Genomic DNA, 50,210 nt, shown 5'->3' on the forward strand with positions numbered 1-50,210 from the left:
ATAAGCCATAAGCCATAAGCCATAAGCCATAAGCCATAAGCCATAAGCCATAAGCCATAAGCCATAAGCCATAAGCCATAAGCCATAAGCCAGTTACAGATTCATAAACAGCTTCGGATTGACCGGCGTATTGTTTTTGTGCACTTCATAATGAAGATGAGGTCCGGTGGAACGTCCTGAATTTCCGGATTTGGCAATCACTTGTCCTACTTTTACCTTATCGTTTACCTTTGCCACCAATTGGGATAAATGTCCGTACAGCGTGGCCAGTCCGTTTCCGTGGGAAACAATCACACAGTTTCCATAACCGCCTTTCTGTCCGGAGAAAATTACGGTGCCCGCAGCAGTGGCAATTACATCGGAACCGAAGGCAACGGCAATGTCCAGCCCTTTGTGAAACTGCATCTGGTCGGCTTCGGCAGGCGGATTGTTTTTCTCAGCCGGCTTGTCAGTATTAGCAGCAACTGCTTTTGAGGAAGTATTGGCTGTCGCAGGAGCGGGGCCTGAAGAGGCCGCTTTCGGAGTCACCATCACTTTAACTTCCCTTTTATTTCCGTAGCTGTCTGTTACTTCAATGATCTTTTCCACAGGCTCAGCCTTTACTTCAGGAGCGGCAGCGGCTACAACAGCCGGCTTTGCAGTACTACCGGTTTTTACAGCAGCGAAAACGGTTTTAAAAGGAATCGGGTTTTTCCTGACCCCGAAGTTGGAGGAAATATACCCTTCGGTCGGCATTCCCAGCGGCACCTGCAACAGCTTATTCTGAAGGTTCATCAGGTACTGGCTGTACCGGTTGGCCTGCTTGGCAAGATAAACGGAATTCGAAATGCTGTCTTTGCTGAGAATCGTTACTTTTTCGCTCGGAACATCCTTGGATTTAAGGAAAGAATTCAGCTCGGCAACGGTCTGATCCATTAGTGTAAGATCGGTTTTCATCTTTAAATAATCCACACTGTCTTTTTCGGTGTTGATCTTCACAAGGTTTACTTCATAGTTTCTGTCATCTTTCTCGGAATACAGCTTGGCAATGAAAATCCCCTGGGCAAAAACTACTAGCAAAAGGCCTCCCAGAAGCACATTTACGTTCTTTTTACGGCTTAGAAATCTCTTCATTTTTCTTCTCTTAGTCAATTACAAAACGGTTTAAGCCCGCAAATTTAATTAAAAATAAACTTTAAGGCATATTTTTAACAGAACTTTAGGCATCCTGCTAATTAACGGCAGTTTAAATATTTAATTGTGCAGAAGTGTTAATTTAACATAAAATGGATTTTATCATGTCCCTAAACATTTTTCTTCCATCTTTGTTTTAATATATTTGCAGTTCACATTTCTATTATGGCTAAAAAGAAAACCAGTACAGAATCGAATCCGAAAAAAAATAAAAATGACCTTCCGGTAGGGGTGGTAGGAAGCGGAAGTTTCGCTACGGCTATTGTGAAAATGCTGGTGGAAAACTGTAAAGTGGTCCATTGGTGCGTAAGGAATGAGTATGTAAAGGGCGCTATCGAGCAGAGGGGCCATAATCCCACTTACCTTACGGCAGTAAATTTTAACCTTAAAAATTTAAAGCTGACAACAGATATCAATGAACTCGTTTCCGCCTGTGAGGTCGTTGTGCTTGCGACCCCTTCCATTTATCTTTCGGATACGATGGAAAAGATGACGTGTGGCTGTACCGATAAAATTTTCGTTTCCGCCATCAAAGGAATCATTCCTAAAGTGAATGACGTGGTGGCACATTACCTGAGGGATGAATTCAAAATTGGTTTCCGCAACCAGGCAGTGATCGCGGGCCCCTGCCATGCCGAAGAAGTGGCCATGGAAAGGCTTTCCTATCTTACGGTTGCTACGGTAGAAGAGGAGGTTTCCACGAAACTGGTGAATATTTTCAATTCGGATTTTATCAAGATGCATTCCAGCAAGGATCTGCTGGGAAATGAATACAGCGCCATCCTGAAAAATATTTTTGCTATCGGTGCCGGTATTGCCAGCGGCCTGGGCTACGGGGATAACTTTACGGCGGTTTTCGTCTCCAACGCCATCCGTGAAATGGAAACGTTCCTGGAAGCCATTTACGAAGCACCGCGGGATGTGAATGAAAGTGCCTATCTTGGGGACTTACTGGTAACGGCATATTCCCTGTTCTCAAGAAACAGGAATCTCGGAAACCTGATCGGTAAAGGGTATACCGTAAAATCTGCGATCCAGTCGATGAACATGGTCGCGGAGGGATATTACGCTGCCGATTCCATTTACAAAACCTCAAAGGAAAAAGGATTGAAACTTCCGATCGTGGATACCATCTACAGTATCCTCTATGAAGGCAAAAATGCAGAAAAACAATTCAAAAAACTGACGGCCAAGCTGGATTAATGATTTCATCCCATCTGATCTTAAAGAATTGATCGGTTAAAAAAATATTACTTAAAACCTAACAGCGGCTTACCTCAGAATCAGGTACAATCAAATTAACCTGCATGGAATGCCGTCCAATGAAATGCGTGCCATCCATATCAATGCGTCCTGCTTTTTTCATAATATTTAAGTCCTGCTTTAATTATTCCATAATGATTAATCGTTTCAATGGTTAGCTATTGATAATTTCCATTGGAATTGATGGCATAATAAAAACTTGTATTTTCAGGGAAAGTCAGGTGTTAAAATTTAACAAAGACCTGTTGTTTGTTAAAACTTTTCCCGAAATTTGATATAAAATATAGTTTATGTCACAGCTTATCAGCAGAACACCCAAACCCAAATACGATGTGGTTTTAATCGGGGGAGGCATCATGAGTGCCACCCTGGCCACTTTGCTTCATGAATTTGATCCGAATCTTGAAATTGCCATCTTCGAAAGATTAGGCCGGTTTGCCAAGGAGAGTACCTCCGCCTGGAACAATGCAGGAACCGGGCATTCTGCATTTTGTGAACTGAATTATACTCCTGAACAACCCGACGGCTCCATTGATATTTCCAAAGCGGAAAGCATTGCCGAGCAGTTTGAAATCTCCAAGCAGTTCTGGTCTTACCTTGTAACAAAGGGATACGTCAGAAGCCCTAAAGATTTCATCAATTCCTGTCCGCATATGAGCCTGGTCTTCGGGGAGAAGGATGCCGAATATCTGAAAAAGAGACACGATAAAATGTCAGCATCCGTTCTTTTCCAGGGAATGGAATTCACAACGGACCACGATAAACTGAGGGAATGGATTCCTTTAGTGATGCAGAAGAGAAATCAGTCGGAAGTATTGGCCGCAACCAAAATGGATCTGGGGACCGATGTGAACTTCGGAACCCTGACCCGGAAAATGGGACGGCACCTGGTGGAAGATTCCAATGTGGAAGTGTTTCTGTACCATGAAGTAAAAGACATCGATCCGAAAGAAGACGGCACCTGGGAGATGAAGGTGAAAGACCGGATCAATAATCATAAACAGGAGGTGGAAGCAGACTTTGTATTCATCGGAGCAGGAGGGTATGCCCTGCCGTTGCTGGACAGCTCGGATATTGAGGAAAGCGAAGGCTACGGCGGTTTTCCGGTTTCCGGACAATGGCTGGTGACCCACAACCAGGAGCTGGTCGCAAAACACCAGGCGAAGGTTTATACCCAGGCTACGGTGGGCGCTCCGCCCATGTCGGTTCCTCACCTTGACCTGAGAATTATCGATGGTGAAAAAGCGTTGCTGTTCGGGCCGTTTGCCGGATTCTCAACCAAATTTTTAAAAGAAGGAAGCTACCTGGATCTTCCGGAAAGCGTGAATACCAAAAATTTACGGTCCCTGTTCGGGGCGTGGTGGCACAATATTCCTTTGACGAAATACCTGATACAGCAGGTCGCCATGAATAAAGCCCAGCGCATACAGCATCTGAGGGAATTCGTCAAAGATGCCAAAGAAGAAGACTGGGAGCTGAAAGTGGCCGGACAAAGGGTTCAGGTTATCAAAAAAGATCAGAAAGACGGCGGGAAGCTGGAATTCGGAACCGAAGTCGTCGTGAACAGGAAAGGAACAATCGCTTCTTTATTGGGAGCTTCGCCGGGCGCCTCCACTGCCGTTTACGCCATGCTGAATGTCCTGGAAAAATGTTTTCCTGAAAAACTTCACGGCGAATGGAAGGAAAAACTGCTGGAAATGGTACCGTCATACGGCCAGAAATTAGCCGGCAACCCGGAGCTTACCCGGAAAGTAAGGGATTACTCCAAAGAAAAATTAGAACTGGAATATTAAAATGTGAATGGTGAATGGTCAATTGTGAATCAGAAAATTGATATTTGAAGAATAATTGACCGTTCATCATTACCTGTTACTCTTTTATCAATGTCCGAAACCATTGTAAAACCCATTATCGTTAAAGAATTACTGGAATCCCTTCAGGCAAAAGTAGAAGAGGAACAGCAGGTGATTGTGCATTGCTGTTTTCCCGCTGCCCCGTTTCTGGGAAATCTTATCCGGATCTGGCAGTCCACTTACCTTTTCGATAACCAGTCGGAACACCGGAGTAAGCTCATCCATGCAGAAAATATTACCATTTATCCCAACTGGACGCCGGTTCCTTTTATGCGGGATTTCTGGTTTACCCTCGTTTTTTCAGGTTTGCCGAAAGGCTGCAAAAGCTTTGATCTCAAAGAAATAATCCCTGAAGAAGGCGGTTTCTTTGTGGAATCCATCAAGAGGAATTCGTCTGATATCTACCGGGTAAAAATTTCAGAATCCTATATCTAAATTATCAATGATCATTAAACTGATTGACACCAATTCGTCTCTGTCATGAAAGAATACCTGTTTTTGTTCCTGTTCATCCCTTCGCTGTTTTTCTCACAGAAGGTATCTAAAGAAGAATCCGAAATTAAAAAATTTCAGCAGGAGCTGAATGCAGAATACCGTAATCCCAAAGAAACGCCTTTAAGAGGCGATAATTTTACCCATTTTAAAGAACATCCTTTCTTTCCGGTTGATATGAAATACAGGATCGCGGCAAAATTTACAAAAACGGAAAATGCAGAACCTTTTGACCTGCCGACCTCTTCCGGGAAAACAAAAGCGTATAAAGAATATGGAAAAGCCAATTTTATCCTGGATGGGAAATCCTATACACTGACTTTATATCAAAGCCAGGATCTGATCAAACAGAAAAAATACATGAATTATCTGTTCCTCCCGTTCCGTGACGCCACCAATGAAAAGGAAACCTATGGCGGCGGGAAATATATGGATTTAACCATTCCCAAAGGCAATACCGTCATTCTGGATTTTAATAAATCCTACCAGCCGTACTGCGCCTATAATGCGTATGACTATAATTGTCCGGTAGTCCCTGAAGAAAACAGGCTGCCAATTGAAATCCGGGCGGGAGTGATGTACGAAGATATTTATCACCATTAAAAGATGGTCAGACTGCAATTTTTTAAAGACGAAGATTTTTCCGGTGTCGATTATGCACTGGATGAAATCCAGCTGCAGTACACTTCCTCTGCAGCCGATGCGCTCAAAAGAATAGCCGACCGGAATACCGGGCTTGAATTTCCGGTCACGGTTTTCAACAGCGACGTGCCTGCCGGATTTTTCACGCTGGACTTTGGGGAAGATAAAACGGAACTTACCAGTCACCCGGATTCGGTTTTATTACGTTCTTTATCCATTCATCCTGAAATGCAGGGCAAAGGAATAGGAAAATCGGCCATGATCGAAGCAGATGGCTTTGTGCGTGAACATTTCAAAAACTGCCGTGAAATTGTTCTTGCCGTTAACCAAAATAATGTTTCCGCTTACAGGCTTTACGAAAAAGTAGGATACCGGTATACGGGCAAGACAAGAATGGGCAGAAGCGGGCCGCAGTATCTGATGTCTAAAAGTATTTAAACCGATCGGTGAATGGTGAATTTTGCTCCGCAAGTGAATGGTTAATCAAAAATCAGGATAAAATTGATAAGCGTAGCGGATTCACCCGCAGGAACTGACCATTGACCATTCGCCAGCGCAACAAATGTACCCGCAGGAATTCACCATTCACCTCAAAGGAATCGCCGTTTACAATTCTACCAACCATCAAAAGACTGGAACTGATGCCCTTCACCGCAATTCCCCTCCTCCGGAGGGGTGGCGAAAATTCAAAGAATTTTTAACGGGGTGGTTTTTAAATGTGAATCGTCAATGGTGAATTTCGCTCCGCAAGTGAATGGCAATCAAAAATCAGGATAAAATTGATAAGCGTAGCGGATTCACCCGCAGGAACTGACCATTGACCATTCGTCAGCGCAGCATATGTACCCGCAGGAATTCACCATTCACCTCAAAGGAATCGCCGTTTGTAAAAACTTTAATAAATTTTAATCCCTGTTTTTCGGGTTTGGCGTGAAACTTTCTGCTAAATTTGGGTAACATCAAAACATCAATATGGAAATCTCTCTTCACAATCAGGTGGCCATCATTACAGGCGCCTCCAGCGGAATCGGTTCAGGAATTGCAAAATCATTGGGTGCGGCCGGTGCCACAGTTATTGTCAACCATTCTTCGGAACATTCATCGGATGAAGCCAAAGCGGTCTTAAAGGAAATCACCGATGCCGGAGGAAGCGGAATTACCTGGCAGTGCGATGTTTCCAAAGAGGAAGAGGTTATCAGAATGTTCAGTGAAGTTGTTTCACAGTTCGGAACGGTGGATATTCTTGTCAATAACGCCGGGGTCCAGAAAGACGCCAGATTCACCGAAATGACCCTTGATCAGTGGAATACGGTCATCGGCATTAATCTTACGGGACAGTTTTTATGCGCACGGGAAGCAATCAAAGAATTCCTCCGCCGTGGAATCGATACCTCACGCTCGGTGGCCTGTGGTAAAATCATTCACATCAGTTCGGTTCACGAAGTCATTCCATGGGCAGGACACGCCAATTATGCCGCCAGCAAGGGGGCCATCCGCATGCTGATGCAGACTTTGGCCCAGGAATACGGCGCCGACCGGATCCGCGTGAACTCCATTTGCCCGGGCGCCATCCAGACGCCGATCAACAAAGGGGCATGGAGCACACCGGAAGCATTGAATTCGTTAATGACCCTCATTCCTTACAACCGGATCGGTCAGCCTCAGGATATCGGAAACCTGGCGGTATTCCTTGCCAGCGACCAGGCAGACTATATTACCGGGGCCAGCATTTTCATCGATGGCGGAATGACGACTTTCGAAAGCTTTTCTACCGGAGGATAACTTGGGCGCACATTTCCGGCTTTCACTACTCGCTTTTTTGTGCCGTGGCTTGTTCCGGGCTTACAAAAAGAGCTCAGACAGGCCGCTCAATCCGGGGCGCATCTCAGCCTTAAGACAAACACTTGTTTTGCCGTCAGATGAGATGAGAACCAGCGGTAAAACATTCACTTCACCGATGATTATTTATCAATCATCATTCATCACTTCTGACACATGAAAGAAAAACAAAGATTATCCGACGTTACCTGGAAGAAATGGGGGCCTTACGTCAGCAACCGCGAATGGGGTACGGTACGGGAAGACTACAGTCCGGACGGTACAGCCTGGACGTATACCAACCACGATATCGCGGAAGCCAAAACCTACCGTTGGGGCGAAGAAGGAATTTGCGGGATCTGCGACGACTTTCAGAAACTGGTGTTCTCCGTCGGATTCTGGAACAGAAAGGATAAAATCGTGAAGGAACGCTTTTTCGGGCTCGCTAACAAACAGGGCAACCATGGGGAAGATGTGAAGGAATATTTTTATTACCTGGATGGGACCCCCACGCACTCCTATATGAAGATGCTCTATAAATATCCTCAGAACGCTTTCCCGTATGACGATCTGATCCGCATCAATGGCGAACGTTCCCGGCAGGAACCCGAATACGAACTGATCGATACCGGAATCTTTGACCGGAATGAATACTTCGATATTTTTATAGAATATGCCAAGGAAAGTCAGGACGATATCCTGGTAAAACTGACGGTTATTAATAAATCCGGAAAGGAAGCACCGCTGGTGATACTGCCTACCCTGTGGTTTCGGAATACCTGGAGCTGGGGCTATAATGATTACCGGCCACAGATGAATTCCGAAGATGCACAAATTATAAAAATCAACCATAAAGACCTGGAAATTAAAAATTTCTATGCCAGGCAATCTGAAAAAGTACTGTTTTGCGACAATGAAACCAATAACGAAAGGCTTTACCAATCTTCCAACGCTTCGAAATATACCAAAGACGGCATCAACGATTTTGTAATCAACGGCAATTCACAGGCGGTTAATCCTAAAGATTCCGGGACAAAAGCATCGTTTTTTATTGATGAGACTTTTAAGGCCGGAGAAACAAAGGTTTTTGAATTCAGGCTGTCCGACAAAGACCTGAAAGATCCTTTTGCCGATTTTGAGGCTGCTTTCCATTTAAGGCAGCAGGAGGCAGATGAATTCTATGCCGATATCCAGTGCGGCATAAAAACCGATGATGAAAAGCTGGTCCAGCGCCAGGCCTTTGCCGGCATGCTGTGGAACAAAATGTTTTACCATTACAATGTTGAAAAATGGCTGAAAGGCGACCCCGGTGAAATTCCCCCTGCTAAATCCCGTGCAAAAATCCGGAATTCCGAATGGAAGCACCTTAATAATGATCATATCATCTCGATGCCCGATAAATGGGAATATCCCTGGTATGCGACCTGGGACCTGGCTTTCCATACCATCAGCTTTTCACTGATCGACCCTGGTTTTGCCAAGCAACAGCTCAAATTATTCCTTTTTGAATGGTATATGCATCCGAACGGTCAGCTTCCTGCCTACGAATGGGATTTCAGTGATGTGAATCCGCCGGTCCATGCCTGGGCGGTGTTCAGGGTTTTTAAAATCGATGAATACCTGAACCGGAAACCCGATCTTGAATTCCTGGAAAGTGCTTTCCAGAAACTGCTGATGAACTTTACCTGGTGGGTGAACAAAAAGGATCATAACGGGAACAATATCTTCGAAGGCGGATTTCTGGGGCTCGATAACATCGGGGTTTTTGACCGGAATGCACCGCTGCCGGACGGAGAACACCTGGAACAGTCGGACGGTACCAGCTGGATGGCCATGTTTGCCCTGAATATGATGCGGATCGCCCTTGAACTGGCTCTTTACAATACCATTTATGAAGAAATGGCCATGAAATTCTTTGAACATTTCCTGGCGATCGCGAATTCCCTTGACAATATGGGTGAAGAATGTTTCAGCCTCTGGGACGAGCAGGACGAATTCTTTTATGATGCCATTGCTTCAAACGACGGCAACCACATGTACCTGAAATTGCGGACCATCGTAGGGCTGATCCCAATGTTTGCCGTTGAGGTGATTGATGACGAAATGATCGAAAAGCTGCCTAATTTTAAAGCGAGGATGAATTGGGTGCTGGAAAACAAGCCGGAACTGGCAGCCCTGGTTTCCCATTGGGAAGTGAAAGGCGACGAGTCTAAACATTTATTGTCACTTTTGCGGGGCCACCGCCTGAAAAGACTGTTAAGCAGGATGCTGGATCCCAACCAATTCCTTAGCGACTATGGCGTCCGTGCTTTATCGAAGGAATATGAAGAAAATCCTTATACCATGACGGTGAACGGCACGGATTACACCGTAAAATACATGCCTGCGGAAAGCGACAGCGGAATGTTCGGCGGCAACAGCAACTGGCGCGGGCCGATCTGGTTCCCGATCAACTTCTTGATCATTGAAAGCCTGCAGCGGTTTTTCTTTTATTACAGCCCGGATTTCCTGGTGGAGTTTCCTACAGGAAGCGGAAAATATGCCAATCTGGATGAAATTGCAGATGCTTTAAGCCATAGGCTTTCGAAATTATTTTTAATGGATGAAAACGGGAAACGGCCTTTCAACGGGCAGTACCCGAGATTCCAGACCGATCCGGATTTCAAGGATTATATCCTGTTTTATGAATATTTCCATGGCGATAACGGCCGTGGGGCAGGGGCTTCCCACCAAACCGGCTGGACCGGCCTGATTGCCAAAATCCTGATGCCCCGTTTCTCCAAAAAACAGATTGCCGAATCCGAAACCGAAATGCCGGAGGATTCCGGTGCTGAAAAGAAATAACAGGCGTATCTTAATATAGACCTGAAGAGGAAATCAGATCAAACCGATGGAGGAATGAAGCCGGATGCTGGAGGTCGTTGTGTTGTTAGCAAATCGAAGGGATGGATCACCAGGTGAAAACATTTATTACTCTAACGTAAATTAGATTGTATTTGATTTATATTCAGTGATTTAATTAGTTGAAGCTAATTTCGTCTGGATTTTCAAATCGAATGACGCTTTGTAGGTTAATCAATGGTTCCCACTTTTGATAGGGTTTTATCCTATCCTGTAGAAAGCCGTTCCTGCGGGACTTTAAAACAGTACAAATTCTGCCTTTGTTGAAAATGAATCATGGAGGGTTATTAATTCAGAATTAAATAATAACGTCCTCTGTCAGAATGACTAAATATTCAGTTTGATCATCAAGACCTTTGATCCTGTTTTCCACAGGAGAAACTTCCGGTATCCGGCATCCCTCTTCCAGGCTGTTGATCCAATTTCTGCTTAAATAAATAGGGTTGAATTTGCGTTATATCATTCAAAGATCTGCTGGATCACTTCCAGGGAGGCCGGGATTTTAAATTCTGTAATATGATAGTGGTAATAGACCAGCACACTGTCTAAAAAATCTTTACGGAACCTTGCAGGAATTTTCATACGGTAAGGGTCTGCTGCTGTAAGAATGCTTTTCCAGACCGCGGAAATTTCTTCAGTAAACATCTGGTGCATGATTTCTGAAGTAAATGTTCCGGTTTCAGGATCAAGGTACCTGCTGTCATTAACCAGCGGAGCGACCCCCTGGATTTTCAGGATTTTCATGAGCAAGATAAGATGCGACTGGTAATTTCCGTCCTGCAGCTCATCGATAAATTCTTCAAGGCAAAAGAAAATCGTATGGTTCTTATTTTCATGCCGCAGGTTCTGGTTCAGGAAATCCGAAATAAAAAAGACAACGGTATTGCACCGGATGTCCGTATAGATATCATTGCTTTTTACCATTTCGAATTTTGAAATGGTCTGGATGCCGTTCCCTTTTAAAGGGTTCAGGGAAAAGTTGAGTTTGCTTAACGGCAGAAGAAGGGCTTTTTTCTTATTCTTTTTGGTGTATATTCCTTTTAAGAAATAAGACTGAAACCCTTCTTCTTCGGTGAAACAATGCAGTACCGCATCGTTTTCGCCATATTTTATGTAGGATAATAAAAATCCGTTCTGTGAATTCATTAATTTACCACAGCAATTTTTGCCGTTGCCTTATCGCTTCCGTCTTCATTGGTCATCAGCACAAAATAAACCCCGGATGCCACACGCTGCCCCCGCTGATTGTTGAGATCCCATTCGTAATATCCGCCTCTTGCCACCGCCGAATGCACGATATTTCCCGTAGCATCCACGATCCGGATGTTACTCACTTCAGCAAGGCCTTTAATGGTAACTTTTCCTTTAAAATTGGAATAAACCACAGGATTCGGGTAAACCATAACATTTCCGAAATCGGAGGTCACATCCGAAACATCCCCCTGATAGGTTATAATTCCGTCGTAGGAAGCAAAATAAACTTTCCCCGTTTTCTTATCGACTTTGATGTCGGTAATGGTATTGGTCGGGAGCGGGGAATTTTCTTTGGTAAAATGCTTGATGGTCTGCTGGCCGTCTGCCGATAAATAATAAACGCCTCCGCCATCTACAGAAACCCACTTATGGTCGCCGGCATCCACTTCAATCTGCAGGATCTGCCCGTCACGGAAAAGCTCTTCTCCCAACCCGTTCTGCTCAATGATAACCGGTTCTACTTTGGCAGTTGCCGGTGTCTTGATGGCAGTGGCCGCATCGGGAAGTACCCGCAGGCCTATATCGCCACCGATCCAGGCATCTCCGGATTTATCAATGGCTACGGAAAGCGTACCTCCGGAAGTCGCAGCAAAACCGTTAGCCTGGGTTAAAATATATTCCTTATCGTCAGAAGTATTGATGGTCTTTTTGGCATCATAGGCGATAAAATTATTGGTTCTCGGGTTGGGAAGCCAAAGCAGCCCGTCCTGATACAGCGGTTTTTGTGCTGCCCCGAAGTTCTGGGCTGCATTTCTGATCAGGAAATTGTCCGTTGCCCGGTCGTAACCGCCGATGGCCACATACGCCCCGGTAGGCGGTCCGTCATTGGCAAAACCAATGGATACGAATACGTTGTTTACCTCATCAGAAGCAAAGCCCACAGGCCTCATGGTATAAATATCTTCCGTGCCCAGATTGTACCTTTTAACTAAGGTAAAGTCTTTGCTGCCTGCGTCATATTTCATCTTGTAAACCCCGCGGTTGCTGTCAAATGTGTAGTTTGCGAGGAAAACCTCATTGGGGTTTACCGGGTCGGCCATTACATCCAGGACATTGAAGATGTTGGTGTCCGGCTTAAAATAAGAAGGGTGGATCCATTCGGCTCCGTTGAAATAATAAAATCCCGGATTTTTGGTATTGGCTACCGGGGTATTGAACCTGTTTTCCCTTGCTCCGGTAGAAACCAGAATCTGATTATCCCCGTAAACGTTCAGTTTATAGGCAAAATTTAAATACGGGCCGTCCGGCCTGAAGGAGTTTCCGGCTTCATTTTTAATTCCTGACATAATGGTTCCTCCGTATACACTGTTTCCAACTTTAGTAGCGGTGTTACATTCTTCCCCGAAAGTGACATTGTTGTTGAATGTTCCGTTGGTATTGAAAGTATAGATCCTGCTGAGATCGGTTACAATAATACTGCCTGAGGTAACTACCACATCATGCACATTGGTGAATGGCTGGGCAATCGGAACCGGTGTTCCGCCGTTGGACACATAAGCGGTAGTAGCGGACGAAAAACTTAAAACCCCTTCCGAATCGATATGTTTGAATGAACCCGGCATCTCCGTCGTCCATGTGGTATAAACGGGAAAATTGGTATTCATTTCATGGCTTTTTAAGCCGGTATTGGTCACAGCATAGACTTTATTACCGAAAATAGTGGCTTCATTACTAGCTTCGTATAAGCCGCCGGAAAGAAAGAATGCTGAATCTTTAAACTCCTTTTTCCTCAGGTCGAAAATAGAAACTCCGTAACCTACGGAAATCACGGCCAGATCTCCGGTAATGGAAATGTGGCTGATTTTTTTGCTTCCGTTGTAGCCGGTGGCAATAGGAATGTCCACGACATAGGTAATGCCATCCGGCGTAATGACGTCCATCGAGCCGTTTTGGTAGCCTACCAGCCCGGTTTTGGTTTGCGGGTTATAGTCAAAAGCTGAAATCTTCACTTCATGCAGTCCGTTTGCTTTGGACAGCTTGGTAATTTCGCCGGTGGAAATGGTATAATAAAATATTCCGCTTTCCGCCGCTGCAACTATTTTTCCATTATCTTCCTTCATGGCCAGGACGTTATTGTAGGAAAATAAGTCCGCCCATTTTTTTGAAGAAATAGTCTGTGCATTTGCAACGTGCAGGGATGCTAAAATACCAAGAGAAATTAAAGAGAGTTTTTTCATGCTTATGCGATTATGCTGCTGTCGATCACCTGGTTATTCCAGGAAATACGGTTTATGTTTTTATCTGAATCGAAAAAGAAATCGATCCTGCCCAGGAGAAGCCCTGCCCATCCTACCTGGTTGACCAGGACATTTTTACCTGCTCTGTTGGTAAAGGTCTGAGGTTCCGGTAAAAAGGTATGGGTATGTCCCCCGAGGATGAGATCTATATTTTCTGTTTTGGAGGCCAGAATTTTATCATTAAGTTTATCCGGCTCGTCTTCATATTCGTAGCCGATGTGCGAAAGGCAGATCACAAGATCACATTTCTGTTCGTTTTTAAGGAAATGGGAATAGTGCTGCGCGACCTCTACCGGATCCGAATAAACGGTTTCGCCGTATTGCTTTTTTCCTACCAGCCCGTCCAGCTTGATGCCTACGCCGAAAATCCCTACTTTGATCCCGTTTTTATTGAAGATCTTGTAAGGCGACGTTTTACCGTCCAGCACGGTATTTTTAAAATCATAGTTGGAGCAGATAAAAGGGAACTGGGCATTCGGAAGTACTTTCAGGAATCCGTTCAGCCCGTTGTCGAAATCATGGTTTCCCATGGTAGACGCATCGTACTTCATCATAGACATCAGCTTAAACTCCAGTTCTCCCCCGAAAAAATTGAAATAAGGAGTTCCCTGAAAAATATCTCCCGAGTCCAGAAGCAGAAGGTTAGGTTCCTGGCTTCTGATCTGCTGGATCAGGCTGGCCCTTCTGGCAAAACCTCCCTGATTGGGATTCCGGGTATAGCTGGCATCAAAGGGTTCGATCCTGCTGTGCTGGTCGTTGGTATGAAGGATGGTCAGTTTATTGGCGGATTTCAGATCCGCAACCTTCAGTTCTTCGGCCATCATCATATTGGGAGCCAAAGCCATTGCTAAGGTTCCGCCGCTTATTGCTTTTAAAAAACTTTTTCTGTCCATTATTTCTTACCGGTAAAATTTAAACGTACGTCTGCAGGAGCTGACACTTCAGGATTTTTTTTGAAGTAATCGATAAAAAGATCCCTTAGCTTAAGGCCTGTCGGGATCATTTCCCCTTTGGAGAAGAATTTCATATTGTCGCCGCCCAGGGCCAGATAATCGGAGGTGGCAATGTAGTAATCCTGGTTGGGATTTACGGCTTTTCCGTTGATCAGGGTTTTGGTGGGCTGTCCGTTATCGGTCTCAATGTACAAATGGGATACCGGATTGTTTACCTGCCGGTTGGCATAATAATCAAATAATCCCTGAAGGTCGGTCCCCTTCATTTTTACGATAATCACTTCATTTTCAAAAGGCATCACCTCAAATACGCTTTTCAGGAGGATATCGCCCTTGCCGATCGTCGTACGGATTCCGCCGATGTTAATCAGTGCGGCATCGATATTTTTCTGCAGGTTTTTTTTTGCCCATTCGTTGGCCCCGTCGAAGGTATAGTCAGCCAAAAGATTACCGAGATTGCTGTTGTCGCCCTGTTTGGTAAGATCCACACTGGTGTGCGAGATCTTCTGGCTCATCTCCTTATCCAGCTTCTGCTTGTAAGGTGCGATGGTTTTTACAAACGCCTCATCATTCTTCAGCTCATTATTAATAGAAATATTCTTCCGGATCTCCACTTTTCCGAGGTGCATGGAAGGGGCCGTTGAAGCCGTCTTACAGCCGGATAGGGCAGCCAGGGCAATTCCTAATAACAAGAATTTATTTTTCATATACAGCAAATTATCATTACAGGAGGAGCTGCCGGTTTTTTCCGGCGGCGGTTTTATCCTGTTCTTAGTCTATGCAAATATAATTATATGTATAATAAAACATTAGTAATTATTAGAAATTCTTATCGTAAATTATTAAATTTGACAAAAATAATTCTAACAGATGAGCATTTTAAAAGGAGTAGGTGTTGCATTGGTAACGCCCTTTAATGAAGATTTATCCGTGGATTTTGACAGTCTTACCAAACTGGTAGACTACAACATCGAAAACGGAACCAATTATTTAGTGGTGCTGGGGACTACAGCGGAGGCGGCAACGCTTTCTGGAGAGGAAAAGAAGCAGGTAATTGAGCACATCATTAAGGTTAACGGTAAACGTGTTCCCCTGGTTCTGGGAATCGGTGGGAATAATACTCTGGAAGTAAAGAAGCAGATTGAAGAAGCGGACTTATCTGCATTCGAAGCGGTGCTGTCGGTATCCCCTTATTACAATAAACCCAATCAGGAAGGGCTTTACCAGCATTATAAAGCATTGGCATCCACCGGTAAGAATATCATCATTTATAATGTTCCTTCCAGAACCGGACAGAATATTGAGGCAGAAACCACTTTGCGTCTGGCAAAAGAATTTCCGAACTTATTCCTGATCAAGGAAGCGGCTCCGAACATTCTGCAGTATTTCGATATTTTAAGAAAAAAACCGGAAGGCTTTAACCTGGTATCGGGCGATGATGAATATACGCTTCCTGTAACATTGGCCGGCGGAAATGGAGTGATTTCCGTAATTGCCCAGGGATATCCGAAGGAATTCTCGACGATGGTACAGCTGGCTTTTGACGGTAAAGTAAAGGAAGCATACGAAATCCATAATAAGCTGGTAGAAATCACAAGACTTATTTTTGCAGAAGGGAATCCATGCGGAATCAAAGCGGTTCTAACGGAAAAAGGCATTGTGAAAAATTACCTGCGGTTACCGTTGGTTCCTGCATCCGAAAACCTGTATGCCAGAATAAAAGCGGAAATGGCGAACATTTAAAAATCAGAATGTCGGTTTGCTTTGCAGAGCATGGCGAATTTTTCAGGTAATTTTTAAATTAAAAATAAACAGAAAAAGGTGAAAGGTTCAAAGCTTTTCACCTTTTTAATTGAATCTTGTTCTGACTGGAACGGGGGTGCGGAGCCTGTCCAAATACATCAGCAGCCTCGCGGGCAAAATATATTTAAAGAAAATCCCTTCATTAAAAATAAATAATAACATTCAATGAAATTAATAAAGGCTACGGAGAAAGACATTGCCGTAATCCGGGATCTGGCAAGAAAATCCTGGGAACATGCTTATAAAGACATCCTGTCCGGTGAACAGATGGAATATATGCTTTCCACCATGTATTCGGCGGAAGAAATTAAGGATCAGTTGCAGCAGCCACGTTATCATTATTATCTGATTAAAGATGAAAGCAGCGATTCCTACGACGGGTTTATCGGTTATGAGAACGGCTATGAAGAAAAAACAACCAAGCTTCACCGGATTTATCTGGTCCCTGAAAGCAAAGGGAAAGGAGCAGGGAAATACGCCTTGGAATTTTTAAAGGAAAAAACAGCGGACCATGGTGATTTGCGGATTATTCTGAATGTAAACAAATACAATCCGGCAAGGGCTTTTTACGAATCCCAGGGCTTCAGGATCTATGAAGAAGGCGTTTTTGACATCGGAAACGGTTTTGTCATGGATGATTATCTGATGGAATTTATCATAGGAAATCCCGAAGATTAAAATTTTATAAAAATAAATTATAATTCTATAAAAAGGGATATATAAATTTTGTATCTTTGCTGCAGAACCAAATCACGTATAACAATACATTCATATGCTTGGTGCTAAGCTGTTTTTAGCTTTTTATCAGTATATTTTTTTCATCCTTAGTGTTTAAATTCCTGTATTTATCAATAATGCAGGAATTTTTTTTTAACCTATTTCTATGATTTTTATTTCATTAAAACGTGAATACATATTATATTTACAGAAAATTTATTTTTTATACAATGATGAAAATGTATGTAAAATTTGATTTCAATATGCTCTGCAGGAAGGTATTGGAGGATAAGCTCCGGGAACACGGCCTGAAATACCTTATTCTGAATTTCGGAGAAGTGGAATTGTACGAATCCTTCCCAAATAGCCTACACAACAGTTTCAGGAAAAACCTGGAGAATTACGGCATCGAAATTATAGAAAACCAGAAAGCAGCCCTGGTTCAGAAAATAAAGGATGTTATTGCCGGAATGGTGTTCTCCGATGATCCTGTTTCCTTAAAGACATCCGTCTATATTGCTGAAAAGTTAAACCACAGCTATGGCTACCTTTCCAATCTCTTTTCAGAAAATGCCTATATTTCAATTGAAAATTTCATTATCATTCAGAAAGTTGAGTACGCAAAAGAGCTCATTATTGCCAGACAGCATACCCTTACAGAAATTGCCCACCGGCTGAACTATTCCAGTGTTGCTCATCTGAGCGCACAGTTTAAAAAGACCACAGGCATGACGCCATCCCGGTTTCAAAAGATTATACTCAGGAGAAAAGCTGCAGGAGATCCGGCCCGGCCATACGCAAAAGTATGATGAACAAGGAATATCTGAATGTTGCCGTTGCTGATCCCAGGGAAGAAGTGCACGTTCTGTTTAAAAATGCATTTCAGGAAATGAAAATGGAGATCCGGGTTCATTCATTTCATTCGGGGAACGATCTGTCAGACCATATGGAAAATAAGCTCGGAACCGTTCCTGATGTTCTGTTTTTGAGATATGATTTTCCTGATGATGATGCGATGGAATGCTTACAAAGAATGAAAGCAGATCCGGAATTCGATCCTGTAATAACGGTAATGTATGCTTCAGCAATACCGCCGGAAGAAGAAGAGTATATTTTTGTATGCGGTGCCCATGTAGTGATGCAGCAGCCTGATACCGGCACAGATCTTAAGAAAGTACTCACCGAATTCATGATCATCTGCTGGCAGTTTCACACCTCGGGATTGAGCAGGAATAATTTTATCATGAAAGTGTGAAAAAAAGAGGTTAATTATTTTGCGGTTAAGATTATTGTATTATCTTTGTGTCATAATATTCACAGAATAGTGATAATTTATACAAGAAGTTTCCGGAAATTTTTATAATTTTCAGGCTTTCAGATTGCAGGAAATTAGTTTCGCTAACGAAACTGCATATATTAATCACAATGTTAGTTTAAACAAAATGAATTATAACATTTCCAATTAAAAGCGCAGGAGATCTTTAAACAAAACGGTACAATCATGAAAACTTGAATATAGTCTGAAGGCCAGATATTTATTTATTAACCTTCGGCGAAATATCAGTTAGTTTTTATAATAACAAGTTGGAACGTAATTCATTTTGTTTTTATTTGATAAAGCTCAGACCAATCACATCAAAATAAATATTTTCTCATCAGATCACAAAATGTTAAAGTAATTATCATCGAAGTAAAGTAATTTCTTCAAATAACAGTTTTATAAGGGGGACCGCATAAAGACCAAGTCTTTGTGCGGTTTTTTTATGAGATTTTACTCCATTTGTTTTTACCTTTATAATTCCTCAGGTAATAATTTTTAATGATCTGATGTTCCGGCCTGGTGAGTAAAGGGTCGGCTTCCAGGATTTTTTCAACGGTATTCTTCGTCGTCCTGATGATTGCCGAATCATTCACCAGATCCAGTTTTTTAAAATCGACAACCCCGCTTTGCTGGGTTCCCAGGATGTCTCCGGGACCGCGGAGCTGCATATCAACTTCAGAAATCTTAAAGCCGTCGGTACTTTCCACCATCGTCCTGATGCGGGTCCTGCTGTCTTTTGATAATTTATCGGAAGTCATGAGAATGCAGTAGCTCTGTTCCGCACCGCGCCCTACGCGTCCGCGCAGCTGGTGAAGCTGTGAGAGACCGAACCTTTCCGAACTTTCGATCACCATCACCGAAGCATTCGGAACATTTACCCCGACCTCAATAACCGTAGTCGCCACCATAATCTGGGCATTGCCGGAAGCGAAGTATGTCATGGCAGCATCTTTTTCGTCCGGTTTCATTTTCCCGTGAAGCATTGTCGTATTGTATTTTGAAAAATTATCCATGATGTTTTCCATGCCTTCCATCAGGTTCCTGTAATCCAGGGTTTCGGATTCTTCAATCAACGGGTATACAAAATAGATCTGACGCCCTTTCCGGATTTCCTCACGGCAGAAATCGTAGACATAAGCCCGGTCTTTTTCCTTCCGGTGTGCCGTGATAATCGGTTTCCGTCCTACAGGCAGTTCATCGATTACCGAGACGTCAAGGTCTGAGTAAAAGCTCATGGCGAGAGTCCGCGGGATCGGAGTGGCCGTCATCACCAGGATATGCGGCGGGATTTTATTCTTTGCCCAGAGTTTTGCGCGCTGTGCCACACCAAAGCGGTGCTGCTCATCAATAATGGCGAGCCCCAGGTTTTTAAATTTAACCTTATCTTCCAGGATTGCATGCGTTCCGACCAGGATGGATAGTTCGCCGGATTCCAGTTCGGCGTGAATCACATTGCGCTCGGATTTTTTACTCGAACCCGTTAAAAGCCGGACCCTGACTTCCGTGTTTTCCAGAAGCTCCTTAATGCCGTTATAATGCTGCTGGGCCAGAATTTCCGTCGGGGCCATGATGCAGCTCTGGAAACCGTTGTCCCTGGCGATCAGCATGGTAAGGAGAGCGACCATGGTTTTACCTGAGCCCACATCTCCCTGCAGCAGCCTGTTCATCTGGATCGGACGTTTCATATCCATACGGATTTCCTTCAGTACCCGTTTCTGGGCCCCCGTAAGTTCAAACGGAAGGTGATTTTCATAAAAATCATTGAAATAATTTCCGATTACCGGAAAAGGATTCCCGGCGGTGTGGGTTTTATGGTGCAGTTTCTTCAGCGCGAATCCCAGCTGGAAAAAGAACGATTCTTCAAATTTCAAACGGTAATTGGCCATCTCAAAATGTTCCATATCCTTCGGGAAATGGATGTTGAGATAAGTATGCTGCCTCGATAAAAACTTAAATGCTTTCATCAGGTAGTCCGGAAAATTCTCATGGATCAGATTGGGGATTTCCCTGCAGATATTTTTGATCACCACCTGAAAGAATCTTTGGTTCAGTCCTCGTTTGGTTAATTTTTCCGAGCTTGGATAAATGGGCCTCAGCCGTTTTTCCGTATCCTTCTTTTCTTCCGCTTCAATCTCCGGATGCGGCATGGAAAACTGGTGGTTGAAAACATTGACCTTTCCGAAAATATACACCTCCTGGTTTACCGGAAGCTGTTCTTTCAGCCACTTTGAATACTGGAACCACACAAGATCCATCGATCCGGTATCGTCATTGAATCTGGCCGAAAGTCTTTTGATTTTTCCGGTCTGGATTTCCTGGATGTTCGTAATTCTTCCCTTCAGCTGCACATCGGTGCTTAGGTCGCTCAGTTCGCCGATCTTGTGCACCTTGCTTTTATCCAGGTAGCGGATGGGAAAAAAATTCAGAAGATCGTCCACCGTGGAAATCCCCAGCACACTTTTGATGAGCTTGGCTTTTTCGGGACCGATCCCTTTCACATATTCTATGGAAGTTTCTAACGTCATTTTAAGAAGCCACGAATTTCGGGAAAAATTGGAAATTAAAAAAGACTTTCGGGTCCGAAAGTCTCTGTATGCTTTAATCTTTTATTTTAGATTTAAACTTCTTCTGGTAATCTTCCCACTGTTCCCGGGAACGGATTTTTTTAAAAAGATCCTTTGAGATGAATTCCAGATAAGGTTCCAGCTCTTTGGCAGAAAGTTCGCCCTGGAGGATGGTAATCGGACTGCCTTTTTCATCAAGAAAGACCGTACTCGGGACTGCTGCCACATTCATAAATTGGGTAAATTCATGCAGCGAGTTCCGCCCTTTCCGATGTTCCGTGTTTTCATTGGAAAACTTCCTTCCGAAGATCTCAATGGTTTTCTTTTCTTCGGCATTAAACTTTACGGGATAATAATTTTCGTTTAAAATATCGGCAATCACCTGATGGCCGTAGGTCTTTTTATCCATGATTTTACACGGGCCGCACCAGTCCGCATAAAAGTCGATCAGTATTTTTTTAGGGTTTTCCTTCTGGGCTTTAAGCGCTTCTTCGATCGTCATCCATTTTACCTGTGCAAAAACGGAAGTCATCAGAAACAGGCAAAAGATGCCGATTATCTTCTTCATGATTTGGTATATTAAGTAAAAGTAAGCATTTACCGGATGCTATTTCACATCCTGCATCAATTTTTTTACAAGAGGTGAAATGATAATTAAGACCACTCCCGCAATTACCGCATATAATCCCAATTGTTTGTATCCGTCGGTATACGTAATCAGAGCATCATAATTGGTAGAACCCTCTTTCGCTGTAGCCAGACCTGCACCGATAATTCCTGCAACATACTGACCATAAGCGGAAGCCAGGAACCACATCCCCATCATCATTCCCTGAAGGTTTTTGGTGGAGAGTTTCGTCATGATCGACAGACCGATAGGCGACAGGCAGAGTTCCCCTAAAGTGATGACCAGCAATGCAATAGTGAAAAAGTTAAGTGAAGTAATTCCCTGCAGGTTGGCGAAAAATTTTGTCGCAAATAAAATATAGTAGCCCAGACCAAGGAATATGAACCCGAGCCCGAATTTGATGATCGTATTCGGCTCAATTTTTCTTTTATTCATCCAGATCCACAAAAGACCGATCAGCGGCGCGAGGAAAATGATAAAGAATGCCCCTCCGGAATTGTTGACGCCGTTCGGATCAAGACCTAATAAATCTTTATTTAAATTTTTAGCAGCGAAAATACTGAGAGAACCGCCGCTCTGCTCGTAAATTCCCCAGAATAAAATCGAGAACAGAATGAAAACCAGCGCTGCCCAGAGTTTTTTACGCTCCGAAGGGGTTACCTTGGACATTTCATAAAATAAATAGATCAGGGTTAAAGGTCCTACGGTCCACATGAAATAATCGGTATACTCTGTTTTGGCCACCATCACCATAATGACCGGGACAAAGATCAATGATAAAGCGTAAACGCCGTATTCTATCCATTTCGGGATAGGAGCCGATTTTATTTCATTTTCAGGATGTCCCGGCTGAAGCCCGATCGGTCCCAATTTTTTTTGAGTAAAGACGAAATTGATTAAGCTTATCACCATAACAACAGCCGCAAGTCCGAAAGCAACATTCCATTGTAAAGCCTCAGGAATGACTTTCGCTAAAATCTCACCTTTTCCGATGGCAATGCAAAGGTATCCTCCAAGAAGAGCTCCAAGGTTAATTCCTGCATAAAAAAGGGAAAACCCTGCGTCTGCTCTTGAATCGTTGGGTTTGTACAGCTGGCCGACCATGGATGAAATATTCGGTTTGAAAAAGCCGGTACCTACCACTGTGAAAGCAATGCCCAGAAAGAAGAATTTGTGAGGATCCGCCGCAAGAATCAGGCTTCCGATAATCATCAGGAGCCCGCCCCAGAACAGGGATTTCCTGAATCCTAAAATCTTATCGGCAAACAAGCCACCGATAAAAGTAAAGGCGTATACAAAGGCCTGGGTAGCCCCGTATTGGAGATTAGCTTCGCTTTCGTGGAAATTAAGCTGGGAGATCATAAAGAAAACCAGCATTCCCCTCATTCCGTAGAAGCAGAAACGTTCCCACATTTCAGAAAAGAAAAGGCTCCAGATCTGCTTTGGGTATTTCCCTTTAAAATCCTGTATTTCGTCTAAAGTTAAATTCATAATGGTATGATGGAGTTTTTAATTAAAAGTTGGATGGTCATCCTGATCCGGTTCGAAACAGATGCGTTCCTGATTGATAAGCGCTTTAAAATTTTATATAAGTTCAATGATTTGCTTACTGGATTAATTTTCCGGGCTTCAGTGGTTCAGAATGGATTCATTGATGTAATAATTGATTTTTTCTGAATCATTAATCTTAATTAATAATCGGTAATGTGTCCAGCTCAATTCGTGACGCAATGCGTCAACAATTGGAAATACCATGTAAAACTTACGCATATTGGAAAGATTGGTATCGTCAAACCCTTTTCCGAATTCCAGCGTCAGCTTTCCTGATAGGTTTCTCAGGGTATATTTTCCGTATGCAGCGCGTTCTTTTCCTTTCCGCTCATCTTCAACAATCAGTTTCGCGGTCTGCCAATAGGTGAGGAGCAGGGTAGAATTGGCCATGCGGAATACTTTCTCGCGCGACCGGATCACCATCTCCTTTATCGACTGGAATAAAAAGTCCTCAGAAATTTCCATCTTACGAAAATAAAAAAAACCTCTGACTTGGCAGAGGTTTACAGTATATTTTATTTTAATGCAGATCAGTTTACACCGTGCATCATTTTCTTCAGAATCGGTGAAATTAATGCCAGAATTACGGCTGCAATTCCACAAAGTACAACAAATACCATGAAGAATTCAAACAGATTGTGGATTTCAAATCCTGCAAAAGTAGGATTTTCCAAAGGCAGCTGTGCTTTTTCAAAAGCGGCAACCTGCTCAGGGTTTAAGGTTACTTTCTTATCCAGAACATCCTGTAGGTTTATCCCGATTTCCTGTGCTTTGGAAAACTTATCTCCCGTAGCCGGAATCAGTGCTCCCAATGAACCTGCCAAAGCATATCCTGCAGCATTTGAAATGAAGAACACCCCGTACAATAATGAAGCGAATCTTTTCGGAGCCAGTTTACCTACCAAAGATAAACCGATCGGCGAAAGGCAAAGCTCACCACAGGTCTGAATGAAATATAATAACATTAACCATTTGATGGCCAATAATCCTGAGTTTCCAAGATCTTTTACATTATGCGCAATGATGAAGTAACTTAAAGCGATCAGGGCAAGACCCATCGCCTGCTTCATCGGAGAAACCGGCTCTTTTCCTTTTGCTCTTAATTTATCCCAGATCAAACTGAAAGGAACGGCCAGGGCAACAACGAAGATCCCATTGAAGATCTGTACCATCGAAGGCGGCATATTCCATCCCAGGATGTTTCTGTCGGTCTGGTTATCCGCAATAAAGGTCAGGGAAGAACCTGCCTGCTCAAAAGCTGCCCAGAAGAAAATGATAAAGAAGGATACGATATAGATTACCCAGATTCTCTGTCTTTCGATCTTGTTCTCTGCAGAACTCATGATCAGGAATGCCAGAGAAATACCGGCCGCATAAATGAAGGGATAGATAATTCCTTTGATCAGCTGGCCCATCTCAACTGCTTTGAAACCAAATTCCCCGACAAGGAGATATCTGAAAGCAAAGAATAAAATAACAAACAATCCTCCGGTGATCCCCAATGCAGTTCCCGAGAACTTGGCCGTCTGGGTTTCCCCCTCCTCAAAGTCTTCACTGGTATTATTTTTCGGTAGTCCGCCGATAGGTCTTCCTTCCGGGGTAACTACATATTTATTTTTAAGAATAAAGAAAGTAATGGTACCGATTACCATAGCTATGGAAGCGGCAAGGAATCCCCATTTAAAGGCGAATATATCTCTTACGCCGGTAGTGGCATCTTTCACATCCCCAACATACGGACAGATGAACTGGCCCAGGAACGCCCCGATGTTGATCCCCATATAGAAGATGGTAAACGCAGAATCCAGCTTAGATTTTTCCTGCTTCGGGTAAAGACTTCCCACCATGGAGGAAATATTCGGCTTGAAGAATCCATTACCGAAAATGATAATAAACAAAGCCAGCCACATAAAGGTTTTTGCACTGTCCAGGCTTCCTGAAAACGTTGAAGCACTGATGAAAAGCAGGAACTGCCCGATGGCCATCAGAGATCCTCCGATCAGGATGGCATTTCTGTTACCGATGTATTTGTCGGCAATAAAGCCTCCCAAAAGCGGGGTAAGATAACATAAGGCAAGGAATCCGCCATAGATGATTGCAGCATCCGCTTCTTTGATCAACAGGGAATTTACCATAAAGAGCGTCAGAAGGGCTCTCATCCCGTAAAAATTGAAACGCTCCCACATTTCGGTTCCGAAAAGCACCCATAATCCTTTTGGATGTTTGGAACCTTTATTCTCTACAAATTCATCCTGTTTCGGACTTAATGCATCAATATTATCCATTTTCTATTGTTAATTTTTGTTAAGACTGACAAATATAGTTTTTTTTGTGTTTTCGGCAAGGCTTTAATTTTATAATTCAATAAAAAAGCTGCATAACGGATATGCAGCCTGATTTCTATATAAAAAACAGCAGTTAGTGCCCTTTTTCCTTCATGATTGTATTGAGTCTTTTAAGCATCGATACCCCCAGAAGCGTGGCAAAGATCAGTAAAGCGAAATTCACCAGGAAATAATTCATCTTATTGTCATAGCTGTACCAGGTGCTTGCCAGAATTCCTGAAAGCTTGTTTCCTACCGAGTTGGCCAAAAAGAATCCGCCCATCATCAGGGCCGTAATTCTCGCAGGAGAAAGTTTAGAAACGAAAGACAATCCCATTGGGGACAGGCACAATTCGCCGATGGTGATGACGCCGTAACCCGCAACCAGCCACCATGGTGAAACTTTTACCGCACCGTTGTCTCCGGCCCAGACGGCTAATACCATGACCAGACAGGACAGTGCGGAAATGAAAAGTCCGAGAACAATTTTCGTCGGCGTCAGCGGTTCTTTTCCTCTTTTTCTCAGCATTGCCCAGAAACCGACGATTACCGGCGTCAGAGCGATGACCCAGAATGGATTGATCGACTGAAATAACTCGGTGTTGTATAAGTAGACCTTCTTTGCCGGATTATTTTCTAAATCGGCCCGCTGTTCAGGGGTAATATTTTTAAAATACACATCTTTTCCCTGTACCTTAACCGCTTTGCCGTCTTCATCTTTCTGCGACTGGAACTGGTCATCGTAAACCGGGACTTCTTTGTCTTCATAGCTTTTCCCGTCTACCATATAAATGTTTTCCAGCGGTTTTTCCATCGAAGCCGGAACACTCCGGTCGGTATAATAATTCGCCCATCTCGTTAAAGCGGTGCCATTCTGTTTGAAAACCGCCCAGAAAAACATGCTGATCATGAAAACCGACAGCAGTGCCCCGATGGATGATTTTTCTTCCGGTTTCGCTTTGAAATATAAGGAAGCATAAAAGTAAATCACCGGGATACAGGCAAAGATGAAGGCATCGGTACTGTCGCTGCCGAAGATGTTTCCGGGAATAACCCAGCCGATAATTCCCGCAATAATAGCCGGTAAGAAAACTTTAAGCATAATTTCGGAAAGTTTGGTGTCCCCTTCCTGCACGGGCTTCATCGTTGCCGCGTGGAGATAATGTTTTCTGCCGATGGTAAAAATAACCAGTCCGACGAGCATCCCGACTCCGGCGGTAATAAACGCTTCGCCCCAGCCGAATTTATTCCGCATAAAAGCAGCGATGATGTTACAGATAAATGCCCCGATATTGATTCCCATATAGAAAATGTTATACCCGGAATCTTTATTGGCCTTATAAGGCTCTTCGGAATATAAATTCCCCAGTAAAGTGGAGATGGTAGGCTTGAAAAATCCGTTTCCGATAATAATCAGAGCCAGGGAAGAATAAAATAATGTCAGGTCCTTGAAAACCCCCATCCCGATGTATCCGGCAGCCATGAGGACACCTCCGATGTAGATGGATTTGATATATCCAAGCACCCGGTCGGCCAGGAATCCGCCGATGAAAGGTGTCAGATAAGTAAGTGCAATATAAGTCCCGAAAATATCGTCCGCCGTTTTATCGGGAAGGCCGAGGCCACCTTTGATGCCCGCCGGTTCGATGACGTACAGTACAAAAATTCCGAGAATCAGGTAATAGCCGAAACGCTCCCACATTTCCGTAAAGAAGAGGAAAGGCAGTCCCTTAGGATGTTTGGTCTTCATAGGTTCAAATTTCAAATTTCACAAATATAAAATTTTAAAAATAATAATCGGATGTTATTAACTTGGGTAAAGAGATGAAAAATGGAAATTACAATGAATGAAATAAAAGTAAATCTTAAATCACTGCCTGAAAGTTTTTTACGGAGAAGTAAATGATTTTATTGATTTTCTGAAAGACAAACATCGTAGGGCAAATTCAAATGAAATTCCCGAGTGGCAAAAAGAAGAGGTGATGAGAAGAGCGGAATATGCCCGGAACAATCCTCAGACTTTTGTTTCCGGATCTGAAATGAATGATTATCTGAAAGATGAAGACTGAATTGATTTACAGCCATTTGTAAAAAGCGATCTAAAAGAAATATACGACTGGTATAGAAAAATTGATAAAAAGCTATGGAATAAATTTAAAGAAGAATTTCAATCAGAGGTTAATTTTAACGTGAATTCAACCGTATAAAATTCATATTCAGTCGATTAATTCAAAAATAAAATTGAGGCTTATTCGGTCGGGATTTTAAATAATACACGGTTTATGCTTCTGACATGATTTTATCCTATCCTGTACTAAGCCGTCCTTTCAGGACTTTAAAAACAGGAGAAATCACTCCCTGATTGAAAAAAAAGGCAGGTTACTCAGGATTGAATAAGAACTCCTCTGATAAAGCGGTAACTGATTTAGTTTGATGATCAGGATTTTTGATCCTATGTCTGACAAAAGAAACTTCCGGCATCCAGCTTCCCTCTTCCAGCCTATATTGACGGTTTGTACCTCGAATTCACGTTAATTTTATTAAAGAAATCCCTTGACTTTTGGAATTAAATATGACCGTCACAGGATTTTTTTAAAAGAAATTTCCTTATGGGATTCATTTTACTTATGATGAACAGAATATCATCGAAATATACTCGGTCTTCCGCACTTCCAGAAACCCGGAACAGTGGAACAACAGAAAGTAAAAACCCGGATTTCTCATTGAAGTCCGGGTTTTATTTATGATTAAATTGATCTGAAATTACAGATTCTCCAGAATAAAATCCGTCATTTTCTGATACAGCTGAGGCCTGGTCTGGCCGCCGTAAATGCCGTGGTTCTTATCCGGATAGGCCATGAAGTCAAACTGTTTTTTGTTTTGAATCAGTGCTTCAGAGAACTCCATGGAATTCTGGAAGTGAACGTTATCATCCGCCGTTCCGTGGATCAGCAGAAATTTTCCCTTCAGTAAATTCGCATATTCGGTAGGTGAGTTTTTATCGTATCCGTCCGGGTTTTCCTGTGGTGTTCTCATGAACCTTTCCGTATAAACCGAGTCATAATATCTCCAGTTGGTCACCGGTGCTACGGCGATTCCCATCTTAAAGACATCGGCACCTTTGGTCATCGCAAGGCTCGTCATATATCCTCCGAAACTCCATCCGAACATTCCGATCCTGGTTTTGTCAATGTACGGCTGGTTCCCCAACCATTTGGCTGCGGTAATCTGGTCCTCAATTTCATACTTTCCAAGATCCATATAAGTTACTTTCTTGAATTTGGCACCTTTGTATCCGGTTCCCCGTCCGTCTACACAGGCCACCACATACCCTTTCTGGGCCAGCATTTCAAACCAGATCCCGTTTCCGTTGTCCCATGAATTGGAAACCTGCTGGGATCCCGGCCCTGAATACTGGAACATGAACAAAGGATATTTGTTGTTTTTATCAAAATTTTTAGGTTTGATAATCCAGGCGTTCATCTGGTCTCCGACTGCGTTCGGAATGGTAATGAACTCTTTTTCCACAAAGCTGTCAGCTTTTAATTTCTGAAGCTGGGCCTCATTGTTCTGAAGCTCTTTTACCACCTTCCCGTTTCCGTCCTTCAAGATAAAAGTATACGGTTTTGCAGCCGTGGAAGAAGTTTCTATAAAATAATTATAGTTTTTACTGAAACTGGCGGCGTTATTTCCCTCCGCATTGGAGATCAGCTGGCTCTTTCCGCTTTCGATATTTACCTTGGAAACCACTTTGTTGATGCTCCCTTTTTCAGTAGTCTGAACGTAGATTTCTTTCGACTTCGGATTGTAACCGTAATAATCGGTTACTTCCCAGTTTCCTGTGGTAATCTGCTTTTTCAGCTTGCCGTCTTTATCGTACCAGTACAGATGGCGGTTGCCGTCCCTTTCGGAGGCCCAAAGGAAAGAATCGTCTTCCAGAAATTCAAGGGTCGGGCTGTCGGTGTCGATCCATTTATCGTCGGTTTCGGTAAATAATTTCTGCACCGCTCCGGTTTTGGTATTCACTTTTAAGATGTCTGAAGCATTCTGTATCCTTCCGGAAGTGATCAGGACGATCTCATCCGCTTTGGCGGTCTGGAATACATTCGGAATATAATAATTTTTAAATGCTCCTAAATTCAACGGCATTGTTTTCCCACTGTCCAGACGGTACAACTGCGCGGAAACAACCGAATTCTTTTCTCCTGCTTTAGGATATTTGTAACGCATCTCAGTAGGGTAGAGGGTTTTTCCGTAAATAGGAATATAGATTTCGGGAACCTGGCTTTCATCTGATTTTACAAAAACAATCGCATCGGAATTTTTTGTCCATTCATACTGTCTGGCGTGCCCGAACTCCTCTTCATACACCCAGTCTGCCAACCCGTTAAGAATGGAATTTTTCTTTCCGTCTGTAGTGACCTGGGTAATTTTTCCTGTATTCAGGTCCTGATAGAACAGATTGTTGTCTGCAATAAAAGCCACTTTGGTGGCATCCGGGGAAAACCTCGGCTCCTGTAGGGTATTCCCTTTATTCAGGCTCATTACCTTTCCGGACTTCAGGTCTTTCACTTCAAATTTACCTAAGAAGGAATGCCGGTAAATCGGCTGGCTTTCTTTCAGCAGAAGGATCTTGGATTCGTCGTCCGAGAATTCATAGCTTTCAAACTGTCCGTCTACAATATTTCCTTCTTTCTGAGAGGTCTTGTAGGAATATTTGGCAATACCGCCCTGTTCGATGACGAGGTAGTTTTCACCGTTTTTCATGGACGTAATCCCGGCAATGCCTTTTCCGCGGTAATATCCTGAGTATATTTTGTCTAAAGTAATTTCCTGGGCAGATATGCTTTGAAATGCTGCAGCTATGGTAAGGGTAAGTAAGAATTTTTTCATTTCTAATTTTAAAGAATTCAAATATAATAATTTTATAAGTGTCTGAAAAAAGCATTTTGTGACAAGTCCTTTGGCAAAAAAATTGAATAGATTTAAAAACATTAAAATCAAATAATCATTATGGAAAAGAATGCTTACGATCAGGAACTGAACCGTTACGAATTTGAGGATCAGATATTATATACCGGTTTTTCAAGCTATCAGGATGCTGAAGAATATGCGCAGAACAAAGGCGGGAAGTTGGTGGAAGTGGGATTCAGGGATGGAAATGATAATCCTGAGATTACAACAGAAGGTGGGTTGCTCGAAAAAAAAATGCACTATTTTGTAGATGCAGGGGATGAATACCAGTTCATTCATTCTTCAGACCCGGGATTCAGGGAATATGCAGACGAACTGCAGAAAATAAAAGCGAAACAGCTTCAGTCCCCGCCGGATGAGCGTTATATTGCTAATTTTGAAATTGAAAATACGGAAGATCCTATTGTGGTTATTAAAAACGGCCATTTTGAATCGGTTACTTCCAGGGAACGTTCAAAATACCTGAAGCAGGCACACGTCTACGAAATTGCGGTTTCTTTACCAAAATCTTAAAATCATTATATCATGGGCAAGACAAAATATTCAGAGAAAGCTCAGGACAAAGTAGGAAAGGTCATGCACGAATTCAAGGAAGGGAAGCTGAAATCTTCTTCCGGCGATAAAGTGACAAGCAGAAAACAGGCTGTAGCCATCGGTATTTCTGAAGCAAAGGAAAAAGGTTTAAAAGTACCTAAAAAGAAAAAAGATTAATCAATTATTATTAAAAAGCTGTTTTACTGAAGTAGGGCAGCTTTTTTTGGAACATGTATAAATTTCATGATGGACAGCCAAAATTAATATACCTGTAATAAGAAGTGACGCTGTTTTGAATATATTTGCGGAAAATTAGCAAGACTGAACCTCCTTATTTCAGGATTGTATGAGGCATTTCAAAAAGATATATTCAGACTACAGGCACCAGGTGTATTTCTTTGTCAGAAAGTATATTTCCGGACCGGAAGATATTGAAGATGTGGTGCAGGAAATTTTTATTCATTTATGGAAATACGATGCACAGCTCCAGAAATCCGGGCATCCGGAATCTGTGATCTTCCGTACCGCCAAACAGGAAATTGCCAACTTTTACAGGAAAAACAAAATGATCTTTGCTTCGGATCCTGAGATTATAGCAGGTCTGGAAGAAACACAGGAAGAAGCAGATATTTTCTGGAAAGAAGAAAATCTTATCAAAATCGAACGTCTGCTTCATGAGCTCCCTGCTCGGAATAAAGACCTTTTACTCAGAAATAAACTCGAAAATGTAAGTTACGTAAAGCTGGCGGAAGAGAACAACCTGTCTAAAACGGCCGTTGAAAAGCGCATCAATAAAGCCCTGGCCTATATCCGCAGCAACCTCAGTCTATTTTAAGCTACTGTTAACGACTATGAACAAATTATTAAATCCGCTTTCTGAAGGTGGATATTTTTTGATCCCTGCGTAATTACTATTAGAAAGTCATCTATGGATCAATTTGAAAAAACCTGGAACGAGGTAAAACGAGAAAACCGGCGGATCGATAAGGAAACCGACCGCAGGCTCCGGGAAAATATAGAACGCATGACCTATGGCCGGTATAAGAAGAAGAGAATGGTCTACCGGGCAGCTGCCGTGCTTGTTCCTTTGCTGGGATTGATATTTTTCTATCGAACCGTTTCAGATCAGACAGGCATAGAAAATACTGTTGTGCTGAAAACCGGAAACGAAATAAAAACCTTCAGGCTCTCCGATGGAAGTACCGTTACCATGCAGCCGTACAGTAAGCTCACCCTGGATAAAAATCATTTTGGTAAAGCTGAAAGACCGGTGGGGTTTGAAGGGAAAGCTTTTTTTGATATTGCCAAAGATAAAAGCAAACCGTTCCGGATTGATGCCCATGGTTTTAAAGTACAGGTATTGGGAACCAGGTTTTTCCTGGATCAGAAGTCCGCCGATCAATCGGTAGCCCTGAAAGAGGGCAAGGTAAAGATAGAACGCAGGGGAAAAATCACTTTCCTGCTTCCGGATGAAACCTGGGTAAGCGACGCTTCCAAAAGGGAGCATCATTATTACGGTGCTTCCAGGGTAAAGACCTTTGCCTTCAACGGTGCGCATTATGAGGAAGCCATCCGCCGTCTTGAGGAGACTTATCACGTCCAAATCCAATATCCGGACCGGTACCGCAAAGAAAAGGTGCAGGGTTCATTCACAGGAAACCTGAATGAAGTGCTGGCCATTGTAAGTTATCCTTTCAACCTGAAGACTGAAAAAATAAGTGATCAACAAATTATTTTAAAATAAAATGCACCGGTAATTGGAGTTACCGATGCCATCAATCAGTAAGAATCTAACAAACTAATTTTTTACAAATCTATGAAAAAAACGGCAATCAGCATTGCGGTACTGGGAGTTTTATGCCTGTCGGAAACGGCATTCGCAGCGGCTCCGGCAGACGTTCGGCAATCTGTTTATTCCGCGCGTATACCGCTGGCAAAGGTATTTGAGAGACTGGAAAAGACAACGAAAATGCAGTTCTTTTATTCGGCTTCTGATCTTGAAGGGATCCTGGTGGACGACCGGGAACTGAATTACAGCTCTTTGCAGGCAGCACTCGGTTATCTTAAAAAAAAATATTCCGTTGATTTTATGATCCGGAATAATACCGTAACGGTGAAAAGAACAATGGCAGTTTCCGCTGAAAAGAAACTGTTTCCGGCACGTCAGAATCTGGTAAAGCAGGATACTCTTTCTCCCAGAGAGAAAAACATCGATGAGGTGGTGATGGTGGGTTACGGAAAGCAGAACAGGAAAGATATTTCAGGATCTATTTCGTCGATCGATGAAAAACAGATGAAAGGTGTGGCCTCCGGAAATTTCGGGGATATGATTGCCGGAAAAGCTACCGGGATCCAGATCACTCAGGCCAATGCCAGTCCCGGAGCTTCACCTACCATAAGAGTCCGGGGAATCGGGACACTTACGGCAGGATCCAACCCGCTGATTGTAGTCGACGGTTTTCCGCTCACGGAAGGCACCAACCTCAACTCAATAGATCCCAATTCCATTGCGAAAATCGATATCCTTAAAGATGCGGCTTCGTCGGCGATTTACGGTTCCAGAGGAGCCAACGGAGTCATCCTGATCGAGACCAAACAGGGAAAGAAGGGAAAAATGGAAGTCAGTCTTGATTCGTATTATGGAATTCAGACGAGAAGCGACCGGGCAAAATTTGTAGATGCCTATGATATGGCGGTCTTTATGAAAGAATCGCGGGATAACAATTACCTTTCCAAAGGATCCAACAGAAGCATATCCGATGATACGGCAACCCGAAAAAGCAAAGGAGCTTCCCTCAGGGAACTGATTCCCGATTATCTGAAACCTTATCTTGAGAGGCAGCCGGGACTTACCAATACCGACTGGTACAATACGGTTCTGAAGCCGGCGCCGATCAGCCAGACTACTTTTACGGTAACAGGCGGCGGCGATAAAAGCAGATATGCCTTTACCGGAAGTTATCTCAATCAGAAGGGCATTGTTATCGGTTCGGATTATGAAAAATATTCAACCAATGTGAATCTGTCTACGGATCTTAGCGACAGGCTTAAAATCGGAGTGTCGATTACCCCTTCTTTTTCCCGGGGAAGCATCCTGGATATGGTTTCCGGAGGAAGAAGTTATAATCCGCTTGCTATGGCTACCACGATGTATCCCTTCTTTTCGCCGTATGATGCAAACGGCAATCTGAATATTTCCGAACAGATCCGGATGAACACTCCTACGGATGGTGCACTGGTTGAGAACCCGGTAGCGATGGTTCAGATGACCAACAGGAAATATACGTTATTCAAAACATTCGGAAATGTATATGCCCAGCTGAATTTCCTTAAGGATTTTAATTACAAATTTTCAATAGGCGGAGATTACAGCAATTATGAATACAATTTCTTCGATCCTTCTACGGTAGGCTCATACCGGTCTGCCGCCCCGGATATCACCGTGGCCGGCAGAACAGATTATATCCGGAAAAATTACCTGGTAGAAAACCTGCTAACTTTCGATAAAAAAGTAGGGAGCCATACCTTTAATGCCATTGCAGGGCAGTCTTATCAGCAGGAAAACAACAATCAGCTGCTGGTGGAGGCTACGGGATTTCCCGATAACAGCATCACCAATATCGCCGGCGGATCCTCTTTTAAAAATACGCTTTCGCAGTACAAATGGACTTTGATTTCTTATTTCAGCAGGCTTTCCTACAGCTTTGGCAATAAATACAATTTCATGGCGTCGTACCGCAGAGACGGATCGTCGAGATTCGGGATCAATTCCAAATGGGGCGATTTCTATGCGCTTTCTTTAGGCTGGACCTTAAGCAACGAAAGCTTTTTCCCGAAAAATAAGTTTATTGATCCGGTAAAGCTCCGGTACAGCAAGGGCAGTAACGGAAACAACCAGATTCCTAATTTCGGGGCCTTGTCGCTGATGGCGGAAGAGAATTATATTTTTACCGGTGCGCTGGCTTCGGGATACCGGGCATCCACGGCTCCCAACCCGAATATTTCCTGGGAAAAATCAAAATCTGACAACTTCGGGATCGATTTCTCATTATTCAGGCATTTTTTGAATGTGTCCGCAGATTATTATATTCTGATAAGAGATGGATTATTGCTGGACGTTCCGGTTCCCGAACAGTCAGGATACAGCAAATCACTGCAAAATATCGGAAAAGTACGGAACCGGGGACTTGAAATCCAGCTTTCAACGAAACCACTGCATATCGGACAGGATTTTGAGTATTCCAATAACCTCAGCTTTTCATCCAATACCAATAAAGTACTTGCTTTGGCTAATGGTCAGGATCAGATTATTGCCGGAGCCAATAATTTTGCGGTTACCAAAGTCGGCGGCTCCATAGCGGAAATGTATGGCTATAATATCACCGGAGTCTACACTTCCCAGCAACAGATCGACAGCACGCCGCATATTACCGGAACACTGGTAGGGGACTACATCATGGAAGACCTTAACGGCGACGGAAAAATCGACAGCAATGACAAAAAAAGTTTCGGCTCCGGCATCCCAAAATATATTCTGGGTTTCTCGAATACTTTTAAATATAAAAATTTTGAAGTCAATTTCATGCTGTACAGCGAACTGGGAAAAAAGGTATACAACGGCGATCTGGTAAGCATTACGGAGGCCGGGGAAGGCTTTGGGGTTCCCAGCCAGTATTATTTTGATCACCGGTATAATGCCGTGAGTAATCCCGGAGGTTCCTTAGCCATGCCGAATATGAATTTTTCAAACAACCGGAAAGAAGCCAGGACTTCCAACATCTTTTTTATGAACGGAGATTACCTCAGGCTGAGATCCCTGAAACTTGCTTACAATCTTCCTGCAAGTATTACCGAAAGCTTAAAGATCAGGTCGGCCCAGATTTATTTTATGGGGAATAATCTGTTGACCTTTACTTCCTACAGAGGGCAGAATATTGATGCCACCACCGATAATGTCCTCACGCAGGGCTATGACAGTGCCTATTATCCCGTAACCAGAGTCCTTTCTTTCGGAATGAATTTTAAATTTTAATACCTATGAAAAAAATACTTACCCCACTCATTTTACTGTTTTTTTTGCAATCCTGTTCTTCGGATTTGCTGAACACCAATCCGGAAGCAACCAAGGTGACTTCCCAGTTCTATGCCGATGCCTCACAGATCGAGCAGGGAGTCAATGCCGTTTACGGGACCCTGCAATACACCGGGCAATACCAGCAGGCCATGCTGGTAATCGGGGAAATCCCGTCGGACAATACATTTGATGAAGTCCCGGCCAATGACTCATTTACCTACGGTGAACTTGATTTTTTCACCATTCAGCCCAACAATACCCTGCTTGCCAGTACCTGGAAAGACCATTACATCGGGATTCAGCAGGTGAATATTATCCTGAACAGGATCGACGGGATCCAGGATATGCCCCAGGCAACCAAAAATTACAGGATCGGAGAATTGAAATTTTTACGTGCCTTAATGTATTTCAATCTGGTCAGGGTATTCGGAGATGTTCCTCTGGTCACCAAAGAAACCACGAATGTTAATGATTATTTCGGCCAGAGCCGCACGCCGGCTTCCGAGATCTACCCCTTCATTGAAAAAGAACTGAAAGAGGCCATTCCGCTTTTGCCACCGTCGCAGGCCCAGAAAGGGCGGGTTACAAAAGGCGCTGCGCTCGGAATTTTAGGAAAGGTACTAATTACTGAAAATAAGCATCAGGAAGCTTTATCCTATCTTCTGCAGGTTGAAGGACTTGGGTACAGCCTTCTTCCGGATGTAACTAAAGTTTTTGATGTAACCAATAAAAACAATTCCGAAATTATTTTCGATGTCCAGTTTGCTTCAGGAGTAAACGGCAGTACCGAAGGAAGCCCTGCTTTTCAGCTGTTCAGTCCGTCCGGAACGGTAGCCGGTGCTAAAGGGCACAATCTTCCTACCAAAGAAATATACAATCTGTATACAACGGGTGATCAGAGAAAATCAGCTTATATCGGCCTTACGGGCAACGGTATTCCCTACAGCAAAAAACTGGTTAAGCCGGATTCCAAATATCCCATTAATGACGGAAGCAGCAATATCGTGGTTCTTCGCCTTGCCGATGTTTATCTGATGATGGCGGAATGTTATGCAAAGGCCAATGATTTTACGAATGCCAATCTTTATCTGAATAAAATTAAGACCAGAGCAGGGGTTGCCAGTGTGAATCTCACTTCCCAGCAGACTCTTTTTGCCGAGATTGATAAGGAAAGAAGACTGGAGCTGATAGGCGAAGGACACCGTTGGTTTGATCTGGTAAGAACGGGAAAAGCCGTTCAGGTTATGGCCCAGCATTTCGCGGTAACACCCGGATACAGCACAGCAAAAATTGATCAGCATAACCTTCTGATGCCGGTGCCGCAGGGGCAGATCAATACAGATCCGGCGATTAAACAAAACCCGGGATATTAATTAAGCTATGAAAAATATATTTTTAAGTCAGAAAACGGCAGTTTTCCTGTTGCTGCTGGTTTTCTCATCAGCTTTTTCGCAGACCAATTATTTCAAAAAAGAAATTCCGTCCGGAAAAATCCTGGTTGCCGCTCATCGCGGAGACTGGAGAAACTATCCTGAGAACTCCATCAAAGCCATTGAAGGAGCCATTAAAATGGGAGTGGATATCGTGGAAATAGATCTCCATAAGACCAGAGACGGCCATCTGATTGTGATGCATGATTCCAGACTTGAGCGGACAACCAACGGAAAAGGGGAAATTGCTGAAACCAATCTGGAAGATATCAGGAAGCTCTTTCTTAAAAACGGGGCCAATATGATAACCCGGGAAAAAGTACCTACCTTAGAAGAAGTCCTCAATTTCATCAGAGGAAAAAGGATCATGCTGAACCTCGACAAATCATGGAATTTCCTGGATGAGGTGAAAGCAATGACCGATAAAACCGGAACCACCGAACAGATCATTCTGAAAGGCAATAAGAGCGCGGCAGAACTTAAAAAAGAGGTGGGAGAGAAACTCAGCAGGATGGTGTATATGCCCATGGTCTGGCCGCAAGATTACAGTATTTATAAGCGTGATAAAGTGCTGGAGCCCGAGCAGTATGTAAAAGATTTTCATCAGCTTTTTGCTCCCGTTGCTTATGAAGTCATTATTAAAGATGATACCGCTGAAGCCGATCAGCTTTTGGCCCTGATCAGAAAAACGCATGCCCTGATCTGGATCAACGCCCTTTGGCCGGAATTGTGCGCCGGACACGATGATGACCTTGCGATCGATCATCCCGAAGAAAATTGGGGGTGGATCATTAAAAAAGGAGCCGCTATCATCCAGACTGACCGTCCGGAGGCCCTGATCCGTTATCTTAAATCTGAAAATAAGAAATATGAAGATTAAAATTTTAAGCATGCTGATCTTTATTTCAGCAATGGTCTCAGCGCAGAAAGGCGTATCGCTTTCCCGCTTTCCTGATGATAAAGTAATGGTGGTCGCTCACCGGGCCGACTGGCGGGAAGCCCCGGAAAATTCTGCCTGGGCGGTGAAAAAAGCCATCGAAAAAGGAATCGATATGGTAGAAGTGGACCTGGCTCTGACGAAAGACAGTGTTCTGGTGCTGATGCATGATCAAACCATCGACCGGACAACGACGGGAACCGGGAAACCGGGCGACTACACGTTAGCCGAACTCCGGAAATTCTCTTTGAAAGACGGTTTAGGCAGCACCACGCAGATGAAAGTTCCTACCCTTGAAGAAATCCTTGATATTACCCAAAACAAGATTCTGATCAATCTGGATAAAGGCTTCGACTACATCAAGATCGTGTATCCCCTGCTGAAAAAAAGGAATATGCTGGACCAGGTTTTATTCAAAGGCCATGAAACTTATAAGGAATTCGACCGCAAATACGGAACGATTAAAAATGAGATCCATTTTATGCCGATTATCAGGCTGAATGTAAAAGAAGGCTGGCAGAAAATAGATGAATACACCGATCATTACAAAGTTTATGGGTTTGAATTTACCGTCGGCACTACCGAACAGAATATGATTGACTTTAATAAAGTACGGGCACAAGGCTGTAAAGTCTGGGTGAATGCGCTTTGGCCTCATCATAATGCCGGACATAATGATGACCTTGCCCTGGAAAATCCCGATTTTTATGAATGGTTTATTAAAAATCATGTAAATATCATTCAGACCGACCGTCCCAGGGAGCTCATCGGATTCCTGAAAAAGAGGAATCTGTATTACTGATTTTATTATTTTTTTTATACTTTCAAAACGGAATCGGCGGAGCCAAAAGCTCCGCCGATTTTATATTTCCGCAAATTATGCTTTGTTTACTGCCGGTCGTAAAGCAGCTTATAATATTCATCCGCCATCCGGTCGCTGTTGAACTGATCTTTTACATCATCCATCGAATTGTACTGGATCTTTCTCCATTGATCCCGCTGATCATAATAAGCAGGAAGGATTTCATTTTCCAGGATTTCGTATAATTTGTTCATATCGTAATTATCCTGTTCGTAAACGCTCATCTTTTCATAATCGCACTTCGGAACCACAAATGAATTTTCGCCATGTTTGGCAAATTCCGGGATCCAGCCGTCATCCGTTGATAAATTGATTGAACCGTTCATCGCAGCTGTCATCCCTGATGTCCCTGAAGCTTCTCTCGGTACACGCGGGTTGTTGAGCCAAAGGTCGGAGCCCTGTTTTAAGGATTTGCTCAGGGAAAGCTCATACCCTGTAAGTACTGCCAGGTGTTTGTTGTTTTTGCTCTCTTCCACCAGGGAATTGAAAGTGGAAATGGCCGAATAATCCATCGGATACGGTTTTCCCGCCCAGATCATCTGGATCGGATATTTGGGATGATTCAGTAACTTGTAAAACCGGCTCTTATCGTGCAGAAGGAGATCGGCGCGTTTATATCCGGCAAACCTTCTGGCCCAGACAATGGTAAAAATATCAGGGTCGAATAAATTTCCGGTCTGGTCTGCTACAATCTTGAATAATTTCTTTTTTAAATGCTTTTTGCGGTCGTCGAAAGCCTTTTCATCATTTTCATCCTTTGCCTTATACAACGGTTGGTCCGCCCAGTATTTGAATTCCTGGGCATTGGTAACGGAGGTAATGTCGCAGATCCCGGGATATTTGCTCCACATGGTTCTGGAAACATCGCCGTGAAGCCTGGAAACCCCGTTCGCTTCCCTTGCCATCTTCAGGGCACACAGCGAATGATTGAAACGGTCGTCATCCGAACCTTCGATACGCTTTACTTCATCCATACCCAGGCCTGAAAAATAAGACATATCGTGGCACAATCTTAAATTATGCTTCTCGTTTCCGGCTTCTTCCGGAGTGTGGGTGGTAAAGACCAGTTTTTCCTTAACTTTATTCAGGTTGCCATTGTATTTTTTCAGCAGATGAAACGCTGCAGGGAGACCGTGCGCTTCATTGAGGTGATAGACCTCCCTTTCGATGTTCATTTCATCCAGCAGCTGGGCACCGCCTTTTCCAAGCAGGATATACTGCGCCAGCTTCGTCGCTTCATTGGCATCATACAGCTTGTGGCAGATCGTTTTGGAAACATGGTCGTTTTCAGGAACATCCGTGGAGAGGAAAAACATCGGGGCCGTATGGAAAATTTCAGGATCAAGATACCAGACTTTTACCCAGACCGGCGCACTGTGGATTTCGATCCGGAATTTAATACCGGTATCTTCCAGAAAGCTGTACATCTTCTTGGTCCAGGTCGGCTGCAGCGTCTGGTCGTGGTTGCGTGCCTGGTCATAATAGCCGAACTTCCAGAGGATTCCGATTCCGATAAGATCCTGCTTCAGGTTGTAGGCACTTCTCATATGCGATCCTGCCAGAAAGCCAAGCCCTCCCGAATATATTTTCAATACCTGTTCAATGGCAAATTCCATTGAGAAATAGGCTACTTTTTTAGCGTATTGCGGATTGACCTCAAAGGGTACCTTAAAATTTTTAAAATCCATGAATGACAGTTTATTAGGTGAATAGGCAAAGGTATCAATTATGAAAATAAACCTTATATTAATTATTTCTGAAATTAAGCCTGAAGGATCTCTTCAAATAATTTTTTTCTTTACCTTTATTAAGTAATTTTTTGATAATCAAAACTTCATAATCTGAAACGGGAGTTTTATGTGTTCCATAACCTTTATTATTCCAAGCACATGAAAAAGACATTTTCTGATGAAGATTTAATTAAAAATCTCAGCTTGTATCATCTGAACCGGCATCTGAAAAAAAAACCGATCGAGAAATACCACCGTACCATAGATGCATCCCCGCTTCACGACCGGGAGAAGTACAAAAAGAAAGCCGAAATTTTACTGCTCAATTCCTTCATGCACCATTTTCCCGAAGTGAAGTTCGAAAATCTTACCTGTGAAAGCCCGGATTTCATTGCGAAATTCAATGATAAAAAAATCGGAATCGAGCTTACCGAGGTGATCAACCATCTTGAAATGAAGAAGATGGAGAGCAATCTCAACAAAATTTTCCGTCAGGCAGAAATACTATTGGAACAGGAGAACACTACGAAATACCGTGGTGTTTATTTTTTGGAATTCCACCCGGGTATCAGACTGGATACTCCGGAAAACCAGCAGGAAATTATCCTGAATATTTACAGGAGCATCAAAAAAGGAAAACCGTCGGGTTATGTAAAAAGTATCCGCAAATCTTCCCACCGCAGAAATGTGTTTATCACCCATGAATACAGCATGAACCTGTTTGATGAGCTGTGTTCGGAAAAAATAGTGGAGCTTATTGAAAAAAAGAACGAAAAGTTTCCCTATTACGATCATTCGGTGGATGAATGCTGGCTCGTGATTGTCTCAGACATGAATTCCATTGCCTCCAGATATACCTTTATCCGGGATAAGGAACATCTGCAGCAGGTAAAAAGTCCTTTTCACAGGATTTTTCATCTTGAGAATCTTTGCGGAAATATGACGAGCATTAAGTAGTTTTTATCTTAATCCTATTATTTTGTGGTATTTGTTGGATTATTAATGTCGATTTGTAATATTTAATTTGAATTGTTTATATTTGATACGTTGTAAATTACCCCTGGTAAATTAATAATCAAAACTCTGAATGATATGAAGAAATTTCTCCTCCTTTTCTTTTTTGTCGTTTCCCATATGATTTTCGCTCAGGCAGATTGTGCTACGGCACTTTCGGTATGCGGGAACTCGAATATTACGTATTCCCCTTCTGGCGTAGGTGCCGTAAATGAAAACCTGGGTGGCTGCCTGTCTACCGGTGAGCATAATTCGATCTGGTATAAATTTACCATTGCTACCGGCGGTACCCTTACGTTCGACCTGGTGCCGACTTCTTCCGATGCGGATTACGATTGGGCCATTTACGGACCGAATGTCAACTGCGGGAGTCTTGGAACGCCCATCCGCTGTAACGCGGCTACCGTCATCGGAGTAAGTGCTTCTACCGGAATGAACATGACCAGTACCATCACCAGTGCAGCCGGAGGTTCTCTTACCCCATACTGCCAGTATCTTGATGTACTGCCGGGACAAACCTATTACCTGTATATCGATAACTGGGTAGATATTACCAATCCTACGATGGCACCGTTTTCCCTGACCTGGGGCGGTACGGCGACCCTGGCTTCTCCTTTTACGGATCCTGCGATCCAGACGCAGCCGTTTATCCCGCCCGGAGCTCCGGCTGCAAATCCTGCCGATCCCAGGGAGATCATCATCTGCCAGAATCCGGTGGTTTTCAACTTCAATACCCTGTCCGCCGGAATCCTGAATGGAAATACGAATTTTCAGATCAGTTATCACAGTTCTCAGAATGATGCGCTGTCGGGAGCCAACCCTATCCTGACGCCTACAACGGTAAGCAATACGGTTACTTATTACTACAGTGTTCATTACCAGGATCCTGCCAACCCGAATAACCCGATCAATTCCTGCAGGCAGGTAGGGGCCTTTAAGTTCAAATACGGAAACATTTCGGTAAGTAATGTCACCTTATTCAGCTGTAACAACAATAATGCTGGAACGGCCACTTTCGATCTTACTTCGGCTGCGGTATTCAGCGATCCTACAGCGACAAAGCAGTATTACCAGTCAATGGCTGATCTTAATGCAGGCACCAACCCGATTGTTCCGGCCAATGCGTTTGTATCCGCTGAAGGAACCGTTTATGTAAAAGTGACCTCCCAATACGGCTGTACGGCTGTTGCACAGATTACCCTGAAGTTTTATCCTGCAATTGCAGTCACTGAAGCTACCCTAAGATCCTGTGCTATCGAAGTTACGCCTTCTCTGGCTTTGTTTAATTTATCAACCGCAGCCGTCACCTCACAGCCGCTGCCTAAAAAATATTATAAGTCGCTGGCCGATGCACAGTCAGGAAGCAATGAAATCGTCGGCTTTTTGAATTACACGGCTCCAAACAGTGTGGTATATGTAAAAGTGACCGATACCAACGGCTGCTACGCCATTGCAAAAGTTAACCTTATTGTCATCCCACCTGTGTATTCCAATGTTTTAAAGGATAAAACCATATGCATGGAAGACCGTACCACGCTGGATGCAGGTCCCGGATTCACCTCTTATGAATGGAGCACCGGTGCAACAACCCAAACGGTAAGTAATGTAGGAGTGGGTACCTACTGGGTAAAACTGAAAACCGGGGAATGTACTGCCGTACAGACGGTAAAAATATATGCCTCCGAACAGCCCGTCATTTCGGACGTCGACATTAAGAACAATACGGTGACTGTAAATGTTAAAGGCGGTAAGTCGCCTTACAGCTATTCCATGGATGGGGTGAAATGGCAGGAATCCAATATCTTTACCAATGTATCACGTGGTGACCATCATCTATATGTAAAGGATGCCTATGACTGTGATCCGATTGATATAGATATCGTGGTTCCGAACTTGGTGAATGTGATTACTCCGAACGGTGACGGCGTAAACGATGTGATCGACTATTCCGCCCTCGGAAATAAACAAAACCTTGTGTTCAGTATTTTCGACCGTTACGGAAACAAAATGTTTGAAGCCAACCGGTTCAATGCTTATAAATGGGACGGTACTACAGGCGGAAAAAAAGTTCCTACCGGTACCTATTGGTATTCCGTTTCCTGGAATGAAAACGATAAAAAGAATACTTTATTCAAATACTCAGGCTGGGTCATGGTAAAAAACAGGGAATAACTTATATTTAAATAAAACCGTCACAATCGTGGCGGTTTTTCATTTGTAAAATTTCTTACCTTCGATACTCAAATATATTCCCATGAAAGATTTATTCATCAAACGTTTTGAGTACTATAAAATGTTGGGCGATCAGGCCTTCGCACAGCTATCGGAAGAAGACATCTTCCGGCAGTTCAATGAAGACACCAATTCCATAGCTGTTATTGTAAAGCATATCGCAGGGAATATGCTGTCGCGGTGGACCAATTTTTTAACGGAAGACGGGGAGAAATCCTGGCGGAACCGTGATGAGGAATTTGTAAATGCCTTTACGACAAAAGCTGAAGTTCTCGAATATTGGGAGCAAGGCTGGAAATGTCTTTTCGGCGCGCTGGATCAGATTACTGAAGAAAACCTGTATGCCACAATCTACATCAGAAATGAACCCCATTCTGTTATTGATGCGGTCTTCAGGCAGCTGGCGCATTACCCCTACCATGTCGGACAAATGATCTATATTGCCAAAATGCTTAAAAATAACGATTGGAAAACCCTGTCCATTGCCAGAAATAAATCCGGGGAATTCAATGCCGGGATGAAAAGCCGGTTTTCACAGGATGAATCCGGAATAAATTCTTCACCGGTCTGCTATCAGGACAGTCCGGAAGTACGGGATGAATTTAAGCAATAGAGTGAATCGATTTCCGATTCATATTAAAATGATTATCTTTGCACCCACAAAATTCAGAATCAATAAATGTCTCAATATCACAGAACTGCCGCATTTCATACCCTTGGCTGCAAATTAAATTTTGCGGAAACATCGACTATTGCCCGACAATTAACGGAAGCCGGATATGAGAAGGTGAGCTTTGATGAAAAGGCCAATGTGTACGTCATCAATACCTGCTCGGTTACCGAAAATGCAGACCGCGAGTGTAAGCTTCATGTGAAAAGAGCCATGAAAGCCAATCCGGAAGGTTTGGTGGTGATTGTCGGATGTTATGCACAGCTGAAGCCTGAAGAGATTTCACAGATCGAAGGGGTGGACCTGGTTTTGGGGGCTAAGGAAAAATTCAATATCCTGAGCTATCTTGATGATCTTGAAAAATCCGGAAGCGAGGGCATCGTTCATTCCTGTGAGATCGAAGAAACCGATTTTTTCATCGGGAGCTATTCCATCGGCGACAGGACCCGGGCCTTCCTGAAAGTTCAGGACGGATGCGACTATAAATGTACCTATTGCACCATTCCTCTGGCAAGAGGGATTTCCCGTTCCGACACCATCCAGAATGTTCTGAAAAATGCAACCGAAATTGCAGCCAGAGATATTAAAGAAATTGTGTTAACGGGCGTAAATATCGGCGATTACGGAAAAGGGGAATTCGGAAACAAAAGGCATGAGCATACCTTCCTCGATCTGATTTCGGAGCTTGACAGGGTAGAAGGCATCGAAAGAATCCGGATTTCATCCATTGAACCGAACCTTTTAAAAGATGAAAGTATTGAATTGGTTTCCCGGAGCAAAAGCTTTGTTCCGCATTTCCATATCCCGTTACAGTCCGGAAGCGACGACCTGCTGAAAAAAATGAAGCGCCGTTATCTGACGAAACTGTATGACGAGCGGGTTCATAAAATCCGTGAAGTGATGCCGCATGCGGCAATCGGCGTAGATGTAATTGTTGGTTTCCCAGGGGAGACCGAGGAAAGATTTATGGAGACCTATCACTTCCTGAATGATTTGCCGATTACCTATCTGCACGTCTTTACGTATTCTGAAAGGGAAAATACCGAAGCGGCAGATATGGAAGGCGTGGTTCCCATCCCGGAAAGAAAAAGGCGCAATAAAATGCTCAGAATCCTTTCTGAAAAGAAAAAGATGGCCTTTTACCAGGAACAGCTCGGAAAAACACTTCCGGTCCTGTGGGAACATGAGAACAAAAACGGGAAAATGTTCGGTTTTACGGAAAATTATGTACGGGTACAGAAGGATTTCGATCCGTCTTCCGTCAATAAGATCGAGTGGCTGAAGCTGGATAAAATCGAAGCGGACGGCAGTGTTTCCGTGATGAGTTCATTTAAAAGTTTCCTTGAGAAGATTTAGAAACTCATTTTTCTTTTGATGATTTAAACCTAAAGTACTGTTTTCCTACAGTGCATGGTATTTATTTGTCTATATTTCATGTTAAACCGGATTAAAAAGTATTTACATTAAAAATAAAGATTAATAGTTGGCTTTTTGATTCATTCTGCTGTTCTTATTCAAATTAAATTTCTTTAACTTTGAGTAAATTCAACTTGATATGAGAGATAAATTTTTGCTGTGGGGAGCCGTTATTCTGGCGGTTGCCTGGGCAGTTGCTTTTCTGATAAAAGCCGATTGGTGGATTCCTTTTTTCCTGACCATTGTTTATGCCATAGGCGTTTATAATGTAACCCAGAGCAAACATGCTATTTTACGGAACTTTCCGGTGCTCGGGTATTTCCGGTATTTTTTTGAAAGTATTTCCCCGGAAATGCAGCAATATTTTATTGAGCGGGAAACCGACGGGAAACCTTTCCCCAGGAACCAGCGTTCCGCCGTATACAGACGGGCCAAAAACCTGAGCGATACAGTGCCATTCGGAACCCAGCTGGAAGTGAACCACAGAAAATACGAAGGGATTAAGCATTCCATTTATGCAAAATCCCCGATGGAAGAACTGCCGAGGGTATGGGTAGGCGGCGAGCAGTGTGCCCAGCCTTATCACGCTTCGCTGTTTAATATTTCCGCCATGAGCTTCGGAGCCTTGAGCGACAGGGCGCAGATTTCCCTCAACAGAGGGGCGAAAAAAGGAAATTTCTATCACAATACGGGAGAAGGAGGGATTTCTCCTCACCATCTGGAAGGCGGTGACCTCTGCTGGCAGATCGGAACGGGTTACTTCGGATGCCGGGATGACGAAGGAAAATTCAACCCGGAACTGTTTAAAAAATATTCAGCGATGCCTGCCGTGAAAATGGTGGAAATCAAATTGTCGCAAGGGGCAAAGCCCGGTCACGGAGGTGTTTTGCCGGCCGTGAAAAATACTCCGGAAATTGCCAGGATCCGTCATGTCACACCGGGAATGACCATCCTTTCACCCCCTTCGCATACTGCTTTTTCAGATGCGGCAGGACTGTTGAGGTTTGTTCAGCAGCTAAGGGATCTTTCGGGTGGAAAACCGGTTGGTTTTAAATTATGTATCGGTGATACCCGGGAATTTGAAGACATCTGCGTACAGATGAACGTCCTGAAAATTTATCCTGATTTTATTACCATTGACGGTGCGGAAGGAGGTACCGGAGCTGCACCGCCGGAATTTTCAGACGGCGTCGGGATGCCGTTGGAGCCGGCCCTGATTTTTGTAAACCGGACGCTTAACCATTATAATGTCCGAAAAAAATTAAGGGTGATCGCCAGCGGAAAAGTTCTAACGAGTCTTGATATTTTGAGAGCTATTGCCATGGGTGCCGATATGTGTAATAATGCGAGGGGGTTTATGTTCTCTTTGGGCTGCATCCAGGCGTTGAGGTGCAATAACAACAAATGCCCGACGGGAGTGGCGACCCAGGATAGAATGCTGGTCAAAGGGCTTGATGTAACGGATAAGGCAGAACGCGTATACCATTTCCATAAAAATACACTGCATACCTGCAACGAACTGATTGCTGCCGCAGGAAAAAACTCCTATGAAGAAGTGGATGCCGCCATGTTTATGAGAGGTGATGAATTCGACCATCTTTCGGATCTGTATTTCCCGGATATCCTGGGGAATGTGAAGCATACAGTCAGATCTTAGGAGAAAACATAAAAAAAGCACTTCAATCTGAAGTGCTTTTGTCTTATTGATCGCCGGTAGGCCTTACGTTGGCTTTATAAATCTGGAAGTTAAATACAAATGATGTATTTTTCAGTGAGTATCCTACGTAATTGTAATGGTCGTTTCTTCCGAAAGCTGCTCTGGACGGTACAATGATTACCCCCTGTAAATTGTAGGCATCTCCGTCTGACATATTCTGAAATCCCTGGAAATATTTTAAACCTTCCTGAAGGCCTTCGATTTCATAATAACTCCGGTCTTTACCTGCTGTATCTTTAATATTCTTTTTAACATAATAGAACATTGGGTCCGTTACCGGAGAAGTGCTTCCATTAATAGTATTTAAAAGAACGCCTGAAGTATTAAAGGCAACATTACCATCGGTATTCGTAGCCAGATAATAATTGGCTCTCATCATTGTTTTGATTTGTGTTGCAGTAGAAGATTCAGGATTGGTATCCAGAGTAACCCCTGATGAAGGCTGCGCTCCGGTTCTTACAATATAAATAACTCCTGAAGGAAGGGTAACCGGGCTGAGTTCCGACAGTTTTTTCTGGGTGTCATCAGAAGTATCCGTGGAGCTAAATGCTTTTATATTTCCCTGTGCATCCAGATAATTGTCGTTCATAAACTTCTGGATGGCCTGATCGTCGTAGGAATTTCTTACCGCCACATCATCCGGTTCTACAAAGGTTTCCACCTGATCATCCTTTTTACATGCCGTGAAACAAAGCGTACCGGCAAGGATATATAAAAATATTTTTTTCATTTTCAAAAAAAGTTTAATTACTTTACAAAGAATATAACGGCAAAAGTATAAAAAATTATGAGAATAGATAAATTTTTATGGAGCATTCGTTTTTATAAGACCAGAACCATTGCTACTGAGGAGATTAAAAAAAACAGGGTATCCATAGGAGCTTCTGTGGTAAAATCTTCCAAGGAAGTAAAAGAAGGCGATGTGATCAAGATCCGTAAAAATCAGATTGATTATAAAATTAAAGTCATCCAAATTCCCAAAAGCAGGCTCGGAGCCAAACTGGTGCCGCTGCATATCCAGGATGTGACGGATAAAGAACAGTACGAGTTGCTGAAAATGCGGAAGATGTCCCAGGATTATTACCGGAACAGGGGAGAGGGGAGACCTACCAAAAAAGACCGGAGGGATATGGACGGCTATGTGGAAAATGATATTGCTGCCGATTTTACGGATTGGGACGATTTCTTTGGTGAAACCCCGGACGGTCCGGAAAAAGAAGATTAAGGAAAAAGCTCTAGAGATAGAGCTTTTCTGCTATTTCATCTACAATATCTTCAGGACTGCGCTGATCGGTGTTTACCTGGTACTGCGCTTTGCTGTAAAACGGGTTCCGCTCGAACAAATGTTTGGCGATGAATTCGGCCAGGTTCTCATCATCGATATTGGCAATCAGCGGCCGTTTTTCCTTCTGTTTGGAAAGACGTTCGGTTAGTGTTCCTATCGAGGCCCTCAGAAAAATACTTTTTGAATTATGGTTGATGATCTCCATGTTGTTATAATATACCGGCGTACCACCGCCCAGGCTTAAAACAACATTTTCTTCGGAGGCCAGAATTTCTTCCAGGGTCTCTCTTTCCTGCTTGCGGAAGTAGATTTCACCTTTTTTCTCAAAGATTTCCGGGATGGTAAGTTTGTTCCTTCTGGAAATCTCTTTATCCAGATCAATGAGCCTGAATTGCAGTTTGTCGCTTAATATTTTGGAAACGTGAGATTTGCCGCTGCCCATGTATCCGATGAGTGAAATTATCATGAATTTTTTTTAAACAAATTTGCAAAAAAGTTTTGAGATAAAGAAAAAACTCATATCTTTGCACCACTAAAAACGAGAGACATTATTGCTGTGTTAATCGTGGATAGTGTGGCCGACTCGGTAGCTCAGCTGGTAGAGCAATACACTTTTAATGTATGGGTCCTGGGTTCGAATCCCAGCCGGGTCACTAGCATAAAATTACTGGATTTTTGTAATTTTTACGCCTGCGTGGTGAAATTGGTAGACACGCCATCTTGAGGGGGTGGTTTCCTAAGGATGTGCTGGTTCGAGTCCAGTCGCAGGCACTGCAGAAAATTGAAATAATTGATAGGGATATTAGAAATTTTATTTTATATTTATCACTATCTATTGTGG

The 50,210-nt window shown here is 43.2% G+C and carries 40 protein-coding genes and 2 tRNA genes; 27 read left to right on the top strand and 15 right to left on the bottom strand.

Translation table 11 applies throughout. The annotated features are described in order from the left end of the window. Positions 1–93 precede the first annotated feature (93 nt). Positions 94–1,113, bottom strand: coding sequence for a M23 family metallopeptidase (locus CHA01nite_RS13975; RefSeq protein ID WP_146942399.1), 1,020 nt, complete (start codon positions 1,111–1,113; stop codon positions 94–96). Between the two features lie 225 nt (positions 1,114–1,338). Here CHA01nite_RS13975 and CHA01nite_RS13980 point away from each other — a divergent pair, with 225 nt between their 5' ends. The 7 genes from CHA01nite_RS13980 to CHA01nite_RS14010 all read left to right on the top strand — a co-directional run bounded on the left by CHA01nite_RS13980 (position 1,339) and on the right by CHA01nite_RS14010 (position 10,085). After that, positions 1,339–2,376, top strand: coding sequence for an NAD(P)H-dependent glycerol-3-phosphate dehydrogenase (locus CHA01nite_RS13980; protein ID WP_146942401.1), 1,038 nt, complete (start codon positions 1,339–1,341; stop codon positions 2,374–2,376). Between the two features lie 350 nt (positions 2,377–2,726). After that, positions 2,727–4,229, top strand: coding sequence for a malate dehydrogenase (quinone) (gene mqo, locus CHA01nite_RS13985; RefSeq protein ID WP_146942403.1), 1,503 nt, complete (start codon positions 2,727–2,729; stop codon positions 4,227–4,229). 90 nt (positions 4,230–4,319) lie between these two features. Then, on the top strand, positions 4,320–4,724 hold the full coding sequence (locus CHA01nite_RS13990; RefSeq protein ID WP_146942405.1) for a hypothetical protein: 405 nt from the start codon (positions 4,320–4,322) through the stop codon (positions 4,722–4,724). A 45-nt stretch (positions 4,725–4,769) separates the two neighbouring features. After that, a complete protein-coding gene (locus tag CHA01nite_RS13995; protein WP_146942407.1) occupies positions 4,770–5,384 on the top strand; it encodes a DUF1684 domain-containing protein in 615 nt (204 codons plus the stop codon). A gap of 3 nt (positions 5,385–5,387) precedes the next feature. Beyond that, complete coding sequence (locus CHA01nite_RS14000) at positions 5,388–5,861, top strand: GNAT family N-acetyltransferase (protein WP_146942409.1); 474 nt, start codon at positions 5,388–5,390, stop codon at positions 5,859–5,861. A gap of 534 nt (positions 5,862–6,395) precedes the next feature. Then, positions 6,396–7,205 (top strand): glucose 1-dehydrogenase, encoded by an 810-nt coding sequence (locus CHA01nite_RS14005; RefSeq protein WP_146942410.1) that lies wholly within the window; start codon positions 6,396–6,398, stop codon positions 7,203–7,205. A 213-nt stretch (positions 7,206–7,418) separates the two neighbouring features. Next, positions 7,419–10,085, top strand: coding sequence for an MGH1-like glycoside hydrolase domain-containing protein (locus tag CHA01nite_RS14010; protein ID WP_146942411.1), 2,667 nt, complete (start codon positions 7,419–7,421; stop codon positions 10,083–10,085). A 516-nt stretch (positions 10,086–10,601) separates the two neighbouring features. Here CHA01nite_RS14010 and recO read toward each other — a convergent pair. Genes recO through CHA01nite_RS14030 form a run of 4 tightly spaced genes read right to left on the bottom strand, consistent with a single transcriptional unit; the run spans position 10,602 to position 15,293 of the window. Further along, the gene (recO, locus tag CHA01nite_RS14015; RefSeq protein ID WP_146942413.1) at positions 10,602–11,288 is read right to left on the bottom strand and encodes a DNA repair protein RecO; all 687 of its coding nucleotides are present in this window, start codon (positions 11,286–11,288) and stop codon (positions 10,602–10,604) included. Beyond that, complete coding sequence (porZ, locus tag CHA01nite_RS14020) at positions 11,288–13,573, bottom strand: type IX secretion system anionic LPS delivery protein PorZ (RefSeq protein ID WP_174771830.1); 2,286 nt, start codon at positions 13,571–13,573, stop codon at positions 11,288–11,290. The genes recO and porZ overlap by 1 nt, the downstream gene beginning before the upstream one ends. Before the next feature lie 2 nt (positions 13,574–13,575). Then, positions 13,576–14,526 carry a bifunctional metallophosphatase/5'-nucleotidase gene (locus CHA01nite_RS14025; protein WP_146942415.1) on the bottom strand — a complete coding sequence of 317 codons (951 nt, stop codon included), beginning with the start codon at positions 14,524–14,526 and terminating at the stop codon, positions 13,576–13,578. Next, positions 14,526–15,293, bottom strand: a complete 768-nt coding sequence (locus CHA01nite_RS14030; protein WP_146942417.1) for a 5'-nucleotidase C-terminal domain-containing protein — start codon at positions 15,291–15,293, stop codon at positions 14,526–14,528. The genes CHA01nite_RS14025 and CHA01nite_RS14030 overlap by 1 nt, the downstream gene beginning before the upstream one ends. Before the next feature lie 163 nt (positions 15,294–15,456). On the opposite strand from CHA01nite_RS14030, the gene dapA reads away from it, so the two are divergent. The 4 genes from dapA (at position 15,457) to CHA01nite_RS14050 (ending at position 18,361) form a co-directional block, all read left to right on the top strand. After that, a complete protein-coding gene (dapA, locus tag CHA01nite_RS14035; RefSeq protein WP_146942419.1) occupies positions 15,457–16,329 on the top strand; it encodes a 4-hydroxy-tetrahydrodipicolinate synthase in 873 nt (290 codons plus the stop codon). 225 nt (positions 16,330–16,554) lie between these two features. Continuing rightward, entirely contained in the window at positions 16,555–17,067 is a 513-nt protein-coding gene (locus CHA01nite_RS14040; protein WP_146942421.1) for a GNAT family N-acetyltransferase, read from the top strand. A 272-nt stretch (positions 17,068–17,339) separates the two neighbouring features. Next, positions 17,340–17,915, top strand: coding sequence for a helix-turn-helix domain-containing protein (locus CHA01nite_RS14045; protein ID WP_146942477.1), 576 nt, complete (start codon positions 17,340–17,342; stop codon positions 17,913–17,915). Beyond that, complete coding sequence (locus tag CHA01nite_RS14050; RefSeq protein ID WP_146942423.1) at positions 17,912–18,361, top strand: response regulator; 450 nt, start codon at positions 17,912–17,914, stop codon at positions 18,359–18,361. The genes CHA01nite_RS14045 and CHA01nite_RS14050 overlap by 4 nt, the downstream gene beginning before the upstream one ends. A 506-nt stretch (positions 18,362–18,867) precedes the next feature. On the opposite strand, the gene recG is transcribed toward CHA01nite_RS14050, so the two are convergent. From recG to CHA01nite_RS14085, 7 genes are all read right to left on the bottom strand, one after another. Continuing rightward, a complete protein-coding gene (recG, locus tag CHA01nite_RS14055; RefSeq protein WP_146942425.1) occupies positions 18,868–20,952 on the bottom strand; it encodes an ATP-dependent DNA helicase RecG in 2,085 nt (694 codons plus the stop codon). Between the two features lie 73 nt (positions 20,953–21,025). Next, complete coding sequence (locus tag CHA01nite_RS14060) at positions 21,026–21,559, bottom strand: thioredoxin family protein (protein ID WP_146942427.1); 534 nt, start codon at positions 21,557–21,559, stop codon at positions 21,026–21,028. Positions 21,560–21,598: 39 nt separating this feature from the next. Then, entirely contained in the window at positions 21,599–23,110 is a 1,512-nt protein-coding gene (locus CHA01nite_RS14065; protein ID WP_146942429.1) for a peptide MFS transporter, read from the bottom strand. Positions 23,111–23,248: 138 nt separating this feature from the next. Beyond that, on the bottom strand, positions 23,249–23,635 hold the full coding sequence (locus CHA01nite_RS14070) for a DUF1016 N-terminal domain-containing protein (RefSeq protein WP_146942431.1): 387 nt from the start codon (positions 23,633–23,635) through the stop codon (positions 23,249–23,251). A gap of 65 nt (positions 23,636–23,700) precedes the next feature. Beyond that, positions 23,701–25,455 carry a peptide MFS transporter gene (locus CHA01nite_RS14075; RefSeq protein WP_146942433.1) on the bottom strand — a complete coding sequence of 585 codons (1,755 nt, stop codon included), beginning with the start codon at positions 25,453–25,455 and terminating at the stop codon, positions 23,701–23,703. Positions 25,456–25,588: 133 nt separating this feature from the next. After that, entirely contained in the window at positions 25,589–27,244 is a 1,656-nt protein-coding gene (locus tag CHA01nite_RS14080) for a peptide MFS transporter (protein WP_146942435.1), read from the bottom strand. 1,013 nt (positions 27,245–28,257) lie between these two features. Further along, the gene (locus tag CHA01nite_RS14085; RefSeq protein WP_146942437.1) at positions 28,258–30,387 is read right to left on the bottom strand and encodes a S9 family peptidase; all 2,130 of its coding nucleotides are present in this window, start codon (positions 30,385–30,387) and stop codon (positions 28,258–28,260) included. Between the two features lie 120 nt (positions 30,388–30,507). Here CHA01nite_RS14085 and CHA01nite_RS14090 point away from each other — a divergent pair, with 120 nt between their 5' ends. From CHA01nite_RS14090 to CHA01nite_RS14125, 8 genes are all read left to right on the top strand, one after another. After that, positions 30,508–30,981 carry a hypothetical protein gene (locus tag CHA01nite_RS14090; protein WP_146942439.1) on the top strand — a complete coding sequence of 158 codons (474 nt, stop codon included), beginning with the start codon at positions 30,508–30,510 and terminating at the stop codon, positions 30,979–30,981. Between the two features lie 12 nt (positions 30,982–30,993). Next, positions 30,994–31,179 carry a DUF6496 domain-containing protein gene (locus CHA01nite_RS14095; protein WP_146942442.1) on the top strand — a complete coding sequence of 62 codons (186 nt, stop codon included), beginning with the start codon at positions 30,994–30,996 and terminating at the stop codon, positions 31,177–31,179. 169 nt (positions 31,180–31,348) lie between these two features. After that, on the top strand, positions 31,349–31,837 hold the full coding sequence (locus tag CHA01nite_RS14100; RefSeq protein ID WP_146942445.1) for an RNA polymerase sigma factor: 489 nt from the start codon (positions 31,349–31,351) through the stop codon (positions 31,835–31,837). A 93-nt stretch (positions 31,838–31,930) separates the two neighbouring features. Continuing rightward, positions 31,931–32,746: a FecR family protein gene (locus tag CHA01nite_RS14105; RefSeq protein ID WP_146942447.1), complete on the top strand. Its 816-nt coding sequence runs from the start codon at positions 31,931–31,933 to the stop codon at positions 32,744–32,746. Between the two features lie 72 nt (positions 32,747–32,818). Continuing rightward, positions 32,819–36,034, top strand: a complete 3,216-nt coding sequence (locus CHA01nite_RS14110; protein WP_146942449.1) for a SusC/RagA family TonB-linked outer membrane protein — start codon at positions 32,819–32,821, stop codon at positions 36,032–36,034. Positions 36,035–36,039: 5 nt separating this feature from the next. Then, the gene (locus CHA01nite_RS14115; RefSeq protein ID WP_146942451.1) at positions 36,040–37,449 is read left to right on the top strand and encodes a RagB/SusD family nutrient uptake outer membrane protein; all 1,410 of its coding nucleotides are present in this window, start codon (positions 36,040–36,042) and stop codon (positions 37,447–37,449) included. A 7-nt stretch (positions 37,450–37,456) separates the two neighbouring features. Beyond that, positions 37,457–38,386: a glycerophosphodiester phosphodiesterase family protein gene (locus tag CHA01nite_RS14120; protein WP_146942453.1), complete on the top strand. Its 930-nt coding sequence runs from the start codon at positions 37,457–37,459 to the stop codon at positions 38,384–38,386. Next, positions 38,376–39,245, top strand: a complete 870-nt coding sequence (locus CHA01nite_RS14125; RefSeq protein WP_146942455.1) for a glycerophosphodiester phosphodiesterase family protein — start codon at positions 38,376–38,378, stop codon at positions 39,243–39,245. The genes CHA01nite_RS14120 and CHA01nite_RS14125 overlap by 11 nt, the downstream gene beginning before the upstream one ends. Before the next feature lie 86 nt (positions 39,246–39,331). Here the strand turns inward: CHA01nite_RS14125 and glgP are convergent, their stop codons facing one another. Beyond that, the gene (gene glgP / locus CHA01nite_RS14130; protein WP_146942457.1) at positions 39,332–40,993 is read right to left on the bottom strand and encodes an alpha-glucan family phosphorylase; all 1,662 of its coding nucleotides are present in this window, start codon (positions 40,991–40,993) and stop codon (positions 39,332–39,334) included. A gap of 201 nt (positions 40,994–41,194) precedes the next feature. On the opposite strand from glgP, the gene CHA01nite_RS14135 reads away from it, so the two are divergent. From CHA01nite_RS14135 to CHA01nite_RS14155, 5 genes are all read left to right on the top strand, one after another. Further along, positions 41,195–41,992: a hypothetical protein gene (locus CHA01nite_RS14135; protein ID WP_146942459.1), complete on the top strand. Its 798-nt coding sequence runs from the start codon at positions 41,195–41,197 to the stop codon at positions 41,990–41,992. Positions 41,993–42,127: 135 nt separating this feature from the next. Then, a complete protein-coding gene (locus CHA01nite_RS14140) occupies positions 42,128–44,221 on the top strand; it encodes an FIDD domain-containing protein (protein ID WP_146942461.1) in 2,094 nt (697 codons plus the stop codon). 82 nt (positions 44,222–44,303) lie between these two features. Then, a complete protein-coding gene (locus tag CHA01nite_RS14145) occupies positions 44,304–44,894 on the top strand; it encodes a DUF1572 domain-containing protein (protein ID WP_146942463.1) in 591 nt (196 codons plus the stop codon). Positions 44,895–44,960: 66 nt separating this feature from the next. Further along, positions 44,961–46,307, top strand: coding sequence for a tRNA (N(6)-L-threonylcarbamoyladenosine(37)-C(2))-methylthiotransferase MtaB (gene mtaB, locus CHA01nite_RS14150; RefSeq protein ID WP_146942465.1), 1,347 nt, complete (start codon positions 44,961–44,963; stop codon positions 46,305–46,307). A gap of 199 nt (positions 46,308–46,506) precedes the next feature. Then, positions 46,507–48,024 carry an FMN-binding glutamate synthase family protein gene (locus CHA01nite_RS14155; RefSeq protein ID WP_146942467.1) on the top strand — a complete coding sequence of 506 codons (1,518 nt, stop codon included), beginning with the start codon at positions 46,507–46,509 and terminating at the stop codon, positions 48,022–48,024. Between the two features lie 43 nt (positions 48,025–48,067). Here CHA01nite_RS14155 and CHA01nite_RS14160 read toward each other — a convergent pair whose 3' ends face one another. Continuing rightward, on the bottom strand, positions 48,068–48,814 hold the full coding sequence (locus CHA01nite_RS14160) for a hypothetical protein (RefSeq protein WP_146942469.1): 747 nt from the start codon (positions 48,812–48,814) through the stop codon (positions 48,068–48,070). Positions 48,815–48,871: 57 nt separating this feature from the next. On the opposite strand from CHA01nite_RS14160, the gene CHA01nite_RS14165 reads away from it, so the two are divergent. Beyond that, complete coding sequence (locus CHA01nite_RS14165; protein WP_146942471.1) at positions 48,872–49,309, top strand: RNA-binding S4 domain-containing protein; 438 nt, start codon at positions 48,872–48,874, stop codon at positions 49,307–49,309. Between the two features lie 10 nt (positions 49,310–49,319). On the opposite strand, the gene CHA01nite_RS14170 is transcribed toward CHA01nite_RS14165, so the two are convergent. Beyond that, the gene (locus tag CHA01nite_RS14170) at positions 49,320–49,835 is read right to left on the bottom strand and encodes a shikimate kinase (protein ID WP_146942473.1); all 516 of its coding nucleotides are present in this window, start codon (positions 49,833–49,835) and stop codon (positions 49,320–49,322) included. 114 nt (positions 49,836–49,949) lie between these two features. Between CHA01nite_RS14170 and CHA01nite_RS14175 the strand changes: the two genes are divergently transcribed. Together CHA01nite_RS14175 and CHA01nite_RS14180 are read left to right on the top strand one after the other, a co-directional pair. Further along, positions 49,950–50,022, top strand: a tRNA-Lys gene (locus CHA01nite_RS14175). Between the two features lie 35 nt (positions 50,023–50,057). Beyond that, positions 50,058–50,140 (top strand) — tRNA-Leu (locus CHA01nite_RS14180). Positions 50,141–50,210 lie beyond the last annotated feature (70 nt).

The organism is Chryseobacterium hagamense (genome assembly GCF_007991455.1).
Classification (GTDB): domain Bacteria; phylum Bacteroidota; class Bacteroidia; order Flavobacteriales; family Weeksellaceae; genus Chryseobacterium; species Chryseobacterium hagamense.

What these genes read in the sequence shown, in the direction of transcription:
- CHA01nite_RS13975 (WP_146942399.1), bottom strand. Translation starts at nt 1,113, where the DNA reads ATGAAGAGATTTCTAAGCCGTAAAAAGAACGTAAATGTGCTTCTGGGA.
- CHA01nite_RS13980 (WP_146942401.1), top strand. Translation starts at nt 1,339, where the DNA reads ATGGCTAAAAAGAAAACCAGTACAGAATCGAATCCGAAAAAAAATAAA.
- mqo (WP_146942403.1), top strand. Translation starts at nt 2,727, where the DNA reads ATGTCACAGCTTATCAGCAGAACACCCAAACCCAAATACGATGTGGTT.
- CHA01nite_RS13990 (WP_146942405.1), top strand. Translation starts at nt 4,320, where the DNA reads ATGTCCGAAACCATTGTAAAACCCATTATCGTTAAAGAATTACTGGAA.
- CHA01nite_RS13995 (WP_146942407.1), top strand. Translation starts at nt 4,770, where the DNA reads ATGAAAGAATACCTGTTTTTGTTCCTGTTCATCCCTTCGCTGTTTTTC.
- CHA01nite_RS14000 (WP_146942409.1), top strand. Translation starts at nt 5,388, where the DNA reads ATGGTCAGACTGCAATTTTTTAAAGACGAAGATTTTTCCGGTGTCGAT.
- CHA01nite_RS14005 (WP_146942410.1), top strand. Translation starts at nt 6,396, where the DNA reads ATGGAAATCTCTCTTCACAATCAGGTGGCCATCATTACAGGCGCCTCC.
- CHA01nite_RS14010 (WP_146942411.1), top strand. Translation starts at nt 7,419, where the DNA reads ATGAAAGAAAAACAAAGATTATCCGACGTTACCTGGAAGAAATGGGGG.
- recO (WP_146942413.1), bottom strand. Translation starts at nt 11,288, where the DNA reads ATGAATTCACAGAACGGATTTTTATTATCCTACATAAAATATGGCGAA.
- porZ (WP_174771830.1), bottom strand. Translation starts at nt 13,573, where the DNA reads ATGAAAAAACTCTCTTTAATTTCTCTTGGTATTTTAGCATCCCTGCAC.
- CHA01nite_RS14025 (WP_146942415.1), bottom strand. Translation starts at nt 14,526, where the DNA reads ATGGACAGAAAAAGTTTTTTAAAAGCAATAAGCGGCGGAACCTTAGCA.
- CHA01nite_RS14030 (WP_146942417.1), bottom strand. Translation starts at nt 15,293, where the DNA reads ATGAAAAATAAATTCTTGTTATTAGGAATTGCCCTGGCTGCCCTATCC.
- dapA (WP_146942419.1), top strand. Translation starts at nt 15,457, where the DNA reads ATGAGCATTTTAAAAGGAGTAGGTGTTGCATTGGTAACGCCCTTTAAT.
- CHA01nite_RS14040 (WP_146942421.1), top strand. Translation starts at nt 16,555, where the DNA reads ATGAAATTAATAAAGGCTACGGAGAAAGACATTGCCGTAATCCGGGAT.
- CHA01nite_RS14045 (WP_146942477.1), top strand. Translation starts at nt 17,340, where the DNA reads ATGAAAATGTATGTAAAATTTGATTTCAATATGCTCTGCAGGAAGGTA.
- CHA01nite_RS14050 (WP_146942423.1), top strand. Translation starts at nt 17,912, where the DNA reads ATGATGAACAAGGAATATCTGAATGTTGCCGTTGCTGATCCCAGGGAA.
- recG (WP_146942425.1), bottom strand. Translation starts at nt 20,952, where the DNA reads ATGACGTTAGAAACTTCCATAGAATATGTGAAAGGGATCGGTCCCGAA.
- CHA01nite_RS14060 (WP_146942427.1), bottom strand. Translation starts at nt 21,559, where the DNA reads ATGAAGAAGATAATCGGCATCTTTTGCCTGTTTCTGATGACTTCCGTT.
- CHA01nite_RS14065 (WP_146942429.1), bottom strand. Translation starts at nt 23,110, where the DNA reads ATGAATTTAACTTTAGACGAAATACAGGATTTTAAAGGGAAATACCCA.
- CHA01nite_RS14070 (WP_146942431.1), bottom strand. Translation starts at nt 23,635, where the DNA reads ATGGAAATTTCTGAGGACTTTTTATTCCAGTCGATAAAGGAGATGGTG.
- CHA01nite_RS14075 (WP_146942433.1), bottom strand. Translation starts at nt 25,455, where the DNA reads ATGGATAATATTGATGCATTAAGTCCGAAACAGGATGAATTTGTAGAG.
- CHA01nite_RS14080 (WP_146942435.1), bottom strand. Translation starts at nt 27,244, where the DNA reads ATGAAGACCAAACATCCTAAGGGACTGCCTTTCCTCTTCTTTACGGAA.
- CHA01nite_RS14085 (WP_146942437.1), bottom strand. Translation starts at nt 30,387, where the DNA reads ATGAAAAAATTCTTACTTACCCTTACCATAGCTGCAGCATTTCAAAGC.
- CHA01nite_RS14090 (WP_146942439.1), top strand. Translation starts at nt 30,508, where the DNA reads ATGGAAAAGAATGCTTACGATCAGGAACTGAACCGTTACGAATTTGAG.
- CHA01nite_RS14095 (WP_146942442.1), top strand. Translation starts at nt 30,994, where the DNA reads ATGGGCAAGACAAAATATTCAGAGAAAGCTCAGGACAAAGTAGGAAAG.
- CHA01nite_RS14100 (WP_146942445.1), top strand. Translation starts at nt 31,349, where the DNA reads ATGAGGCATTTCAAAAAGATATATTCAGACTACAGGCACCAGGTGTAT.
- CHA01nite_RS14105 (WP_146942447.1), top strand. Translation starts at nt 31,931, where the DNA reads ATGGATCAATTTGAAAAAACCTGGAACGAGGTAAAACGAGAAAACCGG.
- CHA01nite_RS14110 (WP_146942449.1), top strand. Translation starts at nt 32,819, where the DNA reads ATGAAAAAAACGGCAATCAGCATTGCGGTACTGGGAGTTTTATGCCTG.
- CHA01nite_RS14115 (WP_146942451.1), top strand. Translation starts at nt 36,040, where the DNA reads ATGAAAAAAATACTTACCCCACTCATTTTACTGTTTTTTTTGCAATCC.
- CHA01nite_RS14120 (WP_146942453.1), top strand. Translation starts at nt 37,457, where the DNA reads ATGAAAAATATATTTTTAAGTCAGAAAACGGCAGTTTTCCTGTTGCTG.
- CHA01nite_RS14125 (WP_146942455.1), top strand. Translation starts at nt 38,376, where the DNA reads ATGAAGATTAAAATTTTAAGCATGCTGATCTTTATTTCAGCAATGGTC.
- glgP (WP_146942457.1), bottom strand. Translation starts at nt 40,993, where the DNA reads ATGGATTTTAAAAATTTTAAGGTACCCTTTGAGGTCAATCCGCAATAC.
- CHA01nite_RS14135 (WP_146942459.1), top strand. Translation starts at nt 41,195, where the DNA reads ATGAAAAAGACATTTTCTGATGAAGATTTAATTAAAAATCTCAGCTTG.
- CHA01nite_RS14140 (WP_146942461.1), top strand. Translation starts at nt 42,128, where the DNA reads ATGAAGAAATTTCTCCTCCTTTTCTTTTTTGTCGTTTCCCATATGATT.
- CHA01nite_RS14145 (WP_146942463.1), top strand. Translation starts at nt 44,304, where the DNA reads ATGAAAGATTTATTCATCAAACGTTTTGAGTACTATAAAATGTTGGGC.
- mtaB (WP_146942465.1), top strand. Translation starts at nt 44,961, where the DNA reads ATGTCTCAATATCACAGAACTGCCGCATTTCATACCCTTGGCTGCAAA.
- CHA01nite_RS14155 (WP_146942467.1), top strand. Translation starts at nt 46,507, where the DNA reads ATGAGAGATAAATTTTTGCTGTGGGGAGCCGTTATTCTGGCGGTTGCC.
- CHA01nite_RS14160 (WP_146942469.1), bottom strand. Translation starts at nt 48,814, where the DNA reads ATGAAAAAAATATTTTTATATATCCTTGCCGGTACGCTTTGTTTCACG.
- CHA01nite_RS14165 (WP_146942471.1), top strand. Translation starts at nt 48,872, where the DNA reads ATGAGAATAGATAAATTTTTATGGAGCATTCGTTTTTATAAGACCAGA.
- CHA01nite_RS14170 (WP_146942473.1), bottom strand. Translation starts at nt 49,835, where the DNA reads ATGATAATTTCACTCATCGGATACATGGGCAGCGGCAAATCTCACGTT.